The sequence below is a fragment of the Elusimicrobiota bacterium genome (genome assembly GCA_041660925.1).
In the GTDB taxonomy this organism is placed as follows: domain Bacteria; phylum Elusimicrobiota; class Elusimicrobia; order UBA1565; family UBA1565; genus JBAZUV01.
In genome coordinates this window covers 57672-114147 of the sequence record JBAZVI010000009.1, presented here as the reverse complement: position 1 = coordinate 114147, position 56476 = coordinate 57672, and the positions used below count along the sequence as shown (strand labels likewise).

Annotated in this window: 50 protein-coding genes (2 of these 50 only partly in view); 24 read left to right on the top strand and 26 right to left on the bottom strand. The window is 71.1% G+C overall.

The genetic code is table 11. The features are described 5' to 3' along the window. The 7 genes in view from WC969_12815 to WC969_12785 are tightly spaced (at most 29 nt apart) and all read left to right on the top strand, a layout consistent with a single transcriptional unit that may run on beyond the window. On the top strand, positions 1-659 hold the final stretch of the coding sequence (locus WC969_12815) for a sensor domain-containing diguanylate cyclase (protein MFA6030732.1). It extends 667 nt beyond the left edge of the window; 659 of the gene's 1326 nt are visible here — the last part of the coding sequence; the start codon falls outside the window, past its left edge; its stop codon occupies positions 657-659. Continuing rightward, complete coding sequence (locus WC969_12810) at positions 656-1966, top strand: diguanylate cyclase (GenBank protein MFA6030731.1); 1311 nt, start codon at positions 656-658, stop codon at positions 1964-1966. Before WC969_12815 ends, WC969_12810 begins: the two co-directional genes overlap by 4 nt. After that, complete coding sequence (sppA, locus tag WC969_12805; GenBank protein ID MFA6030730.1) at positions 1963-2994, top strand: signal peptide peptidase SppA; 1032 nt, start codon at positions 1963-1965, stop codon at positions 2992-2994. Before WC969_12810 ends, sppA begins: the two co-directional genes overlap by 4 nt. Then, positions 2991-3560 (top strand): hypothetical protein, encoded by a 570-nt coding sequence (locus tag WC969_12800; GenBank protein MFA6030729.1) that lies wholly within the window; start codon positions 2991-2993, stop codon positions 3558-3560. Before sppA ends, WC969_12800 begins: the two co-directional genes overlap by 4 nt. After that, a complete protein-coding gene (locus WC969_12795) occupies positions 3557-4276 on the top strand; it encodes an NAD(P)H-hydrate epimerase (GenBank protein MFA6030728.1) in 720 nt (239 codons plus the stop codon). The genes WC969_12800 and WC969_12795 overlap by 4 nt, the downstream gene beginning before the upstream one ends. 29 nt (positions 4277-4305) lie before the next feature. Continuing rightward, on the top strand, positions 4306-4980 hold the full coding sequence (locus WC969_12790; GenBank protein ID MFA6030727.1) for a peptidylprolyl isomerase: 675 nt from the start codon (positions 4306-4308) through the stop codon (positions 4978-4980). Next, positions 4977-5657 carry an MBL fold metallo-hydrolase gene (locus tag WC969_12785; protein MFA6030726.1) on the top strand — a complete coding sequence of 227 codons (681 nt, stop codon included), beginning with the start codon at positions 4977-4979 and terminating at the stop codon, positions 5655-5657. The genes WC969_12790 and WC969_12785 overlap by 4 nt, the downstream gene beginning before the upstream one ends. A 51-nt stretch (positions 5658-5708) precedes the next feature. On the opposite strand, the gene tilS is transcribed toward WC969_12785, so the two are convergent. Continuing rightward, positions 5709-6464, bottom strand: a complete 756-nt coding sequence (gene tilS, locus WC969_12780; protein MFA6030725.1) for a tRNA lysidine(34) synthetase TilS — start codon at positions 6462-6464, stop codon at positions 5709-5711. 33 nt (positions 6465-6497) lie between these two features. On the opposite strand from tilS, the gene WC969_12775 reads away from it, so the two are divergent. The 4 genes from WC969_12775 to WC969_12760 are packed head-to-tail and all read left to right on the top strand — an operon-like array spanning position 6498 to position 9523. Beyond that, a complete protein-coding gene (locus WC969_12775) occupies positions 6498-6884 on the top strand; it encodes a response regulator (GenBank protein MFA6030724.1) in 387 nt (128 codons plus the stop codon). Between the two features lie 60 nt (positions 6885-6944). Beyond that, positions 6945-8237, top strand: a complete 1293-nt coding sequence (locus WC969_12770) for an FAD-dependent oxidoreductase (GenBank protein MFA6030723.1) — start codon at positions 6945-6947, stop codon at positions 8235-8237. Between the two features lie 52 nt (positions 8238-8289). Next, a complete protein-coding gene (locus WC969_12765) occupies positions 8290-8598 on the top strand; it encodes a 4Fe-4S dicluster domain-containing protein (GenBank protein ID MFA6030722.1) in 309 nt (102 codons plus the stop codon). Beyond that, the gene (locus WC969_12760) at positions 8591-9523 is read left to right on the top strand and encodes an RDD family protein (protein MFA6030721.1); all 933 of its coding nucleotides are present in this window, start codon (positions 8591-8593) and stop codon (positions 9521-9523) included. The genes WC969_12765 and WC969_12760 overlap by 8 nt, the downstream gene beginning before the upstream one ends. Before the next feature lie 87 nt (positions 9524-9610). On the opposite strand, the gene WC969_12755 is transcribed toward WC969_12760, so the two are convergent. Continuing rightward, a complete protein-coding gene (locus tag WC969_12755) occupies positions 9611-11041 on the bottom strand; it encodes a GNA1162 family protein (protein MFA6030720.1) in 1431 nt (476 codons plus the stop codon). Between the two features lie 72 nt (positions 11042-11113). Here WC969_12755 and WC969_12750 point away from each other — a divergent pair, with 72 nt between their 5' ends. Further along, the gene (locus tag WC969_12750; GenBank protein MFA6030719.1) at positions 11114-12709 is read left to right on the top strand and encodes a RuBisCO large subunit C-terminal-like domain-containing protein; all 1596 of its coding nucleotides are present in this window, start codon (positions 11114-11116) and stop codon (positions 12707-12709) included. A gap of 147 nt (positions 12710-12856) precedes the next feature. Continuing rightward, positions 12857-15571, top strand: a complete 2715-nt coding sequence (locus WC969_12745) for a M3 family metallopeptidase (protein MFA6030718.1) — start codon at positions 12857-12859, stop codon at positions 15569-15571. Between the two features lie 2 nt (positions 15572-15573). On the opposite strand, the gene WC969_12740 is transcribed toward WC969_12745, so the two are convergent. The 5 genes from WC969_12740 to greA form a co-directional block, all read right to left on the bottom strand. Next, a complete protein-coding gene (locus WC969_12740; GenBank protein MFA6030717.1) occupies positions 15574-16674 on the bottom strand; it encodes an NAD(P)/FAD-dependent oxidoreductase in 1101 nt (366 codons plus the stop codon). Between the two features lie 75 nt (positions 16675-16749). Then, positions 16750-17973: a glucose-1-phosphate adenylyltransferase gene (gene glgC, locus WC969_12735; GenBank protein MFA6030716.1), complete on the bottom strand. Its 1224-nt coding sequence runs from the start codon at positions 17971-17973 to the stop codon at positions 16750-16752. 26 nt (positions 17974-17999) lie between these two features. Then, positions 18000-19370, bottom strand: a complete 1371-nt coding sequence (locus tag WC969_12730; protein MFA6030715.1) for a BamA/TamA family outer membrane protein — start codon at positions 19368-19370, stop codon at positions 18000-18002. Between the two features lie 79 nt (positions 19371-19449). Beyond that, complete coding sequence (gene queG, locus WC969_12725) at positions 19450-20493, bottom strand: tRNA epoxyqueuosine(34) reductase QueG (GenBank protein ID MFA6030714.1); 1044 nt, start codon at positions 20491-20493, stop codon at positions 19450-19452. Positions 20494-20609: 116 nt separating this feature from the next. Then, the gene (greA, locus tag WC969_12720; protein ID MFA6030713.1) at positions 20610-21083 is read right to left on the bottom strand and encodes a transcription elongation factor GreA; all 474 of its coding nucleotides are present in this window, start codon (positions 21081-21083) and stop codon (positions 20610-20612) included. Positions 21084-21266: 183 nt separating this feature from the next. On the opposite strand from greA, the gene WC969_12715 reads away from it, so the two are divergent. Continuing rightward, on the top strand, positions 21267-22139 hold the full coding sequence (locus WC969_12715) for a decaprenyl-phosphate phosphoribosyltransferase (GenBank protein MFA6030712.1): 873 nt from the start codon (positions 21267-21269) through the stop codon (positions 22137-22139). Here the strand turns inward: WC969_12715 and WC969_12710 are convergent, their stop codons facing one another. From WC969_12710 to uvrB, 14 genes are all read right to left on the bottom strand, one after another. Next, positions 22140-22736, bottom strand: coding sequence for a haloacid dehalogenase-like hydrolase (locus WC969_12710; GenBank protein MFA6030711.1), 597 nt, complete (start codon positions 22734-22736; stop codon positions 22140-22142). Further along, on the bottom strand, positions 22733-24643 hold the full coding sequence (locus WC969_12705) for a hypothetical protein (GenBank protein MFA6030710.1): 1911 nt from the start codon (positions 24641-24643) through the stop codon (positions 22733-22735). Before WC969_12705 ends, WC969_12710 begins: the two co-directional genes overlap by 4 nt. Further along, positions 24643-24786: a hypothetical protein gene (locus WC969_12700; GenBank protein MFA6030709.1), complete on the bottom strand. Its 144-nt coding sequence runs from the start codon at positions 24784-24786 to the stop codon at positions 24643-24645. Before WC969_12700 ends, WC969_12705 begins: the two co-directional genes overlap by 1 nt. Positions 24787-24825: 39 nt before the next feature. Then, complete coding sequence (locus tag WC969_12695; GenBank protein ID MFA6030708.1) at positions 24826-26694, bottom strand: polysaccharide deacetylase family protein; 1869 nt, start codon at positions 26692-26694, stop codon at positions 24826-24828. Further along, the gene (locus WC969_12690; GenBank protein ID MFA6030707.1) at positions 26691-28106 is read right to left on the bottom strand and encodes a glycosyltransferase; all 1416 of its coding nucleotides are present in this window, start codon (positions 28104-28106) and stop codon (positions 26691-26693) included. Before WC969_12690 ends, WC969_12695 begins: the two co-directional genes overlap by 4 nt. After that, on the bottom strand, positions 28103-28921 hold the full coding sequence (locus WC969_12685; protein MFA6030706.1) for a HEAT repeat domain-containing protein: 819 nt from the start codon (positions 28919-28921) through the stop codon (positions 28103-28105). Before WC969_12685 ends, WC969_12690 begins: the two co-directional genes overlap by 4 nt. Beyond that, positions 28893-29261 (bottom strand): response regulator, encoded by a 369-nt coding sequence (locus WC969_12680; protein ID MFA6030705.1) that lies wholly within the window; start codon positions 29259-29261, stop codon positions 28893-28895. The genes WC969_12685 and WC969_12680 overlap by 29 nt, the downstream gene beginning before the upstream one ends. Before the next feature lie 74 nt (positions 29262-29335). Then, a complete protein-coding gene (locus WC969_12675) occupies positions 29336-31729 on the bottom strand; it encodes a sulfatase-like hydrolase/transferase (protein MFA6030704.1) in 2394 nt (797 codons plus the stop codon). Continuing rightward, positions 31726-32640 (bottom strand): tetratricopeptide repeat protein, encoded by a 915-nt coding sequence (locus WC969_12670; GenBank protein ID MFA6030703.1) that lies wholly within the window; start codon positions 32638-32640, stop codon positions 31726-31728. Before WC969_12670 ends, WC969_12675 begins: the two co-directional genes overlap by 4 nt. After that, positions 32597-34147 carry a tetratricopeptide repeat protein gene (locus WC969_12665; protein ID MFA6030702.1) on the bottom strand — a complete coding sequence of 517 codons (1551 nt, stop codon included), beginning with the start codon at positions 34145-34147 and terminating at the stop codon, positions 32597-32599. The genes WC969_12670 and WC969_12665 overlap by 44 nt, the downstream gene beginning before the upstream one ends. Beyond that, entirely contained in the window at positions 34144-34539 is a 396-nt protein-coding gene (locus WC969_12660; protein MFA6030701.1) for a response regulator, read from the bottom strand. The genes WC969_12665 and WC969_12660 overlap by 4 nt, the downstream gene beginning before the upstream one ends. Beyond that, positions 34539-35126 (bottom strand): biotin--[acetyl-CoA-carboxylase] ligase, encoded by a 588-nt coding sequence (locus tag WC969_12655; GenBank protein MFA6030700.1) that lies wholly within the window; start codon positions 35124-35126, stop codon positions 34539-34541. The genes WC969_12660 and WC969_12655 overlap by 1 nt, the downstream gene beginning before the upstream one ends. Next, positions 35123-36013: a carboxylating nicotinate-nucleotide diphosphorylase gene (nadC, locus tag WC969_12650; GenBank protein MFA6030699.1), complete on the bottom strand. Its 891-nt coding sequence runs from the start codon at positions 36011-36013 to the stop codon at positions 35123-35125. Before nadC ends, WC969_12655 begins: the two co-directional genes overlap by 4 nt. Continuing rightward, positions 36010-38052, bottom strand: coding sequence for an excinuclease ABC subunit UvrB (uvrB, locus tag WC969_12645; GenBank protein ID MFA6030698.1), 2043 nt, complete (start codon positions 38050-38052; stop codon positions 36010-36012). The genes nadC and uvrB overlap by 4 nt, the downstream gene beginning before the upstream one ends. A gap of 264 nt (positions 38053-38316) precedes the next feature. On the opposite strand from uvrB, the gene WC969_12640 reads away from it, so the two are divergent. From WC969_12640 to WC969_12610, 7 genes are all read left to right on the top strand, one after another. Continuing rightward, complete coding sequence (locus WC969_12640) at positions 38317-38592, top strand: hypothetical protein (GenBank protein ID MFA6030697.1); 276 nt, start codon at positions 38317-38319, stop codon at positions 38590-38592. Positions 38593-38848: 256 nt separating this feature from the next. After that, entirely contained in the window at positions 38849-40453 is a 1605-nt protein-coding gene (locus WC969_12635; GenBank protein ID MFA6030696.1) for a M48 family metalloprotease, read from the top strand. Between the two features lie 15 nt (positions 40454-40468). Further along, entirely contained in the window at positions 40469-42163 is a 1695-nt protein-coding gene (locus tag WC969_12630; GenBank protein MFA6030695.1) for a glycosyltransferase family 39 protein, read from the top strand. Continuing rightward, complete coding sequence (locus WC969_12625) at positions 42160-45411, top strand: DUF4175 family protein (protein MFA6030694.1); 3252 nt, start codon at positions 42160-42162, stop codon at positions 45409-45411. Before WC969_12630 ends, WC969_12625 begins: the two co-directional genes overlap by 4 nt. Before the next feature lie 7 nt (positions 45412-45418). Then, positions 45419-46075 (top strand): CpXC domain-containing protein, encoded by a 657-nt coding sequence (locus WC969_12620; GenBank protein ID MFA6030693.1) that lies wholly within the window; start codon positions 45419-45421, stop codon positions 46073-46075. Further along, positions 46072-47184, top strand: coding sequence for a hypothetical protein (locus tag WC969_12615; GenBank protein ID MFA6030692.1), 1113 nt, complete (start codon positions 46072-46074; stop codon positions 47182-47184). Before WC969_12620 ends, WC969_12615 begins: the two co-directional genes overlap by 4 nt. Further along, complete coding sequence (locus WC969_12610) at positions 47181-47933, top strand: glycosyltransferase (protein MFA6030691.1); 753 nt, start codon at positions 47181-47183, stop codon at positions 47931-47933. The genes WC969_12615 and WC969_12610 overlap by 4 nt, the downstream gene beginning before the upstream one ends. On the opposite strand, the gene WC969_12605 is transcribed toward WC969_12610, so the two are convergent. The 5 genes from WC969_12605 to scpB all read right to left on the bottom strand — a co-directional run bounded on the left by WC969_12605 (position 47930) and on the right by scpB (position 53905). Continuing rightward, positions 47930-48841 (bottom strand): class I SAM-dependent methyltransferase, encoded by a 912-nt coding sequence (locus tag WC969_12605; protein MFA6030690.1) that lies wholly within the window; start codon positions 48839-48841, stop codon positions 47930-47932. The two genes, WC969_12610 and WC969_12605, sit on opposite strands and share 4 nt — an antisense overlap. After that, entirely contained in the window at positions 48838-50862 is a 2025-nt protein-coding gene (locus WC969_12600; GenBank protein MFA6030689.1) for a hypothetical protein, read from the bottom strand. Before WC969_12600 ends, WC969_12605 begins: the two co-directional genes overlap by 4 nt. A gap of 58 nt (positions 50863-50920) precedes the next feature. Then, positions 50921-52066 (bottom strand): hypothetical protein, encoded by a 1146-nt coding sequence (locus WC969_12595; protein MFA6030688.1) that lies wholly within the window; start codon positions 52064-52066, stop codon positions 50921-50923. 15 nt (positions 52067-52081) lie between these two features. Next, positions 52082-52777, bottom strand: a complete 696-nt coding sequence (locus tag WC969_12590; protein MFA6030687.1) for a FecR family protein — start codon at positions 52775-52777, stop codon at positions 52082-52084. A gap of 348 nt (positions 52778-53125) precedes the next feature. Beyond that, positions 53126-53905, bottom strand: a complete 780-nt coding sequence (gene scpB / locus WC969_12585) for a methylmalonyl-CoA decarboxylase (protein ID MFA6030686.1) — start codon at positions 53903-53905, stop codon at positions 53126-53128. 107 nt (positions 53906-54012) lie between these two features. Here scpB and WC969_12580 point away from each other — a divergent pair, with 107 nt between their 5' ends. The 3 genes in view from WC969_12580 to WC969_12570 are tightly spaced (each overlapping or abutting the next) and all read left to right on the top strand, a layout consistent with a single transcriptional unit that may run on beyond the window. Next, positions 54013-55116 (top strand): ABC transporter ATP-binding protein, encoded by a 1104-nt coding sequence (locus tag WC969_12580; GenBank protein MFA6030685.1) that lies wholly within the window; start codon positions 54013-54015, stop codon positions 55114-55116. Continuing rightward, positions 55113-55946, top strand: coding sequence for an ABC transporter permease (locus tag WC969_12575; protein MFA6030684.1), 834 nt, complete (start codon positions 55113-55115; stop codon positions 55944-55946). The genes WC969_12580 and WC969_12575 overlap by 4 nt, the downstream gene beginning before the upstream one ends. Then, positions 55943-56476: the 5' portion of an ABC transporter permease gene (locus WC969_12570; protein MFA6030683.1), read on the top strand. 246 nt of this gene lie beyond the right edge of the window; only the first 534 of its 780 coding nucleotides appear in the window; it begins with the start codon at positions 55943-55945; its stop codon lies beyond the right edge, outside the window. The genes WC969_12575 and WC969_12570 overlap by 4 nt, the downstream gene beginning before the upstream one ends.

The following is a 56476-nucleotide window of genomic DNA, read 5'->3' as shown; positions in this document are numbered from 1 at the left end:
CCGCCCTGCTCGTCCCCATCAACGTCCAGCACAAGCCCTACGGCTTCGTGCGCGTGGAGGCCGACGCGCCGCGCGCCTTCAGCACCGACGACCTGCGCACGGTGGACCTCTTCTCCACGGTCGCCGCGCTGACCCTCGAGAACATCCGCCTCTATCAGGAGGTCAGCGAGATGGCGCTGCGCGACGGCCTCACCGGCCTCTACACGCAGCGCACCTTCCGCTTCCGCCTCAAGGACGAGCTCCTGCGCGCGGGACGCAGCCAGTCCCCGCTCGTCCTCATCATGGCCGACATCGACCACTTCAAGGGCTACAACGACACCTACGGGCACCCGGCCGGCGACGAGCTCCTGCGGGTCTTCGCGCGCATCCTCACGGCCAACGTCCGTCCCGTGGACTGCGTCGCGCGCTACGGCGGCGAGGAGTTCGCGCTCATCCTGCCCAGCACGCCGCATGCCGCCGGCGTCGAGAACGCCGGCCGCATCCGCGCAGCGATCGCCGAGGAGGACTTCACCTTCCAGGGTCGGCGCTCGCGCGTGACGGCGAGCTTCGGCGTCGCCTCCTTCCCGCAGGACGGGACCTCGCTGAGCCAGCTCATCCGCGCTGCCGACGAGCGCCTCTACCGCTCGAAGAACGGCGGGCGCAACCAGGTGAGCGGATGAACCTCTTCGACGGGGACCTCCTCGCCGGCGGGCTGGCCCTCGTGCCGGCGTTCGCGCTCTGGGGCGCGTGGCCGCGCCGGCGCTGGATGTCCTGGGCCGGCGCCATCGTCTGCTTCCTGCTCTGGGGCGCCGGCTTCGCCCACGTGAGCGCGGCGGCCGTCGCCCTGTGGGTGGGCGTGGGCGCCTGGAGCATGCTCGCCTGCCTCTACGCGGCCTACGTCGTCGAGCGCAACGCCGCGGAGTACGGACGCCTGAGCGCGATGCTCGAGGGCCGCTCGCAGAAGCGCGGCGCCCTGCAGGCGCAGGTCGCGGGCAGCCGCGGCAAGAGCCGCGAGATCGAGACCGAGCAGCGCGAGGTCCTCGCGCTCTACGGCATGGTGAAGGGGCTCTCGGAGTCCCTGACCTGGAACGACCTGCGCCCCAAGCTCGAGCTGGCGGTGCAGCAGTACCTGCGCGTCGAGGAGTTCGCGCTCTACGTCGTCGCCGCGCGCGCCCAGGACGACATGCAGCCGCTCCTGCGCCGGCGCATCAGCGCGGGCGTGGGCGCCTCCTGGGAGGCGCTGCAGCGCTGCCTCCAGGAGCGCAAGCTCGCGCTGACCTCGGCCCACGCGCTGACCAAGCCCGAGCGCGCCATCGCGGTCCCCATCTTCGACGCCAAGCGGCTCGTCGGCTACTTCTACGCCCGCGTGCCCGACGCGCTCGAGCCGGAGGCGCTCAAGACCAAGGCCGTGGGCTTCGTCGAGGAGATGGCCTTCGCCTTCCGCCGCATCCGGCTCTTCCAGGAGGTCGAGGAGCTCTCGCAGACCGACGGCCTCACCGGCGTCTACCGCCGCGCCATGTTCGACGAGCGCCTGCGCGAGGAGGTCGTCCGGGCCAAGACCTTCCGCACCACCTTCTGTCTCATGATGCTCGACATCGACCACTTCAAGGAGCTCAACGACAGCTACGGGCACCCCTTCGGCGACCAGGTCCTGCGCCGCATCGGCGAGATCCTGCGCGCGAGCGTCTATGAGACCGACTTCGTCGCGCGCTACGGCGGCGAGGAGTTCGCCGTGCTCCTGCCCCGCGCCGACGTCGTCGGCGTCATGCGCAAGGCCGAGGCGCTGCGCAAGGCGGTCGAGGACGAGGTCTTCGACCAGGCCGGCTCGCCGGTGCGCACCGCCGTCTCCATCGGCATCGCCCACTTTCCGCGCGACGCCGACAGCGTCGAGACCATCGTGAGCCAGGCCGACCAGGCGCTCTACCACGCCAAGGAATCGGGACGCAACCGCGTCATCGACATCTCCGTCGTCAGGAAGGACGCATGAACGAGAAAGAGCCGGAAGGATCGCCGCAGCCCTGGAGCCGCCCCGCCCTCGAGGAGGCGCACTCCCCCGTCCCCGGCCGCAGCCGCATGGTGCGGCTGCTCATCGGCTTCTACGCGCTCTCGCTGGCGGCCGCGCTGTTCGTCGCGCTGCGCGCCCCCGCGCCCTCCACGCCCTCGAAGGCGGGCCTGAAGGCCGGCGACCTGCTCTCCGCGACGCGCAAGGACGCGGTCGGCTGGCTCCCCATCAACGGCGTCATCTCCTACGGCGAGGGCGGCTCGCGCTTCGGGCACGGCGTCCCCGCGACCGTCCGGCGCCTGCGCGCGATGGCCGAGCGCAAGGACGTCAAGGCGATCGTCCTCGACGTCAACTCCCCCGGCGGCAGCGTCGGGGCCGTCCAGGAGCTCTACAGCCAGATCCAGCGCGTGCGCACCGTGGACAAGAAGCCGGTCGTCGCCATCCTCAACGACGTCGCGGCCTCCGGCGGCTACTACCTCGCGGCCGGCTGCGACGCGGTGGTCTCCCATCCCGGGACGCTCGTGGGTTCGATCGGCGTCATCTTCAACACCGCGAACGTCGAGGGTCTTTTCGGGAAGATCGGGATCAGGTCGGAGCCGATCAAGTCCGGCAAGATGAAGGACATCGGCTCGATGACGCGCCCCATGACCAAGGAGGAGCGCGAGCTCCTGCAGGGCCTCATCGACGACGCCTACGGGCAGTTCCTCGGCGCGGTCGCGCAGGGGCGGAAGATGTCCGAGGAGTCCGTCCGGCCCCTCGCCGACGGCCGCATCTTCACGGGCCGCCAGGCCCTCGGCCTCAAGCTCGTCGACGAGCTCGGCGACTCCACCCGTGCGGTGGAGCTGGCCGCGAAGCTCGGGGGCATCTCCGGCAAGCCCGAGATCGTGCGCGACGCCTCCGACTCCCTCTCGGGACTCCTGCAGATGCTCGACTCCTCCTCCGTTCTGAAGCCCTACGCGGCCGCTCTCCCCGTCCTGGGCGAACCCGGGCTCGAGTACCTCTGGCGCCCGTGACGAGCATCTTCGCCGACTTCCTCCTCGAGCCCGTGCGCGCCGCGCGCCGCGTGCGCGAGCGCACGCCGCTGGGATCGGCGCTGTTGGCCTTCATCTTCGCGGGGTGCTCCCTCGCCGCCGCCGACGCCGTGCTCGGCCGCGGGACGGGCTTCGGCGGCCTGGCTTTCGCGCTCGCCCTGGCCTGCGTCCTGCGCCTGACGACGGGCGTGGTGATGACCGCCGCCGTGCACCTCTCGGCCGAGGCCCTCGGAGGACAAGGCCGCGCCGGCCCGCTCTTCGCCCTCATGGGGTTCTCCGACCTGGGCTGGGCGCTGCTGCCGCCGGCCGCCCTCATCGCCCGCGCGCTGGGACGCGGGGCCTGGACCGGGGTCGTACTCGCCGCCGCCGCCGGCCTCGTCGTGCTCGCCCTGCGCGCGCGCAGCGTCCGGCTCCACTACGGCTTCAGCCGCGCGCGGGCGTGGACGGCGGTCGGCCTGCCCTATCTGGCCGCCGCGGGCCTGGCCCTCCTGGCGCTCGGCTTCGCCGTCTGGGGGACGGTCCACCAGCTCGTGAAGGTCTTCGCGTGAAGGCGCCGATCCCCGAGGAGTTCGACGGCCTCCCGGTCGTCACCTCCGAGGAGATGCGCGAGCTCGATCGCCGTGCGGTCGAGCGCTGCGGCATCCCCGCGCTCGCGCTCATGGAGAAGGCGGGGGAGGGCGTAGCCCGGCACGCGCTCGAGCTGCTCAAGGGCCTGAGCGTCGCGGAGCATCTCGTCACCGTCTGCTGCGGGCGCGGCAACAACGGCGGCGACGGCCTCGTCGTCGCGCGCCTCCTCAAGGCCGCCGGGCTCGAGGTCATGGCCTTCATCGCCCCGCCCAAGCGCGACGGGGGCTACTCCCCCGAGGTGAAGGCGAACCTCGCCCGCGCGCTCGAGGCCGGGGTCTCCGTCCACGAAGTCTCCGACGAGCTCGTCGAGCTGGACATCCGCCTGCGCTCCTCGGCCCTGCTCGTCGACGCGCTCCTCGGCACCGGCTCCAGCGGCAAGCCGGCCGGTCCCGTCCACCGCATGATCCAGTGCATGATGAAGGCCGGGCGGCCCATCCTCGCCGTCGACGTCCCCTCGGGCATCGATCCGAACACCGGCTACCACAGCGGCGCCGTCGTGGCGGCGACGCGGACCTGCGCGCTCGGGCTGCCCAAGCGCGGACTGCTCGCGGCCCCGGCCGCCCGCTACGTGGGCGAGCTGCGCGTCGTGGACATCGGCTTCCCCCGCGAGCTCGTCGAGGGCTTCCGCCGCAAATGACTTTGAAATCCTCTTTCTGGGGACGCGCTTTGCAGCCCCTCTCCCGCCACGCCGGGAGAGGGGCGAGCGCGCTCTGCGCGCGGGGTGAGGGGGCGAGCGCGGCGCAAGCCTGTCTCTTCGCCCTGGCTTGCGCCGCCCTCGCCTGCGGCGGGCGCTCCGCCGTCCAAGACTCACCCGTCTCCTCGCTCCCCGGCGTCTCCGGTTCCACCGCGACCGCCAAGGGCCTCTATGCGACCCTCGTCACCGAGGCCGGCGAGATCGAGCTGCGGCTGCTGCGCGCCGAGGCCCCCCAGGCGGCCGAGCGTTTCGCCGCCCTTGCGCGGGGGGAGGGCACGCGGCGTCCGCTCTACGACGGCGCCCGTTTCGAGCGGGCGACTCCGGGTTTCGTCATCCAATGCGCCGTCCCGGACCGCGCGGGAGTCGCCGCGCTCGTCCCTCTGCCGGGCAGGGTCTTCAACCGCCCCGGCGTCGCGGCTTTCGCCGGCGACGCGTCGGCGCCGGTCGGCGGACAGTTCTTCATCACGCTCGCGGCCGCGCCCTGGCTCGACGGCCGGCACGCCGCCTTCGGCGAGATCGTGCGCGGGCTCGACGCCGCGCGGGCCATCGCCGCCGCGCCGCGCCTCGAGCGCGACGCGGACGGGGTCGTCGTCGACCGTCCGCTCAAGCCCGTGCGCATCGTGCGGGTCCGCGTGGAGGAGCGATGAAGCGCGTCGCGGGCGGGATCTATCTGCTCGAGGCCGCCGCGCCCGCGAACGCCTTCCTCATCGAGGGCAGCGCGGACCTCACGCTCGTCGACGCCGGGCCCGAGGACAAGGCCGCCGCGCTGCTCCTCGAGCTCCAGGACAACGGCTTCCGCCCCAGGGACGTCCAGCGCTCCATCGTGACGCACGCCCATCCCGGGCACGCGGGCGCGCTGGCGCCGCTGCTGCGCGAGCACCGCTTCAAGGTCTACGCGCACCCCTTCGACATCCCCGTCCTCACCGGCCGCGAGACGCCCGCCCCCGCGCGCGCGGGCTTCCTGGGCTCCCTGCGCCGCCGGGCGCCGTCCTGGAAGGCCGTGGACATCGCGCTCTCCGTCGAGACCGGGCAGTCCGTGCGCGGCCTGCCGCAGTGGCAGGTCCTGCACCTCCCCGGGCACACTCCCGGCTCCATCGGCCTCTATCATCCCGTGCGGCAGGTCCTGCTCTGCGGCGACGCGCTCGTCCGAGGCGCCGACGGGGCGCTCGCGCTGCCGACCTACCGGCAGGACCCCGCGGCGGCGCGCGCGACGCTCGCCGTCCTGGCCAAGGTGGACTGCGACATCCTCTGCTGCGGGCACGGCGCCGTGCTGCGCGGCGGGGCCTTCCGCTTCGTCGACAAGCTTAATCGAGAAACGGCGTAGCTTCCCTTCCTTGCCACCCTCCCTCGAGGAGGGAGGGTGACCAGCCGGGGATCACTCTCCGACGATTCTTCTGATGTCGGAGGCGATGGCGGCGAGACCCTCGCGGATGCGGGGGTTCCTTTTTTCCAGGAGCGGCAGGACGCGCCGGCGCACCCAGTTGCGGGTGTGATGCTCGCGGAGGTTGCTGCGGTCGAGACGGAAGCCCTGGCCCAGGGCGCGGAGGCAGGCGCGGATCTCCGTCCGGCGCAGGGGCAGGAGCGGTCGCACGAGCAGGACCTTCGCGCCCGGGCCGGTCCGCGCGAGAGCGCGTCGGGGGGGGATGCCGCCCAGGCCCTTCGCGCGGGTCCCGCGCAGGAGATGGAGGAGCAGGGTCTCGGCCTGGTCGTCGAGATGGTGGCCGGTGGCGACCTTGTCGAAGCCCTCCGCACGGGCGAGCTCGGCGAGGGCGCGGTAGCGCAGGAGGCGCCCGGCGTCCTCGACGCTGCGGCCCTCCTCGCGCGCGGCGCGCGCGACGCCCAGGCGCCGCTCGAAGAGGGGCAGGCCGAGGCGGGCGGCCAGGCGCCGCACCGAGGCGGCGTCCCGGTCGGCCTCGGCGCCGCGCAGGCCGTGGTGGAAGTGCGCGAGCGCGAGCTTCAGGCGCTTCTTCGGCGCCAGGCGGGCGAGGTGGAGGGCCAGCAGCACGGAGTCCGGCCCCCCGGAGACCGCCGCGAGGACCCGGTCTCCCGGGCGCAGGAGGCCCTCGGCCCGGTCGAAGGCGGCCAGGCGGGAGTCCAGGGTTTTGCGAAGGGCTCTTTCTTCGGTTGTCATTTACCTATCGAGATATTATAATAACCGACAGCTATGCCAAAGAAAGTCCTGGTCATCGACGACGAGCCGGAGATGCTCAACCTCATCCGCTTCACCCTCGAGCAGGGCGGTTACGAGGTCGTCACCTGCGACAACGGGCGGCACGCCTGGAACGCGATCCTCCAGAACAAGCCGGCGATGCTGGTGCTCGACGTCATGCTCCCGGGCATCGACGGGTACTCGCTCCAGATCAAGATCTCCCAGGACGATCTGACCAAGAACATCCCCATCGTCGTCCTCACGGCTCTCGAGCCGTCGCGGACCCTCTTCAAGAAGTTCCCGCAGGTCGTCGGCTTCATGACCAAGCCCTTCAACACCGACGAACTGCTCGCCAAGGTCGTCGAGACCATCGGCAAGGCCAACCCCGAACCCGCCGCTTGAGAGGGACCGCCGTGCGGAACCCTCGCTCTCCCGCTTCCCTTCCTCCCGTAGGAGGACGCTTTGCCTGATTTCGACGCCATCGTCGTCGGCGCCGGTCCCGCCGGGACCTCGGCCGCGCTGACCCTGGCGCGCCGCGGGCTCAAGACCGTCCTCCTCGAGCGCGGCGAGTACCCCGGCGCGAAGAACGTGCAGGGCGCGGTGCTCTACGGCCGCATGCTCCACGATATCGTCCCGGAGTTCTGGAAGGACCCCGACTGTCCGCTCGAGCGGCCGGTCGTCGAGCAGCGCACCGTGCTCACCCACGGCGAGGACTCCGTCGGCTTCTCCTACAAGTCCCGGCGCTTCCTCGAGGGCGTCCCCAACGCGTACACCCTCATCCGCGTCCGCTTCGACCGCTGGTACGCGAAGCAGGCGGAGGCGGCGGGCGCGGAGCTCTACGCCGGCGTGACCGTGCGCGAGCTCCTCAAGGACGGCACCCGCGTCGTCGGCGTGAAGACCAGCGAGGGCGACGAGCTCACCGCCTCGGTCGTGCTCGCCTGCGACGGGGTCAACTCCCTGCTGGCCCAGAAGGCGGGCCTGCGGCCCGAGCTCAAGCCCGAGGAGGTCGCGCTCGGCGCCAAGGAGGTGCTCGAGCTCCCCTCCGAGCGCATCGAGGAGCGCTTCGCCCTCGAGAAGGGCGAGGGCGCGACGATCGAATATTTCGGCTCCGTGACCCAGGGGATGCTCGGCTACGGCTTCCTCTACACGAACAAGGACTCGCTCTCGCTCGGCGTCGGCTGCCGCTTGAGCGACTACCAGCGCACGGGCCTGCGCCCCTCCGAGCACCTCGAGGCCCTCAAGAAGCACCCGGCCGTGCGCCGGCTCATCGAGGGGGCCAAGACGCTCGAGTACAGCGCCCACCTCATCCCCGAGGGCGGCCTGCGCTCCATGCCCCCGCTCGCGCGCGACGGCCTGCTCGTGGCGGGCGATGCCGCGCAGATGATCAATCCCGCCTTCCGCGAGGGCTCGAACCTCGCCATGACCGCCGGCCGACTCGCCGCCGAAGCCGCCGTCGAGGCGAAGGCGCAGGGGGACTTCTCCGAGAAGACCCTTTCTTCCTACGTCGAGAAGCTCCGCGGCTGCTACCTCCTGCCCGACCTCGAAGAGACGAAGGACCTCGAAGAGCGCATCGCCGCCGTGCCCGATTTCCTCGAGTTCTATCCCGGCCTCGCCTGCGCGCTGGCCCGCCTGCGCTTCACGGTCGACGGCCGGCCGAAGAAGGAGCACCTGCGCGAGGCGCTGGGTCTCCTGCGCAAGCGGGGCTTCCTGCGCATGGCGCGCGAGCTCTGGCCGCTCCGGAAGGCCGCGCTATGACCGAGCATACTGCGCAGGAAATGGTCGCATCCGAGTCCGTTGGAGAGCGACCATGACGGAACACGCGAAGGAGACGGTCGAGGCGAAGCTGGGCCTGCTCGAGTACCGGAAGGGCCCGGAGCCGCACATCCATCTCAAGGACGCCGGGGCGTCGGCGCCCTGCGTCTCCCGATGCGAGAAGCGGCCCTGCGTGAGCGTCTGCCCCGCGAAGGTCTACGAATACGACGAGGCCGGAGCGAAGGTCCTCGTCGCCTGGGAGAACTGCATCGAGTGCGGCGCGTGCCGGATGCTCTGCCCCTTCGACAACATCCTCTGCGACTGGCCGGCGGGCGGCTTCGGCGTGAGGTATCGCTATGGCTGACGAGAACGAGCTGCGTGCCGCCCCGTCGCCGGGGCTGAGCGGCGACGGGACAGGGCGCGAGGAGGACGGATTGCGCCCGGCCGGCTTCTGGGCCCGCGGCGGAGCGGTCGTCGTCGACGGCTTCATCGTCCTGAGCGGGGTGGCGGTCGTCGGCGGGCTGCTGGCCCTGCTCGGCGTCCCCTCCGTGCTCCTGCAGGTCTTCGGGATCCTCGCGCCCTTCGTCTACAACGGGCTCTGCATCGGGCGCTGGGGCCGCACGCCCGGCAAGCGCCTGGCCGGGCTCGCGGTGGTCGGGGCCGACGGCCGTACGGTCGGCTACGCCCGGGCTTTCGCCCGGGCCTTCGCCACGCTGCTCTCGACGCTCATCGTCTTCATCGGCTATCTCCTGGCCTTGTGGACGCCGGGGCGCTCCCTGCACGACCGTCTCGCGGGGACCCGCGTCGTCCGCCTCCCCGAGGTCCCGGCCTGGCGCGGGCATCTCGCCTCCGGCCTCGGCGTCGTCTCCGTCGCGGTCTTCGTCCTCGTCCTCGCCTACCCGGGGAATCGCGGCGCGGACCTCTCCTTCGAGGAGCGGGCCTCGGCGACGAACCTTCAGACCCTGCGCATCGCCCTGCTGAGGCGTGCGACGGACATGGGCGAGCGGGGCCGGGAGCCCTATCCCGACGCCCTCACCGAGCTCGTGCCGGACGTCCTCACCGAGATGCCGCCGCTCGCCATCGGCGGGCATCCCGAGACGCGGCTCACGGAGTCCTACGGCGCGGAGCTCTGCCGGGACGGGGACGCGGGCCCGGTCGTCGATGCCGCGCGCCTGCGCGACACCGGCCGCTGGGGTTGGATCCGCGGCGGCGCGGGCGCCTGCCAGGCGCTCGTCTTCATGGACTGCACCCACAAGGACGACGCCGGCCGTCTCTGGTCTTCCTACTGAAAATCCGCGTTCATTGGAACGTACTCAGTCGGATTTTCAGTAGGAAGCGGGCTTAAGCAGAGTTTGAGATTCGAGAGCCGGGAATCCTCAGTGACGGGTTCCCGGCTCTCGAATCTCGAAGTGGGGGAAAGGGCGCACGAAGCGCCGTGAGGTCTCCGCGGATTCCTCGGGCAGGGGGTCGTTCTTCGCCTTGCCGGCGATGAGGCCGACGAGTTCCGAGGCGAGCTCCGAGGACTCTCCGGGCAAGGTCTCCTTCACGGTCCCGGCCGTCTTCTGGAACAGGACCTTCCCTTCCCGTCCGTCCATCACCCTCAGCGTCGCCCGCACCTCGCGCCGGAAGTAGATCCCGAGCGGGATGGTCCGGAACTCCTCGACGGAGCCGCCCGCGAGCAGGTCCGCGCCGACGAGGCGCGCGAGCTTCGCCGGCGTCAGGGCTTTGAGCTGGCCGGCGTCGGTGAACCCCGCCTTCTGGAGCTTCTCGTCGAGCGCGGGGATGTCGAGCGGCGCGTAGCCGGCGTCCTTGAGCGCTTCAGCGAGGCGCTTGCGCACCTGTTCGGCCGCCTGGAGGTCCGGGGTCTCGTTGTCGAGCGGGAGCACCGCCACGCTCGCGCCTGGAGCGGCGAAGCGCTTCCCCTTGAGCGTCCCGAGCAGGGAGAGCCCGCGCAGCATGCTCAGGCGCTCGCGGTCGGAGGAGAAGAGGGACGGCTTGCGCTTCTCCTCCGCGGCGGCCGCCCCGTCCCAGTCTCCGAGGAGCTCGCGCGCGACCGAGAGGTCGGCGAGGGCGTCGTCGTTCTTGAAGTCGGCGCCCGCCTCCTTCTCCCATTGCTCCGCGGCCCCCGCCCAGTCGCCTGAGGAGAGCGCGAGGTCGTAGGCCCGCGCCATGCCCTCGCCCTTTCCCTTGCGCAGCTTGAGCTCGGAGGGGCGCGGCTCGAGCGGGAGGGCCGAGAAGAGCGCGGCCGCGAAGGAACGGCAGACGGAGAGGGAGTTGTCGGCGAGCCAGCGCGTCTTCTCGGCGGCGCGGGCCTTGAGCTTCGAGCCCCAGGGCGCCTCGAGCGCGGACTGCACCCGGCTCCAGGCGGTGCTCGTGTCGAAGACGAAGGGCTGGTAGCGGGCCCGGGCGCCGAAGCCGACGAGGGTGCTCGAGGAGGAGCGCGTGGAGGCCGGCGAGGCCTCGACGAGGAGGACGGGGGCCCGGGGCCGCCAGAGCGGCAGGGAGGCGGCCAGCTCGTCGTAGTCCTCGACGACCTGGTACGAGCGCAGGCGGCCCAGCGAGCGCGACGAGGATTCCGCGGCGATGGCGGAGGCGAGGGCCTCGGGGGTGAGGGCGGCGGCGTCCCCCGCGCCGAAGCGGGGGTTCTTCCAGACGAGGAGGAGGTGGTACTCTCCCGGCGTCGGCCCCTTCAGGTCCTTCCAGAGGTCGTGCTTGACCAGCGTCGGCGCGGGCCCGCACGCCGCGGACGCGAGGAGCGCGAGAACGGGGACGATCCGCGCGGCGCCTGCCGGGAGCCCTCTTCGCATGAGGCCGCTAGTATATATTTTGCGGCGCCCGACGTTGTTGAGGGGAGGGTTTCAATTCGATAGACTTGAAGCATGACGACGGCGCCCGCCGACCCCATCCGCGCGTCCTACCTCGTGCGCTGCTCGGCGGCGGATGCCGAGGGCGCCGCGCGCGCCATCGCCTTCGAGCAGACCGTCGAGGTCCCCGAGGACTTCATCAAGGACGACGCGCTGCGCGAGCGCATCGTCGGCCGGGTCCGCTCGGTCGCGCCGCAGCCGGGCGCCCGGGACCTCCACCGCGTCGAGATCGACTACAACCCCCTGCTCGGCGGCGGGCGCCTGCCGCAGCTGCTCAACCTCGTCTTCGGCAACGTCTCCATCTATCCGGAGGTGCGCCTCGTCGACCTGCGTCTGCCCGACGCCTTCCTCGCGCGCTTCCGGGGGCCGAGGTACGGCGTCGAGGGCCTGCGGCGCCTGCTCGGCGTGCACGGCCGGCCGCTGCTGGCGACCGCGGTCAAGCCGATGGGCGCCGGCCTCGAGCACTTCGAGCGGGTCGTGCGCGACTTCGCGCTCGGCGGCGGCGACATCGTCAAGGACGACCAGAACCTGGCCGACGAGACCCCCGCGGACTTCCTGCGCCGCGTCGAGCGCTGCCAGCGCGCCGTGGAGGAGGCCGACCGGAGCACGGGCCGCCGCGCGCTCTACCTGCCGCATCTGACCGGGACGCAGGAGGAGCTTGAGGAGCGCCTGCGCGCCCTCCACGGCCTCGGCGTGCGCGGCGTCCTCGCCTGCCCCGCCATCCTCGGCCTCGAGAACACCCGGTCCTTCGCCGAGAAGCACGGGCTCGTCCTCATGGCGCACCCGGCCTTCTCGGGCACGCTCTACGCGGGTCGCGAGCCCCGCGTCGATCCCGGCCTCTACCTCGGCACGCTCATGCGCCTGGTCGGCGCCGACGTCTCCATCTTCCCCAACGCCGGCGGCCGCTTCGCTTTCACGCCCGAGGACTGCGCCGGCGTCTCGCGCCGCCTCGCCGAGCCGCTGGGAACGCTCAAGGCCGCCTTCCCCGCCCCCGCGGGCGGCATGCGCTTCGAGAGTCTCGCCGGCATGGCCGAGCGCTACGGCGCCGAGAGCGTCTTCCTCGTCGGGGGGGCGCTGCTCTCCCATCACGAGGACGTCCGGCGGGGGACCGAGGCCTTCCTCGGCGCGATGCGCAAGCTCTTCAAGGAGCGGCTCGAGGCGCCCTCCGCGGAGGAGGCGTTCTCCTCCGCCTGCGAACTGCCTTCCGCGAAGAAGGGCGCGGTGCTCGACCGCCTCGCCTTCCGCCCGGACTGGAGTTGGGAGGGCCGTCCTGCCTCGGCCTACAAGGCCGACGAGACGCTGCCCTTCCAGGGAGTCTCCCGCCGGGAGCTCGTGGGCGCGCACGGCGAGAAGACCGCCTTCGACCTGCGCTACTTCGAGCTCGCCCCCGGCGGGCACACGAGCCTCGAGAAGCACGCGCACACCCACACGGTCGTCTGCGTACGCGGGCGCGGCGTGCTGGTGAAGGGGAAGAAGCGCGTCGAGCTCGGGGGGATGGACATCGGCTACGTCGGGCCTTTCGAGACCCACCAGCTGCGCAACGAGGGCGCCGAGCCCTTCGGCTTCTTCTGCATCGTCGACCGCGAGCGCGACCGCCCGGTCGCTCCATAACGGCCTGAAAACCCGACGGTGACTAAGAGCGGTTCGACTTCAACACAGTCGAATAGGACATAAGATTCCCTTCAGAAGCACTTCCGTCCCTTATTGAGTCCTGTCGGTCCTGTTACCATCCTTCATATGCGTACTCGGAGGAATGGAATGGACCGCTTTATCCGTGCAGTGATGGGGATTCTCCTGGCCGGCACCGTCTCGAGCGCCCGCGCGCAGGAGCCCTCCGGCTCGTGCGAGAACGCCGGAGTGCGAGTCCTCCTGCGGACGGGGGCGGGGGATCCCCGGCTGGCCGCGACCGAAGCGGCCCTCGAAGGGCTCTTCGGCGCCGGGATGCTCCGCGAGAGCGCGGAGGCCGAACGGGTCTATTGCTCCCGGACGGGTTCCTGGGCCGTCGAACCGGAGGCCCGCACGGAGGCCCTGACGGTCCTGCGCCGCGCCTGGGGCGAGGCCCTGCGCGTCGAGGAACGCGCGGCCGGTCCGGCGGCGCCGGCGCTCGTGCCCGTCGCGGGGGTCTCCGCAGGGCTGAAGCCGATCGAGGTCTCCCTGAAGAACGGGGACTACGGGCTCCTGTTCGACGGTCGAACGCGGACCGCCCAGACGGACGCGGTCCCGGTCGTCCCCTCGACGCTGGAGGGCAAGGGGAGCGCGCTCAGGCGCCTCGACGATTCGCAGGTCGATTTCAACGCCGCGGCCCAGGACATCGACAAGGCCTGCGGACAGGCGAAGGTCGAGCTCTCCGCGGGCCTCGACGCCCTGGCGCGGGAGAAGACCCCGGATTTCAGGAACAGCGTCGCGGCCTTCGACCGGGCGCTGGCGCAGTACAAGGAGAAGCTCAAGCCGCGGCTGGCCCTGTCTCAGGTGTCGACGGAGAAGGCCGTGCGGGACGCCTCCCGCCGCTGCGAGGTCGAGGCGTCCAAATTCATGCTGGACGTCTACATGCGCGAGGACCTCTATAAGGCCATGAAGGCCGCGATGGCGCGCGGCGAGGCCTTGAACGAGGAGGACTCGCGGCTCGCGCAGCAGACCCTGAAGGCCTTCAAGGACAACGGCCTGGACCTGCCCGCGAAGGAGCGCGCGCGCTATAAGGGCATCCAGCAGAAGCTCGTGGACCTGGGCACCGCCTTCGAGGAGCGCATGGCGGAGACCAAGGATTTCGTGCTCATGAGGCGGGAGCAGCTCGAGGGCCTGCCGGAGAGCTACATCGCCCGCGTGCAGGCGCATCTGCTGACGGAGAAGCAGCTCGAAGGCCTGCCGAAGGCCTTCATCCAGGAGCGGCTCGTGAAGGTCGGCGAGAAGTATCTCCTGACGCGCGACGCCCTCGAGGATCCGCCGAAGGGGATGCCCGCCGACTTCGAGGAGCGCCTGAAGGGCGCGGAGAAGACCTGGCGGGTGAGCACGCAGTATCCGGACGTCCTTCCTTTCCTGCAGAACGGCAGGGACGCGGAGGCGCGCAAGGCCGTGAGCGTGCTGTTCAACAACCGCGGCGGCAAGGAGAACAAGGAGCGCCTGGCGGAGATGATCCGACTGCGCGAGGAGTCCGCAAAGCTGTTGGGCTACGAGAACCACGCCTCCTTCATGCTCGAGGACCGTGTCGCCAAGACGCCCGCGACCGTGACCGCCTTCCTCGAGCGCCTTCGCGGGAAGCTCGAGGGGAAGGCCGCCGCGGAGCGCGCCGAACTCCTGGCGCTCAAGAACGGCATGGAAGGGAAGGCCTCCGACGGGGTCCTGCATCCCTGGGACGTCGCGTACTACTCCAACGCGCGCATGAAGCAGCGCTACGCCGTGGACCGGGAGGAGGTCCGCAACTATTTCCCTTCCGAGCGCGTCGTCGGCGGCATGCTCGACGTCTATCAGAAGGTGCTCGGCGTGCGCTTCGAGGAGGTCCAGGGCGCGAAGACCTGGCATCCGGACGTGAAGACCTACCGGGTCGTGGACGCGAAGAGCGGAGAGGCCCTCGGGCAGTTCTACCTGGACCTCTATCCGCGCGAGGGGAAGTACACCCACGCCGCGGCCATGGACATCCTCCCGGCCTATGAGCGGAAGGATGGCTCCTACCGCCTGCCGGTCACGGCGATGGTCGCGAACATGGACAAGCCGTCGAAGGAGAAGCCTTCGCTCTTGTCGCACGATGAAGTGGAGACGATCTTCCACGAGTTCGGGCACCTCATGCACAACACGCTGGGGCGCTCGAGCTACCACAGTCTCTCGGGCTTCAACACCGTGATGGACTTCGTGGAAACGCCTTCGCAGATGTTCGAGAACTGGGCCTGGAACGAGAAGGTCCTCGCCGAGCTCTCCGGCGACTACCGGGATCCCTCGAAGAAGATCCCGGCGGAGCTCGCGCGCAAGCTCATCGCGGCGAAGAACGCGGACACCGGCGTGACGTATCTGCGCCAGGCGTTCCTGGCGAGCTACGACATGGCCCTCTACACGCAGGGGACGCAGGACACGACCGAGCTCTGGGGAAGGATGAGCCGGGAGATCAACCACATCCCGGCCACCGAAGGGACCATCCCGGAGGCCAGCTTCGCCCACATCGCCAACGGCGGCTACGACGCGGGCTACTACAGCTACCTCTGGTCGCTGGTCTACGCACAGGACCTCTACACGCGCTTCCAGAAGGATCCTTACGACGAGCGCGCGGGCCGGGAGCTGCGCGATAAGGTTCTGAGTCGGGGAGGGACGCGCGACGAGATGAAGGACGTCGAGGACTTCCTGGGGCGCAAGCCCAACGAGGAGGCCTTCCTCAAGTCCATCGGGATCGAGACCCAGGTCCCCGCGGCCAAGGTTCCCGCGGCCAGAGGGTTCTCCGGGCTGATAGAGAACGCCCGGAAGTGGGCGGATTCTCTCGGGAAGAGCTGACTTCAGAGCCCGAGAAGGGACGCGACGTGCTCGGCGATGGCCGGCGAGGCCGTCAGGCCGGGCGACTCGATGCCGACGAGGTTGACCCAGCCGGGCAGGCCGCGGGCGCTCTCCTCGTTGATGATGAAGTCGGCGGATCCGGAATCCGGCGCTGCTAACTTGGGCCGGATCCCGGATGTGTCTGGGACAAGATCGTCCGGGCCGATGCCGGGCAGGTAGCGCCGCGCCGCCTCGGCGAAGCGCTCGCGCTTGGCCTCATCCACCTCGTAGTCCAGCGTCTCCACGAACTCGATGTCGGGGCCGAAGCGCGCGCCGCCGCGGCGGTCGAGGGTGAGATGGACGCCCAGGCCGTGGCGCTCGGGCAGCGGGTAGACGAGATGGGCGATCCCGAGGTCTCTGCGGGAGCGGAAGTAGGAGCCCTTGCACCAGCGCAGGCGGTAGCCGGCGGCCTCGGCGTCGAGGCCGGGGAGGGCGGCGACCTTGTCCGCGTGGAGCCCCCCCGCGTTGACGACGAAGCGCGCGCGGACCTTCTCCCCCGAGGGACCGAAGGTCAGTTCGTAGGAGGCGCCGGAGCGCTCGGCCGCGGTGAGGGGGGATGAGAAGAGGAGGAAAGCCCCCTGCTCCTCGGCCCGGCGGCGGAAGTGGAGCATGAGCTCCTCGCTGTCCACGATGCCGGTCTCGGGGCTCCACAGGGCGCCCGCGGCTCTGAGCCCGGGGACCTTCGCGCGGGCCCCGGCTCCGTCGAGCGCCTCCAGGCCTTCCGCCCCGGCCTCCTCGGCGCGGCGGCAGAGCTCGGCGAGCGCCGGGAGCTCCGAGGACTCGGCGGCTACGATGAGCTTGCCCGTGCGCTTCACGAAGACGCCCGCCTCCGGGGCCAGCGCGTAGAGCATGCGGCGTCCCTCATGGCAGAGGCGGTTCTTGAGCGTGCCCGGGGGGTAGTAGAGGCCGGCATGCACGACCTCGCTGTTGCGGCTGGAGGTCTCGACGCCGTGGCGGGGATGGGACTCGAGGAGGGCGAGGGAGCGTCCGTCGCGCGAGAGGCGGGCCGCGAGCGCGAGTCCGACGACGCCGGCGCCGACGACGGCGACATCGACCTGTTCCATCAGTCCGAATCCCCTCGGCAACCCTCTATGGTCTTCGAGGGGGATTCGGACTGATGGAGGGGGGGGATTCCCAACCTAGTCGAAACGGGAGTTCTTGGCGACGACGACGATGCCCGCCTCGGTCACCGAGAAGCGGCGGCGGTCGCGCTCGAGGTCGTAGCCGATCTCGGCGTGGGCGGGCACGCGCACGCCCTCGTCGATGATGGCGCGGCGGATCTTCGCGTAGCGCGCGATGTCCACGCCCTCGAAGAGGATGGAGTCCTCGACGTGCGTCCAGCTGTGGACGTGGACGCGGGGGGAGAGGATGGAGTTGATGACGCGCCCGCCGCTGACGATGCAGCCGGGCGAGAGCATGGAGTCGATGGCGATGCCCGTGCGGCCGTCGTCGCGGAAGACGGTCTTCGGCGGCGGGGCCTGGATGGGGGCCGAGCGGATGGGCCAGTTGGCGTCGTAGAGGTTGAGGATGGGGTCGACGCCGATGAGGTCCATGTTGGCGTTGTAGTAGGCGTCGAGCGTCCCCACGTCGCGCCAGTACTTGGTGGTCTTGCGGTTCTCGTCGATGAAGCTGTAGGTGAAGACCCGGTGCGTGGGCACCATCTGGGTGATGATGTTCTTGCCGAAGTCGTGGTTGCTGTGCGGGTCCTCGGCGTCGCGGCGGAGCATCTCGGCGAGGGCCTGGGGCTTGAAGACGTAGATGCCCATCGAGGCGAAGCAGTTCTCGGGGTTGTTCGGGATGGGCGAGGGGGTCGCGGGCTTCTCCTGGAAGCCGACGATGCGGTTGGTCTCGTCGGCCTGGATGATCCCGAACTGGTTCCCGTCGCGCAGCGGGACCTCGACGGCTCCGACGGTGAGGTCGGCGTCGTTGTCGTGGTGCGCGCGGAGCATGAGCCGGTAGTCCATCTTGTAGATGTGGTCGCCGGCGAGGATGAGGACGTAGTCGGGCTTCTCCTGCTCGATGAGGTAGAGGTTCTGGTAGATGGCGTTCGCCGTGCCCATGTACGCCTCGTCGGTGCCGGCGTACTGGGGCGGGATGATCTCGAGGTACTCGCCGCGGGCGGTGGAGAAGTACATCTGCCAGCCGTCGCGCAGATGGCGGATGAGCTCGGCGGACTTGTACTGGACGAGGACGTAGATGTTGCGGATCTCGGAGTTGAGGCAGTTGCTCAGCGTGAAGTCGACGATCTTGTAGGAGCCGCCGAAGGTCACGGCGGGCTTGGGGTTCTCGAGGGTGAGCGGCTCCAGGCGCTGGCCCTTGCCGCCGGCGAGGATGAAGGTGAGGACCTTGGTGCCGGTCATCATTGCGATTGTTCTATTTTACCACTTTATCAGAAGGGGTAGTTGATGTCCATGAACACGGCCAGGCCTTCCTGGCCGACGCCGAAATCGATGGAGCCGACGACCTGCGGGCGGGCGATGGCGCGCACGGAGGCGCCGTACACCGGTCGGGCGTAGCGCGAGGCCATGCGGCCGGGGGTGTCGAAGACGGTCCCCAGGCCCATGAAGGGCGCGAACTCGTACTCCGTGACGACGCCGGCGACGGGGATCTTCCAGACCGTGATGCGCTCCTCGATGTTCATGACGGCGAGGCCGCGGTCGATGTAGCGGCCCGTGCCGTAGGCGCGGTGGATGTACTTGCCGCCGAGCGAGGGCTGGAGGTAGAAGGGGGCGTTGCCGACGAGCTGCTCGTAGCGCGCGTGCACGCCGGTGACGAAGCGGGAGTCGGCGCCGTGGGGCATGAAGTGCTTCTGCTCGAAGCCGTAGCGCTGGAAGGAGAACTCGCTGCCGAGCTCTCTTTGCGCGTTCTCGACGAAGATCTTCGAGTAGGCGCCGCGCGTGGTCGTGACCGCGCTGTCCCGGGTGTCGTAGTCCATGAAGAGCTGCATCTCGGCGTCCTGGTGGTAGTGCTGGGGGGCGTGGGTGGGGAAGTCCAGCTTCAGGTCGGGGAGGGCGTCGACCGGGCCGTCGGTGAGCCGCACCCCGGCGATGTGATGCGAGAGATTGAACTTCCAGCCGCTGCCCTTGAAGATGGGGAGGCCGAGGCGGATGAAGTGCTGGATCGTGTGGCTCGTGTAGTTCGCCTCCTTCGCGCGCACGGAGTCGGGGCCCATGCCGAAGAAGCGCTCGGAGCCGTCCACGTTGAACTGCGCCTTCCAGCCCAGGGCCCAGCCGCGGTCGAGGAAGTCCACGTCCTCGAAGGCGCCGAGGAGCTCCTTGTCGTCCTTGAAGGAGATGGAGGCGCGGAAGTTGAGCGCGGAAAGGTCGTCGGGATAGAGGTAGTAGCGGTAGGTCGGGATGAGCTTGAAGATGCGGTTGTAAGTCAGCGAGGGGGCGTGGATGGTCCGGATGCGGTTTCCGCCGTTTTCCTTGTAGACCCAGATGGGCATGACGCCGTAGGTGATGCCGCGGTTGGGGTCGGTGTCGATGACGGGGATGCGCACGAGCATCCCGCCCTTGATGTCGCCCATCATGAGGCGGATGGGCCAGGGCTCGCCGCTGCGGTCGCGCTCGAGGGTCGGCGGGAACTCCGCCGGCGGCTGGATCTCGTCGGTGAGCGGACTGACGGGGGCGCGCGGCTCGGGGATGGGGCGCTCGACCTGGCGGGGCTTGGGCGGGCGCTTCTTTCTCGCCTTCCGCTGCGTGGCGGAGGCGGGGAGCGCGAGCAGGAGCGCGCAGAAGAGCGACAGGAGCCCGTGCATGAGGCGAGAGTTTATCAAATCGACGGGAATCGCAGGGGCGATTCCCGCCGCCGTCTCGGCGGATGGAGCCGGGAATCCCTCAGGGATTCCCGGCCAGGCGGGCGGCGCTGCGCCGTGCCTGGCCGGCGACGAGCGGGTCCGCGTGGGCCGCGAGGGCCTCTACGGTCGGGAGCAGCTCCCGGGCGCCCGAGTTCCCCGCGGCGGCGAGGGCGTTGCGCAGGAGCGCGGGGAGGCCGGCGCGCAGGACGGGGGTCCCCGTGAAGCGCGCGGCGAAGGCGGCCTCGTCGAGGCGGAGGAGCTCGTCGAGGGGGAGGGCGGCGGCGAGACGCGGGGAGAGGGCTCCCGCCGGGGCCGCGCGGTTGAAAGGGCACGCCTCGACGCACTCGTCGCAGCCGAAGACGCGCGCGCCGAGTCCGCGCTCGACTTCCTCCGGGAAGGGGACGCTCCGGCGCTCGACCGTCCAGCAGGCCACGCAGCGCGCGGCGTCGAGGACGCGGGGGGCGGCGAAAGCCGAGGTCGGGCAGGCGTCGAGGCAGCGGCGGCACTCGCCGCAGCGCTCCGCGGACGGGGCGTCGGGCTCGAGCTCCCGGTCGAGGGCGAGGCCGGCGAGGAAGAAGCGGCAGCCGAGGCGCTCGGAGATCAGCATCGCGTTCTTCCCGACCCAGCCGAGGCCCGAGCGCCGGGCGTAGAGGCGCTCGAGCACGGGGCTCGTGTCCACGAACGGGCGGGCCTTTCCGCCGGGAGCCGCCTCCTCCGCGTACCAGGCGCGCAGCGAGTCCAGGCGTCCGCGCAGTTCGTCGTGGTAGTCGGGCAGGGTCGCGTAGCGGGCGAAGCGGCCGGAGGGCGGGCCGCCCGGGGCCGGGGCCTCCGGGGCGCCCCAGGGGAAGGCCAGCATGAGCACCGAGCGCGCCTCCGGGAACCAGGCGCGCAGGTCGGCGCGGCGGTCGGGGGAGCGGGCGAGCCAGTCCATCCCGTCGTTGAAGCCGCGCGCGAGCCAGTCGGCGAAGGCGGCGCCGCCGCCCTCCTCGGAGGCGGGGTCGGCGGCGCAGACTCCCGCGGCGCCCGCGCCGAGGGCGAGGGCTTTCGAGATGAGGGCAGACTTCAGTTCGCGGTCAGAGAGCATGGAGGGAGTCGCTGTTCTCCCTCCCTCTTCGAGGGAGGGCAAGGGGAGGGTAGGACTGCTGTTCCTGCTCCTGCCCTCCCCCAGCCCCCTCCCTCGGGAGGGGGAGTTCAGGAAGGTTAGATGGCAGGCTCGGTTTTCAGTATCCGATAGCGCCTTGCGCCGGCGGGGAGCTCGACGGCGACTTCCTCGCCGACCTTGTGGCCCAGGATCCCGGCGGCGAGGGGGGCGTAGATGGACATCTTCCCCGCGGAAGGGTCGGATTCATCGGGGCCGACGAGCGTCCACTCCATCTCGTCCTTCTCCTCGATGTCCTCGAGGGTGACCTTCACCCCGATGCCGACCTCGTCCTTCTTCACCTTGATGTCGTCGATGATCCGGACGTTGGCGAGCTTGCCCTCGATGATGCCGATGCGGTTCATGATGTCGCCGAGGCGCTCCTTGGCGGAGTGGTACTCGGCGTTCTCCTTCAGGTCGCCCTTCTCGCGGGCCTCGCCGATCTCGATGGAGAGCTGCGCCTTGTGCTTCTTCAAGGACTCGAGGTCCTTGAGCAGCTTGGCGTAACCGGCGCGCGTCAGATAGGATTCAGGCATGTCTCACCTCGAGTGCACGTTGAGAGCTGTTGGGGGGTTGGTTGGAGGAAGTTGGGATGGGTTCTAAAACGAACCCCCCTCGACGGGGGTACGTGTATTATAACACGAATATAACAAACGTCAAGGGCCTGTCGTGAGCGTTTTCTTCCCCGGCGCCCTTCATATGATAGGATGGGTCCGCGCATGAATGCGACCGTCGGCCGCTCCTTCGCGTATGTCCGTCTTCTTCGTCCCCATCAATGGTTGAAGAACGGATTCGTCCTGATCGGACCCGCCTTCGGCTATCCTCTCTACCAAGCGGCGCCGGCGCGGATAGGTCTCGCGTTCCTGAGCTTCTGCCTGGCCTCCAGCGCGGTATACGCCTTCAACGACGCCTCCGACGCGGAAGGCGACCGGCTCCATCCGGTCAAGCGTCTGCGGCCGGTGGCCGCCGGGGAGATCCCGCTCGGCATGGCGTGGGGGACGGCGCTCGCGCTGGCCGCGGCGGGGCTGGCGGCGGCCTGGCAGGCGTCGCCGACGGCTGCGGCCTGCATCGCGGCGTATCTGGCCGTGAACGCGGCCTACTCGATGAAGCTCAAGGATGTTCCGATCCTCGACGTATTCATCATCGCGGCGGGATTCATCCTTCGTCTGTTGACCGGCACGATCGGCCTGGGGATACCGCCCTCGCAGTGGCTCCTCCTCTGCGGCTTGATGTTCTCGCTGTTCCTGGGGTTCGGCAAGCGCCGATCGGAGCTGACGGCGATGGGGCCGCAGGCCCGCGGGGTCCTGCGGGAATACGGCGAGGGGCTGCTCGTCCAGCTCACGTCCATCAGCGCGGCCTGCGCGGTGATCAGCTACAGCCTGTACACGATGAGCCTGGAGACGATCCGCCTCCACGGAACGAACGACCTCATCTATACGGTGCCCTTCATCGTGTTCGGCATATTCCGCTATCTGTATCTGGTGGAGAGCCGCGGCCTCGGCCAGGACACGGCGCGCGACGTGCTCGGCGACATGCCGATGCTCGCCGCCGTCATCTTCTGGGTCGGCAGCACTTTCCTGATCCTGCGCTGATCAGGCGCGGCGCAGCGCGCGGAGGAGCTCGCTGAGCCGCCCGCCCCGCTTCTCGAAGACCTTCCAGACGTTCCCATGCGCCGTTGCGGTACGGACGACCGCCTCCCCCGCGCGCACGAGGATGGCCCGGCGCGCCCCCCGCCAGACCGGCAGGTCCCGGAACGAGTCGCCGGCATAATCGAAGCCGTCCGCGAACTTTTCATGGAGGACTTCGAGCTTCGTCTCGCCCAATAGATTCGTGGCGCCGTCGCTGGCGATGACGTCCGAGAAGATCCCGAGATGCTCGGCCACGGCCTGGGCATACTTCCGGTCCGACGCCGTGACGAGGACGAGGGGGCGCCCGGCGGCCCGCTCCTCCTTAAGGAAGTCGAGGAACTCGGAGTCGTAAGGGAGGGCGGCGGCGGAGAGGTCGACGCGCTCGGCGATGCGCCGCTTGAGGTGCGCTTTCCCTCGGAGCAGCCAGAAGGGGAGTCGGAATGCGGCGAGCGGGTCCTTTCGGAGCAGGGAGAGGACGGATTCCGCCAGCAGGTCCGTCCGGATGAGCGTGCCGTCGAGGTCGACGCACAGGGGGACGCTCCGCCCTTCCTCCCCGCTCACGAAAAACCCTTGGCCGGCGGCGTTCCGCCTGCCGCAGCGGGCAGGACCTCGTAGAGGTCGACCGTGCCCATGTTCCCCCGCCAATGGCCGATGTTCCGGAAGCGGCCGGGGAAGCGGGCGATGGCGCGGGCTTCGGCTTTCCCGTTCTCGGGAGCCCAGGCGGGGCTCCACAGGACGAAGAAGCGCGCGTTCAGCGCGTTCAGCAGCTCGAGCCACTCGTCGTCGGTCGCCGCGGCGAAGGCATCCGGCCACATGCTGTCGCCGTGGGTGATCTGTCGCGGGCGGGCGAGCGGCGGGAGCCCCGCCAGCGGCAGCTCCAGCTCCCCGTAGTTGAAGGCGACGACATCGTCCTTCTTAAGCCGCGGATTCAACGCCGCCCATGCATCCGCGAGGGAGTTGTACCCGACCCGATAATATTCGAACGCGTCGACGCGGCCGCCGGCGCGCAGGGTCTGCCACCCTTCCAGGACGCCGGGTTCCTGGAAGACCCCGCCCACTACGCCCAGCAGCCCCCAGGCGACGCCGAAGGTCCATGCTCCCAGCGCGAGCTGTCGTCGTACGCCTCTGAGGCCGGACAGGAGGTAGGCGAGGCCGCCGATGGCTCCCGCTGCGAGGAACGTGAGATAGCGCGGCTCGTGGCCGGGGTTCAGCGTGAAGAAGAAGAAGATCGAACCGGGGACGAGGGCCAGGAACCCGACCGCTCCCCAGTCCCGCCTCCTCAGGGCGCGGGCTGCCGCCCAGGGGAAGAGCAGGAGTCCTGCCGCACAGACGGGGCCGAACCCGTTCTCGTTGCTGTAGAGCGCGATCCGATTGAAGGTCTCGCGGAAAGGATATGCGAACCAGCCGGCGCCGGACTCGACGAACCAGGAATCCCGCGTGAGGAATTCTTTCGGCGACATGATCCCGGTGAAGAGGTCGTATCCGGCGAGCCGGAACGTGAACGGATAGATGGGATTCCCATGATGGAGGATGTTGCGGGCGTAGCAATAGGCTCCGCCGATGAGGACCGCGGCCGCCGCGAACGGCAGTGCGAGGACGAACGACTTCCTCCTTTGCGGGCGCGAGAGCAGCGTCACCAGGAGCTGCAGGACCAGCGGAGCATGGTAATACAACGACGCCTTGGTGCCCATCGTCAGTCCGAAGGCGGCCCCCCACAGGACCAGGTAGAAGCCGCGGCCGCAGCGGTCCCAGCAGAGGGCGGACGCGGCGGCGCAGACCCAGAAGGAGGCGTAGAAGACGTCGACATAGGGGACGCCCGTCTGCAGTACGGCGATGGGCAAGGCCAGGAGCGCCGCGCCCACGGCGGCGGCCCAGCGCCGCCCGCCCAGGCGGCGTCCGATCACGAGGCCGGCGCAGGCCATCCAGAGGAGCGGATAGAGTTGCGCCGTCCGCGCGGGGTCGAGGGAGCTTCCGTCGAGCAGGGCCAGCCAGGCCGAGAAGAGCTCTCCGTTCCAGGGGTAATAGCGCGTGTAGCCCGAGAAGCCGGCGAGATCGAGATTCCCCTGCTGCAGCCAGCGCAGGACGATCGGGGCGTGATAGCTGAGCGCGTCCCAGGAGTCCAACGGCAGCGAACTCGCGAGGTGGATCCGGAAGGCCAGGACGAGGACCGCCGGGACCAGCGCGGCCCAGACCAGGACGGGAACCGTTATCCGCGCAGCCCGATGCTTCACGGGTCCGCGTCCCTCCAGGGCCAGCGCGACATGGAAGAGCGCCAGCACCGCCGTGATGCAGAGGGTGAGGAGGGGTTGGAGCTTCCCTGCTCTACCGAGGGCGGTGATGAGGACGACGACCTCGAACGAGGCGACGAGCCCGCCCCCCATGGCGGCCTCGTCGAGACGGAGACGCCAGCAGCGCCGCAAGGTCGCGGCGGCGCTCAGCCAGAGGATGAGGGGCAGTGTCCAGGACATCAGAAGAGACGGGCCGCCTGGGACAGGAAGGAGCGATGGTTCCAGGCGTAGAAGAGTACGGCGGCCCAAAGGAGGACGCAGATGAGCGAATCACTCCAGGGAGCGCGCGCATCCCTTCGCGGGCCGATCGGGGTTTCCGCCACGCGCGGATTCTACAAATAGTTGCGTCCGTGGGAGGCCCTTTACTTCCAGTTGAGGCGGACCCTCGACTCCTCTTCGCGGATCTCCTCGAGCACGACGACCCTCCCCGCGCAGCGCACGGGGAGCTTCGATGAGCATGCTCGCACCGGGGCCGAGAGCTCGAAGGAGAGCCCCCGGCTCCCTGCCGGGGCGGCCACGCGCAGGGTCGCCGCTGCGGGGCCGTCCTCCTCGAGAGTGAAGCGCGTCGCTGCGCGGGCCTCCTCGAACGCGGCGGCTTCGGAGAGCGTCGTCGTCCGCGTCCCCCGCGGCAGGCCGGCGAGGACCTTTTCGAGCGCCGCGGCCTTTCCTGGACTCCGATCCGGGTGCAGCAGCCAGACGAAGGTCCCTTCGACGGAGGAGACGCTTCTGAGGAGCGCGAGGACCTTCTCCGGCGCGGAGAACCCCGAGGGAGCGTCCTCGTCCTCGAGGGCCATGGGGAACTCGCGGACGGAGGACTCGCGCTCCATCGCCCGTCCTCGCAGCATGCGATAAGGGCGGTAGGTCAGCGCCCAGGCGGCGTTCACGCTCGAGTCCCAGGCGTAGCCGCAGCGCGCGAGCCCCGCGTCGAGGCGCACCGGGAAGGAGAGGAAAGGCGCGCGGAAGCCTTTCACGGGAGCGTCGTCGGCGGCCTCGCGGAGGAGTCCGCGGCTGAGACAGAGCTCCCCGAGCAGGGTCCCTCCGTGCGTGCGTCCGCGTGCGTCCAGGCGAGGGCGGTAGTCCTTCATCGACTCCTCCCCGGTGCCGAGGGAGAGCGCGGACAGGTCGGGCCCGTGCGCGACCGAGTGGCTCGCGATCTCGTGACCGGATGCGGAGATCTTCCGCAGGAGTCTGCGCATGCCCGCGTCGAACATCGGAGCCGGGAGGACGTCCGTCACGTATTTCGTCTGGACGAACCAGGTCGCCCGGACGCCGCGCTTCTGCTCGAGCGCGAGGAACTCCTCGGCGCCGTCGATGGATGCGCCCCAGCCGACGGCGTGCGTGAGGGCCAGCAGGCCCGAGGCGTCGCCGGGCAGCCCCCTCAGCCGGGCCCAGCGCGCGGGGCGGCCCCGGCCGCCGACGGCCGCCGCGTACCAGCCCCTGAAGACGAGCGTCCAGGCGTCGACGGAAGGGTCGAACCGGCCTTTCCCCCGCGAGGCGTCGAAATGGCGTCCAGACGGAGGACGCAGGACGAGATCCCGGAGGTCGAAGCCGAGGGTATAGACGCGACCCAGGCCGAGCTTGCGCCGGACGATCGCGGCCTCGCGCGTCTCGAAGGAGGCCACCCCCTGGGCGAGCCCGCTCGCGGGGACGAGCCCGTGCGTCCAGATGCCCTGCCGCGTCGCCGGGGAGGCGAGCGGGAGGTCGCGGAGCTCGGCGGCGTCGAGCAGAGCGAAGCCCTCGTCGCCGAACGCCTGGAGCGAAAGCGCGCGGCGGCTCCTGCGGGGCTTCTCGGAGTGGAGGCCGGTGAACTCGCGCATCAGGTCCGGCGGCGTCTGCAGTACGAGGGTCCCGCCGCCCTCCACGAAGTCCCGCAAGACCTTCTTCTCCTGCGCGTCCGGCCGGATGGAGCGGTCGCCGGAAGGGATGAAGACGAGCGGATGGCGGACGGCGGCGGAGAGGTCCTTCGTCACGCCGAACGGGAGCCCGGCCGCTTCGAGGACCCGCGCGGCCGCCAGCGCCTCCTGATCCGGACGCAGCAGGAGCACGGCGACGCCGCCGTCGTCTCGCAGAGGCCGCTCCTCGAGGAGGCGCGGGTTCTCGGAGCCGAACGCCTCGGCCGGAGGCGTCTCCCGGGGGCCCCAGAGGGCGGCTCCCGTCTTCCGGTTCGTCCACAGGTAGAGCCCGTAGAGCAGGAGGAGCCCGCCCACGACGCAGAGCCAGCGGCGGGTCATCGCTTGTGGAACCCCCGGCGCTCCATCTTTCCCCATTCGCCCTTGCCGCGCAGGAAGTCCACGGTGCCGAGGAGGCGGAGCACCGAGATGGTCTGCCGGTAGCCGAAGTTCTCGATGACGGCGTAGGCGATGAGGCGCAGCCAGTGCCGGTAGCGGGGGTAGGCCTTGGGCGTCATCTCTCCGAGGAGGACGGCCGTCAACGAGAGCATCGTCCCGCAGAGGAGCGCGACGACGAGGAAGGCGAGCATGAAGTCCGTCTGCAGCGCGTTGAGCCACCAGCCGAGCACGAAGACGAGGTAGCCGAGCACCTCGAGGATGATGCCCCAGCCCTCGAAGACGAAGAAGAAGGGGTAGGCGAAGAGGCCGATGGAGCCGTAGCGCGGGTTGAAGAACATGTTCTTGTGCTCGGAGAGCACCTCGAGCAGGCCCTTCTGCCAGCGGCGGCGCTGGCGGGTGAGCACGCGCAGCGAGGAGGGGGCCTCGGTCCAGCAGACCGGGTCGGGGACGAACTCGATGAGGTAGTCGTGCTCGCCGTGCTCGTGCATCCAGGCGTGCATGCGCGTGACGAGATCCATGTCCTCGCCGACGGTGTCGCGCCGGTAGCCGCCGATGGCGATGCAGAGGTCGCGCTCGAAGAGGCCGAAGGCGCCGGAGACGATCAACAGGGCGTTGAAGCGCGAGAAGCCCGTGCGGCCGCAGAGGAAGGCGCGGAAGTACTCGACGACCTGGAAGACCGGCAGGGCGCTGCGTCCGAGGCCCACGCCGACGATGCGGCCCTTCTCCACCTTGCAGCCGTTGGCGACCCGGATGATCCCGCCCACGCCGATGACGCGCACGGGGGACTCCATGATGGGACGGATGACGCGCTGCAGGGCGTCGGGCTCGAGGATGGCGTCCGCGTCGATGGAGCAGACGTAGGGGAAGCGGCTCAGCGAGAGTCCGACGTTGAGGGCGTCGGCCTTGCCCCCGTTCTCCTTGTCCACGACGATGAGGTTATGGTGGAGCTCGGAGCGGTAGATGGCGCGCACGGGCTCCGTCTTCAGCGTGAATTCGACAGGCGCGGGATCGGGGACGAGGCGGAAGTCCTTCTTCAGCGTGTCGAGGGTCCCGTCGGAGGAGCCGTCGTTGACGATGATGACCTCGTAGCGCATGTAGTCGATGTGCAGGAGGTTGTTCGCCGTCAGCGCGATGCAGACCTCCTCGTTGTACGCCGGGACGATGATGGAGACCGGCGGCGTCAGCGGGCTCAGCGACAGGCGCTCGAAGCCCCCGTAGATGTTGCGCAGCAGATGGCGGTAGATCTCGCGGAAGGCGACCAGCGAGAGGACGAGGTAGACGCCGTTGAGCAGGAAGAAGTAGTAGACGAGGATGACCTCGACGAGGCGCGCGAGCGGGGCGTAGAGCGCGCTCATGTCGCGGGTCTCTCGATGTCCGCTGCGAACTGCTTGAGCAGCTCCTCGAGCACGCGGGGCGGGAAGGCCTGCGGGTAGAGGCGCATGAGCTCGCGGATGTGCCGGTGCGCGGCGGGGCCGAACTCGAGCATGAGCGAGGCGACGCGGGTGAGCATCGCCGGGGGGAGCGTGCGGGCGGTCCGCAGGAAGTAGGGGAGCGCCGCGGGGTCCCCGATGTTCGCGAGGGCCCGCAGGGCCACCAGACGCAGGTCGAGATGCTCCTTCTCGACGATGCTCAGGAGGGCGACGATGGCCTGGCTCGTCTTCATCAGTCCCAGAGCCTCCATCGCGCGTCCGCGGCAGTGGCGGTCGCGGGAGTCCAGGTCCCGGATGCGGTCCGCCACGTAGCCGAGCCGGTACGCGGCCTCCCGGATGGTCTCGAAGGGCGGACCCTGGAGGTAGCGCATGGACTCGAGCATGACCTCGTGCGCGATGTCCGCGTCGAGCGGGCGGCGGGGCCGGAACGCCTCCACGACCTTCTCGAAGGGCTCCTCCATCAGGACCAGCTCGACGCCCTGCTTGAAGAAGTCCTTCCGGCGGTTCCGGTAGGCGGTGCGGACGCGGTGATAGCTGCGGAAGAGCAGCATGTAGGCGAACAGGGCGACGACGAGCCAGAAGAGCACGATGCTCGCATAGATGACGAAGACGAGGCTGATCCGCGCACCGGCCTCGGGAGGGAGGACCCCGGCGGGGAACTGCGCGGCGGCGGAGACGGGGAGGAGGAAGAGAGCGCCGAGGGCTAGGCTCTTACGCGATGAAGGGAGCGACGGCCGCATCGAGTTCCTTCGGGTTGAAGGGCTTGAGGAGGTAGGCATTCGCTCCCGCGAGCATGCCCCTTTCACGGTCTTCGGCGAAGGCCTTGGAGGTCAGGATCACGATGGGGGTCTGGACGCCTCCGGCGCGAAGCTCCTTGCAGGCTTCCACCCCGTCCTTCCCCGGCATGATGATGTCCATCATCACGAGAGCCGGCGCGATCTTGCGCACGAGCTCGAGCGCCTCGGTCGCGTCCCCGTGGATGAGGGGCTCGCAGCCGCGCTTCTTGAAGAAGATCTTCAGGATGAGCTGGATCTCGGGATTGTCCTCGAAGATGAGGACCTTCTTGGGTTCGCCGACCATGCGGGGGTGATTCTAATACATTATCGCGCGGGCCTGCGCGGGAGCGACGGGAATCCGCGTCGGAGGATCCCCGGCTAGTCCGGGTGGACGCCGTACTCCGTGTCGATGCGGTCGAGTCCGGCGCGCACCCCGGCGCGCCCGCGGGCGGCGGTCTCGGGGTCGAGCGGCAGGGAGCGGCCGGCCGCGGTCCCGTCGAGCTCGAAGAGGAACTCCTGATAGGACACCCCGTCGGCGATGTAGAGCCGGCGCGCGTCGTCGAGGAGGAGGCCGTAGGCCGGGGCGTAGCTCGAGGCGACGAGCTCTTCGGGCCGCGGCGCGGGGGACTGCCCGGCGGGACGCAGGAGCGGGCGTCCGGCGAGCGGGGACGAGGAGTCCGGCTCAAGGCTCAGCAGAGCGGCGAGGGTCGGGGCGACGTCCAGGAGCAGGGTGGATGCGTCCGCGTCCCAGATCCGGCCCGCGAACAGGCGCGCGGGCGCGTGGAGGATGAGAGGGACTCTGAGGACTTCCGGGTAGACGGTGAAGGCGTGGCCCCAGCGCCCGCCCTCGCCGAGGGAGTCGCCGTGGTCGGAGGTCACGACGACGATGCTGTTCTCCCACCGGCCGCTGCGCTTGAGCGTCCCGACGAAGCGGCCGAAGCAGGCGTCCATGCGCGCGACCCGGGAAGCGTAGGGCGCGTGGAAGCCCGGGTACGCGGGGTCGGCGGCCGCGCCGCGGCCCTCGCGGTCGATGACGGAGACATGGAGGTCCTGCGGCTGAGTGTAGACGAAGAGCGGCCGCTCGCGTCCCAGCGTCGGGAGCAGGGCTTCGAGCTCCCCGAGCGTGCCGCAGAGTTTGTAGTTCTCGACCGTGCGTTCGTCGAGGGCCCGCGTACCCGCCGGCGGCGTCAGCACGCTCTTGAGCACGGCATCGAGCGTGATGAGCGGGAGGTAGCCGCCGTCTTCGACGAGCTTCTCGAGCAGGTTCATGCGGTGCAGTCCGGGCGGGTACTGCTGGTGGGGGAGGCGTGCGCCCGCCCAGATCGCCGGTTCCGAGAGGCCGGTCCCCCCGTAGGCCGTGAACGCGCGGCGGAAGACGACCGACTCGCGCGCGAAGGCGTCGAAGCCGGGTGTGAAGCGGACCTTCGGGTCGTAGGCGCCGAGGTGGTCGGCCCGGAGGCTGTCGACCACGAAGATGAAGACGTCCGGCCGGGGCGAGGGCGCGGGGCCGGTCGGCCGCAGGCTGCGCTCAGGGATGCGTACGGAGACCGAGCGCGGGAGGTTCGTGCGGAGCTGGAGGTGCTGGAAGAAGCCGTCGCCGCGAGAGGCGTCGCGCAGGAGGCGGTAGAGCGCGCGGGTCGAGGGCTCCTCGGCGGCGAGGTGCTGGAGCGCGGGCCGCAGGCGCAGGCCCAGCCGGCGCGCGAGCGGGTCGGCGGCGCGCAGCCCGACGTCGGCCGCCCAGAGCAGCAGCGCGCAGGCCGCCGCGGTCTTCCACGCGTCCGGCGGCGGCCGCCGCATCGGCAGGCGCTCCCACGGAAGGCGAAGAGCGGCGGCGACGGCGAGGAGCCAGGCGCCGTAGACGCTCAGGCTCTGCAGCATGAAGTCCCAGTCGACGGCGAAGATCTTGCGCGCGGCGGCGGGCGCGAGCGCGGCAGCGCCGAGCAGCAGGAGCGTCCCGAAAGGGCGGGAAGGGGACTCCTCGCTCTCTCGGAGGGACGCGAGCGACGCGAGGGTCAGTGCGAGGGAGGCCGCGGCTCCGTAGAGGATCGCGGAGAGCCCCCGGACCGAGAGGGGCTCGAGGACCGTGCGCCGCAGAGCGAAGAAGACGGCGGCGGCGAAGACGAGCCCGAGGAGCGGGAGCTCGGCGCGCCGAAGCTCCGGGTGCGCTCGCGGGAGGGAGCGCAGAGCGGCGAGGACGGCGGCGAGGACGGCGGCGAAGGAGACGTGCAGGAGCGCGCTGCGCGCGAGGGCGAGGAGCGTCCCGATGGGAGTGCCGGGGAAGCCTGCGAGGGCGGCGGCGAAGGCGCCGCCGGCGAAGAGGACGAGGGCGGCGGCGAAGGGTGCAAGGGAAAGGCGGCGGGCATTCTCGAGGAGGGAGGACGCGGGAGGGGGAGGCGCGGCCAGGAGGACGAGCTCCCAGGAGAGCGTCGGCGTCCAGGCGACGAGCGCCCAGATGAAGCTGCGCAGGTCGCAGCTCAGCGTCGGGAGCAGGGGACGCAGAAGCCACCCGAGCGCGAGGGCCGCATGGGGCAGCCCCCAGAGGAGCGCGGCCTTGCGCCGTCCGCTCCCCAGGAGCGCTGCGCACGCGAGCGCGACGAGGGCCGCGAAGAGCCACGGGTGGACGTGCAGCAGGACCGCGGCCCAGGAGGGGTAGGCGCGGTTCGAGATGAAGTTCGTCCACGTGAAGGGGATGCGGCAGAGCAGCGCGTAGGCGGAGGCGAACGCGCAGAGGCCGAAGAGCCCCCAGCGCGCGCAAGCGCGGAGAGCGCTCATCGCCGCCTTCCACCGCGCAGGAGTTCGACCTTCCTCTGGAGGGCGCGGTCCTCGGGGGCCAGCGACAGCAGGGCTTCCCAGGTGCGCAGCGCGTCGGCGCTCTCGCCGTCCTGCTCCTGCATGCGTCCGAGGATCCGATAGGGGTCCTGATAGGACGGGCTGTGCAGGATCGCCTTGCGCAGATAGGCTTTCGCTTCGGCGCGCCGCCCGGAGTCGCGGGCGACGAGCGCGGCGGTGATGAGTGCGTCGGCGTTGTCCGGAGAGGTCGAGAGAACGGCGCGCAGGAGGGCGTCGGCCTCGGAGTAGCGCTTCTGGCGCTGGCGCAGACGGGCGAGGCCGATGCGCGAATCGGTGTTCTCCGGCCGAGCGGAGAGGACTTCGAGGTAGGCCTTCTCGGCGTCCTCCTCCCGGCCCAGCCGCTCGTCGGCGAGCCCGACGTAGAACCCGAAGTCGGGGTTCGTCGGGTCGAGCTTCATGCAGCGCCGGTGCGCGTCGAGAGCCTTCTCGAGGCGGCCGGCGGCCTCGTAGGCCTTCCCGAGCGCGGGGCACGCCTCGGTCGGCCTCGGGGCCGAGGCGAGATATTCTTCCCATGACGCGGCGGCGGCGCCAGGGCGTCCGAGGAGGGACAGGGCGTCTGCTTCCGCCTGCAGATACTCCGGCCGGTCGGGGAAGGCGCGCAGCAGGGCGCGGGCGGCGCTCAGGACCTTGAGGGGCTCGCCGTCGCGGCGTCCCTCGTCGAGCTTCTCGGCGAGGGCGCGGGCGCGGGGCTCCGAGAGCGTGCGCGGATGCAGGCCTCCGGCGGCCGAGGCGGAGAAGAAGAGCAGGGCCGCGGCCGCGAGATCGCGGGCCGGGGCGACGAAGCCGCGCTCAGAAGGTCCAGCGGCCGGAGAGCCCGAGGGAATAGGATTCATCACGGAGTGTGCTGCGCCTCAGCTTGCCTGAGAGCAGCAGCGAGGCGCGCTCGCGCCAGTAATACTCCAGCTCTGCGAGGGCGAGGTTCCCCTCGTAGCCGCCCCGCGTGTCGCGCGCCCAGCCGTGCTCCGCGGCGAGGTGCGTCCAGAGGCCGGGCTCGACCATGCGCCGCCAGTGCGGCCCGGCCCAGTGTTCGGTCCAATCCGTGGAGCGGTAGCCGTCCGCGGGGCCGAGGTAGTCGTAGGCCTCGATGCGATACTCGGCACTGAGTCCCTTCACCCGGGGAACCGCGAGCGCGAGGCCGATGCTCGCGTCATGGAGGCGGTTGCCGTCGCGGTAGCGGGACCAGCCGTAGCCTGCGTCGATGCGCGCGAAGTCCTCGCGCAGCCAGCGCCAGCGTGCGCCGAGCCGGTCGTAGGCCGCGAAGCGGATGCGCCCGGCCGCGTCTGCGCCGAAAAACTCCTGGTGGGACTGCCCGTAGGAGAGGTGGATGTAGTTCTCTCCGAACTCCCGGAAGGCCGCGGCCGACCAGCGCCGCAGGGTCGTGTGGTCCGAATAGTCATCGAGCCCGCCGCGCAGGAGACCGCCCCAGCCCCAGCGGTAGGCCTCGACCTCCGCGTTGGCGTAGGCTTCGCGCAGGAGCGCGAAATACTGGCTTCCGCCGGCGCCGCGCAGGAAGTAGGGCTCGCGGCCGGCCTTCAGGCGGACGGTCGCGGCCGGCGCGCGCCACTCTCCGGCGAGGCGCAGGCGGGAGAAGCTCTTGCGGCCCACCCCGGCCTTGTGCACGTCGGAGAGGAAGGACTGCCCGTACTCGGCCTCGAGGTCGAGACCCTTGCGCGGGCGCAGGGCGGCGCCGACGGAGGCGACTTGTTCGAGGATGTCGAAGTAGGTGAATCCGTTCGTGTCGTTGCGCTGGGCCTCCTCCCTCGCGGAGTATCCGAGCAGGAGCTCGGCCTTCGGATGGACGCCGAAGCGCGCCTTCGCGCCGCCGGAGCGGCCCTCATAGACCACGCGCTGAGGGCTCCCGGTCTCGAGCCCTTCGTTGGAGAGGGACTTGTACATGCGGGCTTCCGGCAGCACGCCGGGCCGCTCGCGCTGCACGCCGTCGAGCCGGCGGTGCAGGCCGAGGTCCATCGGGTCGGCGGCCGCGGCGCCGCGCAGGTCGGCGAGGTACTCGTCGCGGCGCTCGAGCTCCGCGTCGGCCCGCGCCAGCAGTCCGAGGATGTAGCCGCTGTTCGGGCGGCTCTCGTTCCAGCGGGAGAGGTAGTCCCGGGCCTGCGCGTACTCTTTGAGGGAGAGGCAGGTCAGTCCCAGGCCCTCGAAAGCGCCGCCGCTCTTGGGGTCCTTCGCGAGCATCTCGAGGAAGACGGCCTTCGCTCCGGCGTAGTCGCCCTTGCGGCGCAGGGCCATCCCCTGGGAGTAGGGGTCGGAGCCCGGGGCTTCGGCGCGCGGGGCGCTCGGCAGAGCGGCGGCGAGCGTCAGTGCGAGGAGGAACGCCTTCTTCAAGCGGCTCCCTTGGACGCGAGGATCTTCGCGACGGTCTCGCGCAGGCCCTTGGGGTCGAAGGGCTTCTGGAGGTAGGCGGCCACGTTGGGCGAGCCCTCGAAGAGGTGGCGCGTGTCCCCGTGCGCGGTCACGACGAGGATCGGGAGGTCGCGGGTGCGCGCGTCGGAGCGCATCTTCACGCTCGCGGTGAAGCCGTCCATGATCGGCATCATCACGTCGAGCAGGACGAGGTCGGGCAGGGCCTTCGCCGCGTCGGGCGGGTCGACGCCGAGCTCGGCGAGGGCCTCCTGACCGTTGCCGGCGGTGAGCACGCTGTGCCCCGATTTTTCGAGGATGAACTTGATGAGGAAGACGACTTCCTTCTCGTCGTCGACGACCAGGATCCGGGCCATCAGCTCTTCATTCTCCTGCGCAGTTCCTTCAGCACCGCGTCCAGCACCTCGTCGGTCTCCGGTGCGCGTCCGGTCAGAGTCTGAATGCTCGCGGCTTCGGGAAGGGCGCGCGGGATGCGGTTGCGCACGTTGATCCCGATGCCGGCGACGACCCAATCTACCATTTTCGAGTCGCCCGAGGCCTCCAGGAGGATCCCGCAGACCTTGCGCCAGGAGCCGTCCCCGGCGCGCGCGAGCACGTCGTTGGGCGGCTTCACGAATGTCTCGAGCCCCGTGAGCGCGCGCAGGGCCGCGGCGCACGCTTCTCCGAAGAGGAGGCTCAGGTCGGCGAGCGCGGCGGGCGCGAGCCGCGGCCGCAGGACGAGGGAGACGTAGAGCCCGCCCGCGCCGGAGGACCAGGAGCGCTCGAGGCGCCCGCGTCCCCGCGTCTGGCGGTCGGCGCGCACGAGCGTCCAGGCCGGGGCGCCCTCGGCGGCGAGTCGGCGCGCGACGGCCTGCGTAGAGGGCGTGCTGCGCAGCCGCAGGATGTTCCCGGGGAATCCCGAAGAAGGGACGCCTCCCGGGATCCCCCGGAGCGGAGTCTTCAAGGGCGGGAAGCCCCCCTCGGCGGGCGCGGTCCGCGCCCGTCGATCTTCATGCTGATGTCGAGGGAGGGGGCCGAGTGGGTGAGCCGGCCCACCGAGATGCGGTCGGGCCCGAGCCGCGCGAGCCGCCGCACTTCGGAGAGCGCGATGCCGCCGGAGACCTCGATCTCGGCGCGGGGCGCGCTGCGCCGCAGCCAGCGGATCTCCCGGCGCAGGGCGGCCGGAGGCATGTTGTCGAGCAGGACCACCTCGGCTCCCAGGCGGGCGGCGAGCTCGACCTCGGCGTGGTCGCGGGCCTCGATCTCGACGGGGACGCGGGGGCGGCGGCGGCGGAAGGCGGCGAGCCGGCGCGCGAGCGCGGCGGGGGAGGCGGCGCTCAGGTGGTTGTCCTTGAGCATCACCATGTCGTGGAGGCCGGCGCGGTGGTTGCGCCCGCTCCCCGCGCGCACCGCCGCCTTCTCGAGGGCCCGGAAGCCGGGGGCGGTCTTGCGCGTGTCGTAGATGCGGGCGCGGGTGCCGCGCGTGCGCTCGACGTAGGCGCGCGTCAAAGTCGCGATCCCGGAGAGGCGCTGGAGGAAGTTGAGGGCCGTGCGCTCCGCGGTGAGGAGCTCGCGTCCGCCCGTGACGCGGGCGACGACGGTGCCGGCGCGGACGAAGGAACCGTCCCGGCGCAGCCAGCTCAGGCGCGCGCGGGGAGCGGCGAGGCGGAAGACCTCCGCGGCCGCCGCGGTCCCGGCCAGGACGCCGTCGCTCTTGACGAGGAAGCGCGCGCGCAGGCGCAGTCCCGGCGGCAGGAAATGACGCGTCGAGAGGTCGCCCGCCTTCCCGAGGTCCTCCTGCAGCGCGAGACGCACGAGCTTCTTGGAAACGGGATCGAGGGGGGCTTTCATCGGCGGGCCTTCCTTTTCGCTGGAGCCTTCGCGGCTGCGGTTTTGCGGCCGCCGCCGACGGACATCTCACGGAGTTCGAAGATCTGGTCGCGCAGCAGGGCGGCGAGCTCGAAGTCGAGGTTGTCCGCGGCCTCGCGCATCTGGCGCTCGAGCGTCTCGAGCAGGTGGGGTACGCTCTTCGGGGTCAGCGGGCGGGCCCCCGCCGCCTCCCGGACGAGCAGGAGGCCCTCGCGCTTGGCGCGGGTCTGGAACTCGGTCAGGTCGGTGATGGCCTTGCTCACGCCGCGCGGGGTGATGCCGTGCTTCTCGTTGTGGGCGGCCTGCTTCGCGCGGCGCCGGTCCATCTCGTCGAGCGCGCGGCGCATCGAACCGGTGACCTTGTCGGCGAAGAGCGCCACCTGCCCTCCGAGGTTGCGCGCCGCGCGGCCGGAGATCTGGATGAGGGTGGTCTCGCTGCGCAGGAAGCCCTCGTTGTCCGCCTCGAGGATGGCGACGAGCGCGACCTCGGGGAGGTCGAGCCCTTCGCGCAGGAGGTTGATGCCGACGAGCACGTCGAAGGCGCCTTTGCGCAGGTCCTGGAGGATCTCGACGCGGGTGAAGGCGTCGATGTCGGAGTGGAGGTAGCGCACGCGCAGGCCGCGGCCGGCGAGGAACTCGCAGAGGTCCTCGGCCGTGCGCTTGGTGAGCGTGAGGACGAGGGAGCGCTGCTTCTTCTTCGAGCGCTCCGCCACCATGTCGATGAGCCGGGGGATCTGCCCTTCGGTGGGGTAGATCACCACCTCGGGGTCCACGAGGCCGGTGGGACGGATGATCTGCTCGACGACGACCCCGCCGGAGGCCTTCAGCTCGTAGGGGCCGGGGGTCGCCGAGACGAAGAGGGTCTGCCCCGCGAGGGCCTCGAACTCGTCGAACTTGAGCGGGCGGTTGTCGAGCGCGGAGGGCAGGCGGAAGCCGAAGTCCACGAGCGTCTGCTTGCGCGAGCGGTCGCCCTCGAACATCCCGCGCACCTGCGGGATGCTCACGTGCGACTCGTCGACGACGAGGAGACGGTCCTCGGGGAAGAAGTCGAGCAGGCAGAAGGGCCGCGCGCCGGCCGGCCGGCCGGTGAGGTGTCGCGAGTAGTTCTCGATGCCGTTGCAGAAGCCGAGCTCGCGCAGCATCTCCATGTCGTAGCGCGCGCGCTGCTCGAGGCGCTGCGCCTCGAGCAGCTTGCCGCCGGCCTTGAGCTCCTCGAGTCGGCCGGCGAGTTCGGCCGAGATCGTCCCCAGGGCGCGGTCGATCTCCGTGCGCGTCGAGACGAAGTGCGTGGCCGGATAGACGTAGGCCTTCTCGAGGGAGCCGAGCTTGTCCCCGGTGAGCGGGTGCAGGGCGCTCAGCGAGCGGACGACGCCGCCCTCGAGCTCGACGCGCAGGGCGTGGTCTTCGTAGGCCGGGTAGACGTCGACGAAGCCGCCCTTGACCCGGAGCTTCCCGGGCGCGAACTCGACCTCGTTGCGCTCGTACTGGGAGGCGATGAGCAGGTCGAGGAGCTCCCCGCGCGTCATCGGGGCGCCGACCTCGAGTCCGACGCAGAGCTTGCGGTAGTTCTCGGGAGCGCCGATGTTGTAGATGCAGGAGACCGAGGCCACGACCACCACGTCGCGGCGCGAGAGCAGCGAACTCGTGGCCTTCAGGCGGAGCTTCTCGATGTGCTCGTTGATGGAGGCGTCTTTCTCGATGTAGGTGTCGGTGGAGGGGACGTAGGCCTCGGGCTGGTAGTAGTCGTAGTAGGAGATGAAGTACTCCACCGCGTTCTTCGGGAAGAAGGCCTTGAACTCCGCGTAGAGCTGGGCGGCGAGGACCTTGTTGGGGGAGAGGATGAGGGTCGGACGCTGGACCTTTTCGATGACCGAGGCGACGGTGAAGGTCTTCCCCGAGCCCGTCACCCCCAGCAGGACCTGGTTCTTCGTCCCCCGGGAGAGGCCCTCGGAGAGCTCGGCGATCGCCGCGGGCTGATCCCCGGCCGGTTGGAAGGGCGATACAAGATGAAAACGCTCCATGCGATTGGATTATACCTGTTCAATTTACCCTTCCTTAGCTCCCCTTCCTGCGGGAGGGGGAAGGGTGGGGGGGTATCTTCAAAATATGCGGTTAGCCCCCCTCCGCGTCCTCCCCCGTAGGGGGAGGCAGTGAGGAAACTGTCGTCGTATGCAATCTGGGCCCAAGGGCCCAAATATCGCTGGGTCCACTGAGCACACCTTAAGGGCCTCCCGACCCTGAGCTTTCCGCCGGGGCGTGCTACAATATGGGTGAGGAAAGCGGCCATGCTCTACATGCGATTCGTCCTCTGCTTGGGCTTCGGGCTCTTCGGGATCTCCCTGCTCCTGAAGACGCTCATCGATGCCCTTTTCCTCGAGTGGGATGTCGTCGGCGACGCGGTCCGCTACTTCGACGGCGTCTCCCGCCGCCGCCGCTACGTCACCCTCGAGCTCCAGCCCATCGAGGAGCTCACCAGCCGTATGCAGCACCCGGGCCGGGTCGGCCGCCGCGAGCTCCCGGAGCCCGTGGCGATGCCGGACGCCGGCGTCGTCCTCGCGTAGAACCTCTCCCGGGTCTCCCTTCTGCTGCGATCGCGTCTTTCCGGCTGCGACGGCGTCGCTCGTCGCTTGCGTAGCCTTTGCTACGCGGCGCTCCTCGGCTCCTTGTCTCGCTCGGAAATCCGCGCTCTCGCGACGAAGGGAGACCCGGGAGGGGTTCTACCGGGGACCTAAACAAATATAGGTCCTTAAGCCGTTTCCGAACGGACTTTCGTCCCTCCCGCGCGCCTATATAACCGGCTACCCTAATACGGACGCCATGAAGAAGACGCTTCGCGTTCTCTGCGTCCTCGGTCTGCTCCTGCAGACGGCTCTGCCGGGCGTCCCGGCGTTTTCTCAGGTCGTCGTCCAGCCGGCGGTCGCGGGGAACGCGGCCGTCGGGGCGGTCGGCTTCGTCGGCGCCGTCGTCCCCAAAGGGGCTCTCTCTTCCTCACTGTCCTCCCCTTCGGGGGAGGTCGGGTGGGGGAGAATCGTCGTTCCTGTTCCCCTCGTCTTGACGAACGCTCTCCGGGTCCAGGCCCGCATCGGGGCTTCCGCCTCCGCGGCCGCGGCAGTGCCCGGCGCCGCGCTGCTCCTGCCGGTCCGGGCCGCTCTCGTGACTCCCTCACTCTTCGAGGCAGGGTCGGGGTGGGTAGGATCGCCGTCGCTCAATCCCGACGCCGCTTCCGACGTCTCGACCCCGAAGACCGCGGCGGCCGAAGGCCGCTTCGCCGCGTCTCCCATCGCCTCCGCGCTCCAGACCGTCGTCGGCGCCGAGGCGCGCGGACGCGAGAAGGGGGAGAAGGGCCTCTCCCTCTCCATCGGGAAGGCCCTTTTCGACGGTTCTCGACGCTTCGCCGACGTGGAGCTCCCGCCGGCGCCGGAGGCCGCGGAGACCGGCGCCGTCCGCGCCGTCGACGAGGCCCGGCTCGCGTCGTCCTCCGAGCTCGAGAACGGCCGCACGGCGAGCGGGCTCGCGCCGCCGGCCGCGGTACTCTCGCTCGACGACTACCACCCGCCCGTCGGCCTCATGCTCTCGCGCGCCGTTCTGCGCGCCTCCCATCTTGCGCTCCTTGCGGCGTCTTACGCGGTTCTCGGCTCCGGCGTCGGCGTCGCGGCCTTCGCGGCTTCCGCCGCCTGGGTGGGCGGGAAGCTCTTCTGGGAGTATAGACGCTCGGCGCCGCCGGCCGACGCCGCTCCCGCGCCCCAGGCGCAGGACGACTACTCGCTCTGGCTCCGCGGGCTGCTCGGTTACCTCGCCGGGCGGATGGGCGTCCCCAAGGAGAGGCTTCCCCGCATGGTGGTGAGCAACGAGCGCGGCGCGTACGGGGCCAGCAGCTTCGGCAAGGCGCTCGACGCGAGCGCGGACGTCTCCATCGGGGAGGGCTTCGCCCGGCTGCCGGTCGAGCAGACCCTGGGGGTCCTGGCCCATGAGCTCGGGCATCTCGTGCTCGGCGATTTCAGCGCGGCCCGGATCTTCCAGAATCGCATCGGTTTCCAGGTCTTCCTCGAGATCCTGCGCGACGTCGCCGTGCGCGGGGGGCTCGTCCTCCTCGGCGAGGCCGTCTTCGGCCTCGTCGCCTGGAAGGCCGCGTTCCTCGGCGCCGCCCTCGCGCTCGCCGCCTTTCCGGTCGCCGTCCTCGGACTCGCCCTCGGCCTGGCGGTGTCCCGCCGCGAGGAGCTGCGCGCCGACCACTTCTCCGGCTGGCTCACCGACCCGCGCTGGATGGCGGACTTCCTGCGCGGCCGCGAGGCCGCGCGCAAGGAGAGCCTCGCCGCCCCGGAGGACTTCTTCGCGCGGCTCTGGCGCCGCCTCTCCTCCACGCACCCCTCCAACGAGGAGCGCATCCGCCGCCTCGAGCGCGCCGCCCAAGGCCAGCATTAGTATAATCCCGGCGGAGTGAAGCGCCCTTCTCCGCCGCCCACGCCTCAGCCGCCGCCGAAGCCCTTCCTCATAGGGGCTCTCGCCGCGTCCCTCTTCATCCTGCACCTGGCGCTCGGCCTGCGCTTCATCGGCTCGGCCGCCCCGACCTACGACGAACCGGTGCATCTGGCCAGCGGCTACGCCTACCTCGCCACGGGGATCTACCGCCTCAACGCGATGGACCACCCGCCGCTCGGCGAGATGTGGGCCGCCCTTCCCCTTCTGCGCTGGTCGCCGAACCTCTTCCGCAGCCATCCCGACTGGTCCGCGAACCGGGTCTACCACTACGCCGACACCTTCCTCTACCGCAACAAGGTCCCCGCCGAGCGCATGCTCAACGCCGCACGCCGGTGGTCGCTCATCGGCTGGAGCGCGCTCTTCTTCGCCGCGCTCTTCGCCTGGGGCGCGCGCCTGGGCGGTCCCGCCGCGGCGCTCGGGGCGCTCTTCGCCTTCGTCTTCCAGCCGGTCCTTTCCTCGAACCTCGCGCTCGTCACCACCGATGCGGCCTCGGCGGCCTTCTTCTTCCTCACCTTCTTCCTGCTCGCGCGCGAGGTCCGGGGCCGGGGAGTCTGGCTCGCGGCCGGCGCGTGCGCGGGCCTCGCGCTCGCCTCGAAGTTCAACATGATCCTGCTGCCGCCGCTGGCGGCCCTCCTCCTCGTCCTCGAGCATCGCCTGCGGCCCGCGCCGCGGCCGCGCTTCCCCTGGCTCGGCGTCCTGCTCGCGGCGGCCGCCGCGCTGCTCGCGCTCGCGGCGGTCTACCGCTTCGCGAGCCTCCCCGTCTACGGGGAGGGGCTCTCGGCCACCCTCGCGCGCCTCGAGCGCGGCCGCGCGACCTTTCTGCACGGAAGCCGCACGCTCACGGGCTCGCCGCTCTTCTTTCCGACGGCGCTGGCGCTGAAGACCCCCCTCGCGCTGCTCCTCCTCGCGCTCGGTGCGGCGTTCGTCCGGTTCAGGAAGCCCGGTCGCGAGCTGCTCTGGGTCCTGGGTCCGGCGCTCGTCTACTTCGCCGCCGCGCTGAGCGCGAAGGTCCAGATCGGCGTGCGGCACCTGCTGCCGGTCCTGCCCTTCCTCGCGCTGCTCGCCGGCTGGGCCCTGGGCGAGCTCTGGAAGCGGCCGTGGAAGGGCCGCCTCGCGGCCGCCGTGCTCGCGGCCTGGGCCGCGGTCTCCGTCCTGCGCGCGGGACCTCACTCCCTCGCCTACTTCAACGAGCTCGCGGGCGGGCCCGCAGGCGGCTGGCGCTGGCTCGTGGACTCGAGCCTCGACTGGGGCCAGGACCTCAAGGGGCTCGGGGCCTGGCTGCGCGAGCAGGGCGGCCCGCCGGTCTACCTCTCCTACTTCGGCACCGCCGACCCGGCCGACTACGGCATCCGCTACGTCCCGGTCGGCTTCATCACGAACTGCGAGCGTCCCGGCGACGCCGTCGACCCCGCGGCCTCGGGCCGCGTGCTCTTCGCCGTCTCGGCGACCAACCTCCAGGGCACGTACTTCGAGGAGCAGGACCTCTTCGGCTGGCTCAAGCGCCGGGAACCGCTGAAGGTCTTCGGTCACGCGCTCTTCCTCTACGACCTCAGCTCCGACGCCGAGGGCCGCGCCGCGCTGCGCGAACTCGTCGTGCGCGCCGGGCGGCCCGACGCGGCCGGCGCGCTGGGCGCCGGCGGGCCCGGGCGATGAGCCCCCTCGCTCGGGAGCTCCGACGCTGGCGCCGGGAAGGCCTCGCGTCCCTCTGGGTGGAGGGGACGCTGCGCTTCCTCCTGCCGCCGAGCGTCCTCCTGCTCTGTGCGGCCGCCGCCGAGTCCCTCTGGGGCCTTCCGGAGGCCCTGCGCGCCGTCCTCGCCGCGTCCTTCGCCGTCCTCGTCGTCCTCGGCGTTCGGCGCCGGCACCTGCAGCCGCTGCGCGCCTTGAGCGCGGCAGCGCTCCTGCGCCGGGCGGAGGAAGAGCATCCCTCGGCCCGTGCGCGCCTCGTCCCCGCCTGGGAGCTCGGCCGCGCGGGAACGCTCGCGGGGACCTCGACGGCGCTCGCCGAAGAGCACGTGCGCCGCACCGAGGCGCTCGTCGCCGGTCTGCCGCGCCGCCGCCTCTTCCCCGGACCGTCGCGCCGCGCGCTCTTCTTGGGAGGGACCGCGGCCGCGCTCTGGGCGCTGGCCCTGCCCTGGCTCGGCTCCCGTCCGTTCCTGCGCGTGCTCGCCCCCTGGCGCGACGCGCGGCTCGAGGAGGCGCTCGACATCCGCCCGGGCTCCGTCCGCGTCCCCTGGGGCGCGAGCGTCGAGCTCTCCGCGTCCTGGCGCTCCGCGCCGGCCGCGGGCGCGCGCCTGTCGGCCCCGGAGCTCTGGCTGCGCTCCGAGGGCGGACGCTGGCTGCCGGCCTCCTGGGACGCCGAAGGGCCGCGTCCCTCCTACCGCGTGGGGGCCTTGAGCGCGCCGCTCGAGTACCGTCTGCGCCACCGGGGAGCGCGCAGCGCCGTCTACCTCCTCCAGCCGGTCCCGTACGCGCGGCTCGACGGGCTCGCCGTCTCGATCCAGCCCCCCGGGGGCCGCCGCCAGGTGGTCGCGCTCGAGGGCGGCGCCCGGCTCTCCGGCCTGCGCGGCTCCTGGGTGAGCGTCTCCGGCACGGCCGACCGGCCGCTTTCCTCGGCGGAGCTCGAGCTCTCCTTCCTGGGCACGCCCGTGCCGATGCGCGCGCGGGGCGGCGGGCGCTGGGAGGGGGGGTTCCCGCTCAAGGAGAGCGGGACGATGAAGATCCGCCTGAGCGACGCGCAGGGTCTGCGCGAGAGCGAGCCCGCGCCCTTCCAGCTCACGGCGCTCGACGACCTTCCGCCCTCGGTCGAGCTGCTCTCCCCGGCTTTCGACGTGGAGATGAGCCCGCTCGAGCGCCTGCCCGTGGCGTTCGAGGCGCGCGACGACCACGGACTCTCCTCGGTCCGGCTCGTCTATCGCCTCGCGGGCCGGGCCGAGACCCGCCTCCCGGCCCGCCGCCTCGACGGGACGCCGACGCGCAGCACAGGAGACTTCCTCTGGGACCTCGCGGGTCTTCCGCCCGGCGCGGTCGTCGAGTTCTGGGTCGAGGCCGCCGACGACGCGATGCGTCCTCAGACCGGCGCGTCCCGGCACGGGACGCTCAAGCTCGTCGACTTCGACTCCGTACACGCGCGCGCGGAGGCCGGCCTGCGCGCGGCGGAAGGGGCGCTGACCGAGCTCGCCCGGCGCGAGCGCGACGCCGCCGCGGCGCTGCGCGGACTCGAGAAAGCGGGAGCCGAGTCGAAGGCGGCGGCGCGCGCGGGCGCGGACGCGGCGCAAGCGCCGCTCTCCGAGAGCTGGAAGGCGGCCGAGGACGCGCTCGACGGGCTTTCCGAGGCGGCGCGCGGGGACCCGTACGCGAACCCGGGCATGGCCGATGCCGCGCAGGGGGCCGCGGAAGCCCTCAAGGAGCTGCGCGCCGGCGAGCTCGCGCGCGCGGGGGAGGACTCCCGCGCCGGCCGGACGGCTCAGGCGGCCGCGGGGCACGAGCGGCTCGCGGCGAAGGTCGGACGCGCCGCGGCGGCGCTGCGCGAGGGTCGGCAGATGCAGGCCCTCCAGGACCTCTGGGTCGGCGCCCATCGGGCGGACCAGGCCGGCCGCGAGCTGGGCAAGACTCTCGACGAACTCTCCGCCGGGGGCCGAGCGCCGAGCGCCGAGGAGAAGAAGGCGCTCGACGACGCCATGGCCGGCCTGCGCCGGCAGATCGACGAGCTCCAGCGCGCCGTCTCCTCGATGCCGCAGGCCGACGCCGCGGCGCTCTCCGAGAAGGACCGGAAGGTCGTCTCCGTGCCGCTGGGAGCGGCTGGGCGGTCGCTCGACGCCGTTCAGGAGGCGCTCGCGCGGGGCGACTACGCCGGGGCCGCCCGCGCCGCCCGCCGTCTCTCCGAGGAGCTCTCCCGCGTGCGCTCGGCCCTCTCGGAGGCCGCGCGCGCGCAGGCCGAGAACTCCTCCTCCAGCGAGGAAGCCCGCGCGCTCGAGCGCGCCATGGAGCTCTGGAAGGAGGCGGCGGCGAAGCAGGGCGGCGCGCTTCAGCTGACCCAGAGCCTCGAGGAGGGCCGCCTGGGCGCGCGCCGCGCCGCGCAGGAGACCCTCCTGCGCCGGCTCGCCGAGGAACAGGCCGGCGTCGTGCGCGACGCCGCGAAGCTCGGCGACCCGACCCCTCCCGAGGCCGCCGCCTGGATGAGGAAGGCGCTCAAGGAGTTCGAGGCGGGACAGGTGCAGGAGTCCCCCGCGCTGCTCGAGCGGGCGTCCCGCCGCCTGCGCGCGCAGGCGGCGGCGCTCTCCCGCGCCCCGCAGGGGCCGCCGCCCTCCGCCGCCGCGCTCGAGGAGCTCGCGGCGCGGGAAGACTCCGTGCGCGAGCGCCTGCGCGCGGGCCCCTCCGAGCCCCCGCTCGGCGAGGGCGAGCTCTCGGAGCGGATGGCGGCCTCCGCGGTCCAGCACCAGGCGAGCCGCAAGACCGAGGAGCTCGGGAGCCGGCTCGACGAGCTCTCCTCCTCCGGCGCCGAGCTGCCCGAGGGGAGCCTGCGCTCCGTGTCGGACGCGCGCGCCGAGCAGAAGTCCGCCGAGGGGAGCCTCGCGCGCGGGGAGAGCGGCCCGGCGCAGAAGAGCCAGGAGAGTGCGCTCGAGCTCCTCGAGAACGGGCTCAAGTCCCTTTCGGAGGCGGCGGCCAGGCGGAAGAGCTCCGCCCAGTCCTCGCTCGCCCCTTTTCAGAAGCCGCGCGCCGTCGCGCGCTCCGGCGCGCGCGGCCGCTCCGGCGTGGACACGAGCTTCGTCCCGCTGCCGGGTTCCGAGGAGTACCAGCCGCCCCGGGAGATCCGCCAGGAGGTCGAGCGTTCCTTGAGGGAACGCCGCCCCGGCGCCTTCGACGCGATCATCCGCGACTATCTCAAGAGGATGTCCCAGTGAGGCTAACATGTCATTGAAAGGCGTCGTTCAGGCGGCCTGTCCCGCGGGCTGCGCCGCGTCGGAGCAGGAAGTCTGGAGCTTCGTGCGCGGCGACGTCGATGCGGAGCTGCGCGAGACGCTGCTCGCCGGGGACCTGAACCTGGTCCGCTGTCCCGAGTGCAGCGCCATCTTCTACGCGGAGGTCCCGCTCGTCTACATGGACTCCCGGGCCGCCCTCGTCGCCTTCGTCTTCCCCGAATCCTACCGCGCCGAGGAAGGACGCTGGCGCCTGCAGATGAATGAGGACTACGAGAAGCTGCGCGGGGTCTTCGGCGACGCCCTCCCCATCGAGGACGTCCCCGAGATCTTCTTCGGGATGGAGCCGCTGCGCGAGGTCCTGTGCGCCGACGACGCGCTCGAGGACGAGGTCCTCGTCGCGCGGCACGTGGCCGAGGGCCTCGGCTGCCGGATGCGGCCGGTGCAGCGCGCCTACGCCCGGACGCGGGGCCTTCCGCGCGTCCTTCCTTCCCGTCCCTGGAAGCCGGGGGAGCCCTTCGACCGTGAAGGGACCGTCGCGGCCCTGCGGGCCCTGCTGGAGGCCAACGACCGGCTGGAGAACTATCGCCGCTGGCTCGCCGTCGTGGAGACCGAGGGCGTCCCGCCCGCGGCCCGGGAGGAGGCATGAAGGTCCCTTCCGCCGCGCTCCGCCGTCTCGAGCCCCTCGCGCGGGAGTCGGCGCGCCAAGGCGTTCCTCTCTATGTCGTCGGCGGCTGCGTGCGCGACTGGCTGCTCGGTCGGAGCACGCAGGACATCGACCTCGCCGTCGAGGGCGAGGCCGCCCCGTTCGCGCGGGCCGCGCTGCGCCTGTGGGGCGGGAGCATGGAGGAGTTCGGCCGCTTCGGCACCGTCCGGGTGAAGCTGAAGGACGGCCTGCGCGTGGACTTCGCGCGCACACGCGCCGAGAGCTATTCCGAGTCCGCGGCCCTTCCCAGGGTGCGCCCGGCGGGCATCGAGGAGGACCTCGGCCGCCGCGACTTCACCGTCAACGCGATGGCCCTGCGGCTCGGCGTCGACGGCGCCGAGCCGGTCGACCCCCACGGGGGCCGCCGAGACCTCGAGGCGCGGCTGCTGCGCGTGCTGCACCCCGCGAGCTTCGAGGACGACCCTACGCGGCTCTTCCGCGCCGCCCGCTACGCGGCCCGCTTCGGCCTCGAGGTCGAGGCCGGGACGCGGGAGCTCATCGGCGCGGCCGTCGAGCGCCGGCGCGCGGAGCTGCTCTCGCGCGAGCGCGTGCGCGCGGAGCTGCTGCGCCTGCTCGAGGAGAAGGACCCCTCGCCCGCTTTCGCTCTGCTCGAGGACTGGGGCCTGCTCGCGGCCTTCCACCCGCGCCTGCGCTGGTCGAAGACGGCCGCCTCCGCGAGGGACGCGGGGGTGCGGCTGGGTCTGCTCGCTCTCTCCCTGGGCGAAGAGGGCCCGGAGTTCGTGCGCTCCCTGCGTCTCGAGCGCGCTCGCGCGGGAGACCTGCTCGCCGCGCTCAAGACCGCGGCGGCCCGCCGTTCCTGCGTCCAGCCGCTTCCCGCCCTCGCGCGCGAGGTGCTGGCCCGAGGGCTCGACGGCCTGCCGCCCGCGGCGCTGGAGCCGCTGCTCGTCGGCGGCGAGGACCTGCGCGCGCTCGGGCTCGCGCCCGGCAAGGAGTACGCGCGCCTGCTCGGCGAGGCCGCCGAGGCTCAGTGGAAGGGCGCGTTCAAGACGAAGGCGGCCGCGCGGCGCTGGCTCAAGATGCGGCTCGCTTGAGCGTCCCGGGCCTCGTCATCCCGAGCTTCCGGGAGCACGAGAACATCGCCGAGCTCATCGTCCGGGCGCGCGCGGCGCTCCCCGGCCTCCGCGTCCTCGTCGTCGACGATTCCCCCGACCTCGCGACGGTTCGCGCCGTCGAGGACCTGGGCCTCGAGGGTGTGCGGGTCCTCCACCGGGAGGGCAAGGGCGGCCGAGGGTCGGCCGTCCTGCGGGGCATCCGCGAGCTGCTCCGGGAAGGCTGCGCGCCGGTCCTGGAGATGGACGCGGACTTCTCGCACCCGCCCGACGAGCTCGCGGAGCTCGAGCGCGGCCTGCGCGAGCGAGGGCTCGGCCTCCTCATCGGCAGCCGCTACCTGCCGGAGAGCCGCATCGAGAACTGGCCGCTCGCGCGGCTCCTCTTCTCGCGCTTCTCGAACCGCCTGGCCCGTCTCACGCTCGGCGTCCCGGTGGCGGACTACACCAACGGCTACCGCGCATATTCGCGGGAGGCCGCCGAGTGCGTCGCGGAGACGTGCGGGCGCATGGGCTCGGGCTTCATCGCGCTCAGCGAGATCCTCGTGAACCTCCACGCGCGCGGCTACCGCATCGGGGAGACCCCCACGGTGTTCGTCAACCGCCTGCGCGGGGAGAGCGCGGTGAACCTCGGGGAGCTCTGGACGGCCGCGGCGGGCCTCCTGCGCATCTTCCTGTCCGTGCGGGTGAGAGCCCTCCGGGCTCCTCCCCGCGACCATCGCGCGCCGGGCTAACGCTTGCGGGCGACGACCTGGATGGAGTCCCGCGTGTCGAGGTAGAGGAACTTGTCCTCGAAGCCCATGAGCCCGATGAGGGCCTCGACCGCTTTGTAGACGGGTCGGGGGTAGTTCTCGAGGCGGCTGAGCCAGTAGCCCCACGTGAAGATCCGGCCGTAGGACTTCACGAGCGCGACCTCGAAGCCGGCCTTCTCGAGCATCGCGGTCATCGTCTTTCGGTCGAAGTAGTAGATGTGGGCAGGGCGCAGTCCCCACCAGCGCCCGCGCAGCAGGCGCGCCGACAGGCTGCCGATGTCGGGCGTCACGAGGTAGAGGTGCCCGCCGGGGCGCAGCACGCGGGCGAGCTCGCGCAGGGCGGCGAGCGGGTCGGCGAGATGCTCGATGACGTCGATGAGCGCCGCCGCGTCGAAATGCCCGTCGGGGAAGCGCGCCTCGTCCATCGTCCTCGCCACCACGGGCAGGTGCAGACGCTTGACCGAATAGTCGCGCGCCCACTCCGAGGGCTCCACGCCCGTCACCTCGTAGCTCAGGCGGGCGGCGTTGAGGAAGAAGCCCGCCGAGGAGCCGACCTCGAGGAGGCGGCCGCCCTTCGCGAAGCGGCGCAGCACGGCGAGCGAGAGATAGGCGTTCATGCTCCGTGCGTCGCCTTCGAGGCGGTACTCCTCGTCGGGCGCGTTCGCGTAGCCGTCGAGGAGCGCGGAAGCCTTCAGGCGCGGGCTCGTGTAGGCGAGGCCGCAGCGCCGGCAGCGGCGGATCGTCCCGTAGGCGCCGAAGACGTCGGTGGTCGCCGCGAAGTGGCCGGCCGCGTCCGCCGGCCAGCCGTCCATCGCCGCGTGGAGGACGGGCGCGTCGTCGGCTCCGCAGAGGTCGCAGGGGACGGATTCGATGCGGGGGTCGGGGGTCATCGTTCCTCCAGCGGAAGGGTATGCTGCGAGAGCTTCATCCAGGCGGCGCCGTCGCGGCGCTCGAAGAGCGTCAGACGCAGCTGCAGCGGGCCGGGAGAGCGGGGGACCTCGAGGAGATACTGCTCGCGGACGGTCTCGCCGGGTTTCCAGGTCGAAGGGGGGAGTAGGTCGTCGAAGAGGGGCCAGACGCGTCCATGCGCGCTGCGCCGCGCGCGGCTCTCGGGCTGCACCGGGGACCACAGCTCCCTGCCGGAGGCGTCGAGGATGACGGCGGTCGCGGCGAAGTCGACGGAGATCCTCGTGCGCGCGCGCCAGAGGAGGACGAGGCGGGCGGCGTCGCCGGGCGTCCGTTCAAGACGCGCTTCGAGGAGTTCCGCACCGTCGTCGGCGCTCAGGAGCGGCTTGCCGCCGCCGGAGGTCCGGCGAGCGGATTCCAGCCAGAGCGGAGTCTCGACGGCCTGCGTCCCCGGGCAGGCGCGGGCGGCGTCGAGGCGGAGGGGCTGCGTCCCTCCGCCCGGCAGCCGGAGCTCGAGGGCTCCGACGCAGGAGAAGCCCCCGTCTTCAGGGCGGTAGCGCAGGGCGCGGAGCCCCCGCAGCGGGCGCCAGAAGAAGTTCTCCGGGCCGAAGAGGTCGGCCTGGTTGAGGAAGAAGGCCCCCGTGCGGGTCGGGCACAGATGGGTGTCGCCATGGCCCCGCCCGTTCCCCGTCGCCAGCGCGAAGAGCAGCACGTGCTCCTCCGGCTGCAGGAAGGCCGGCGCCCGGAAGAGGGTGGAAGGCGCTCCCAGGAGGAAAAGGTTGTCCGTCTCGGGCGGGACGAGGCGCGGCGCTTCGGCCTGGAAGCGCCGGAAGAGCCGCCAGGAGCGCGCCCAGCCGCAGCCCTCTCCGATGCCGGAGGAGGCGCCGAGCCCGAAGAGGAGGAAGGCCAGGGCGGCGAGAGGGACGCGCAGGCCCCGCCGCATCCGGGCGAGCGCGGTGGCGGCGCAGCAGAGCAGGAGGATGAACCCGACGCTCGGCAGGTAGTTGTGCCGCGGGCTGATGAACCAGAAGTAGTTGGGAAGATAGGCGAAGAAGGTCCAGAGCGCGCCGAAGGCCGCCCAGGCGCCGAGCGCGGGCGCGCCGGCGGGGGGCTCGTCGTCCCAGCGGAGCGCGACCGCGCTCAGCCAAAGGCCGGAGAGGACGAGGAGGAGTGCGACCGTCGGGACCGGCCCACCGGCCCAGCTTTGCAGGCAATCCCAGACCGGGAGCTTGTGCATCGGCAGGAGGCAGGCCTTCACCGAGGTCCAGGCCTCGTGGAGGAGTCCGGCGAGGCGGACGACCGGGCGGCCGCCGCTCGAGACCGGACAGTAGACGCGCATGAGCGCGTGCGATGCTCCCATGAGCAGAGAGACCGCGGCGAAGGCCGCGGCATGGGCGCGCCGCCAGCCCGCCTCGGGGGCGAGCTTCCAGGTCATGAACAGGAGGGGGATCCACATGAAGAAGACCTGGTCGTAGTTGAAGAACGCCGAGGCGTAGAGGAGCAGGGTCCCGAGGACCCGCAGCCAGGGACGCGCGGCGCCGGCCAGCGCGAGGTGGAAGGTGAGGAGCAGCGAGGTGGTCGAAAGCAGGTTCATCGCCACGGCGGAGGTCCAGAAGTGCGTCTCGGCGTGGTTGGGCCAGACGAGGAAGAGCCCGGCGGCCGCCAGCGGCCAGCCCGCGGGCGCCTTCAGCCGGCGCAGCAGACCGTAGACGAGCAGGCCGTTGAGGAGGTCGAGCGCGAGGCCGAAGAGATGGAGGCCGAGGGGGGCGGGACCGAAGAGGCGGTACATCGCGGAGAAATAGAGGATGTAGAGGTTGCGGCCGGGCACGTAGGAGAGGAATTCGCTCCAGACCTGCGCCGGGGTCCCGAGCGTGAAGAGCCGGTGGAAGGCGTGGTCGTCGAGGTGCAGCCCGGCGGCGGGTGCGTGGGGGCCGAAGACGAGGAGGCCGGCGAGGGCCAGCAGGAGCGGCGGCGCCCAGGGACGGCGGAGGATCCTCTCGATCATGAGGGGAAAAAGAGGGGGCGGCCTCTGCGGAAGAGGCCGCCCCCGGTGTCCGTCATCGTCAGGGCAGGATCTCGAAGTCGACGGTGTCCTGGGTGACGTTCTTCGTGTGGATCTTCAGGCCCGACTTCTCGACGGAGTCGGCGAGCGCCTGGGCGGACTTGCCGTCCACGCGCGCGTCCATCTGGGCGAAGCCGCCGGCGAAGTTGCGCAGGTAGAGGTCGGAGACCCCGGCGACCGCCCGCAGGGACTTCTGGACCGCCTGCAGCGCGTTGAGGTCCGGGATGCCGGAGACGGTGACGGTGACGAAAGCGCGGCGCGCGAGCTCCTTGGCGAGCTTCTCCGCGACCTCCTCGCCCGCGGCCTTGCCGACCTTGCCGAGCGCCTTGACGATGGCGGCGTCCTTGTCGGCGTCGAGGCCCGACTCCGTGCGCGAGACGGTCATCATCAGCTCGTTGGTCTGCGCCTTGTAGGCCTGGGCCGAGAGCGTCGCGCGGAAGCTCTGGAAGTCCCCGAGCTGCTGGATCTTGAGCTGGTTCGCCTTCACCGAGCCGAAGACGAGGATCTCGGCGTCGAGCTTCTTGCCGAGGCTCGTCACGCCGCGGGTGTCGCCTTTGTCGATCTCGGAGGCGACCTGCTGGGCGTTGGCGGCCATGAGGTCGGCGCGGTCGACGACGCGGTAGCCGCCGTCGAGGAGCGCCTGGGCGAAGGCGTTGGTCGTCGCGTTCATGTCGGAGTCGGCCCCGCCGGCGGTCTCCGTCAGGAGCACGGCCACGCGCGGGTTGCCCACCTGCGGCTCCGCGAGGAGCCCCGCGTTGCGGAGGTCGGTCGCGATCTCCTGGTAGGCGACGAGCGCGCGGATGCGGGTCTTGTAGAGGGGGCCGTCCTCCCACTGCTTGAGCACGTCGTACTGGCGGATGTAGCCTTCCGCGCGGGCGAGGATGCTGGATTCGACGAGCATCGCCTTGTCGACGAGGGTCTTGCCGGAGAGCTGGACGCCGACGACCATCTCCACGGCCCGGCGCTGGGCGTCGGCCAGCGACTTCTTGCGCGTCTCCTCGAGGGCGGCGCGGTCGACCGTCGTCTCGCCGACGGCCTCGATGACCTCGCCTTCGACGGTCTTCCCGACCTTCAGGCGGGTCTGCGGGCCGGAGCACGCGCAGACGGCGGCGGCGGCCAGGACGATCCAGAGGTTCTTCGCTCTCATGATTCTACTCCTTGCTCAGGGCTTGGCGCCCCGGGTCTTCGGGATCCGGTACTTCCTGTGCCACTGGTCGCCGAAATAGCGGGCGCGCTGGCGCAGGATCCTCATCCGCTGCTGTGCGAACTTGAAGTGGTCGATGGCGTGAGGGGCCGCGGGGGCCTCGCCGGGGCGGACGGCGGTCTCGAGGTTGCTCTCGAGGGTCACGGCCGGATGGCCCTCGGCCTCGACGTCGACGACGCCCTCGTCGAAGACGGCGAAGTAGGCCGCGGCGCCGTCGCCCTTCGCCTCCACGGCGAACTCCGTGCCCCGTACGGAGGCGACGGCGCGCGAGGAGCGCACGCGCAGTCGGCGGCCCCCCAGCGAGCGGAGCTTGGAGAGCAGCGCGCCCAGGCGCAGGGTGAAGGAGGCGTCGGCCTTCTCGAGGGAGTTGATGACCATCGTCGCGTTGGGCTGGAGCTCGATGAGCCCGTAGTTCACGAGGGCGATCTCGGCGCGGCCGTTCTTGCCGGTGCGGACGACATCCTTCGCGCTCAGCCCGGTCCCGGCGCGGGCCGGCTTGCGGACGCCCGGCGCAGCCGCGTATTCGACGCTGACTTCTCCGCTCGCGCGGTTGAGGGTCGCTTCGTAGGAGCCGGCCGTGTCCGTGGAGGAAACGGCGGGTTCAGCGGCGGCGGGGACCGTCCACAGGCAGGCGCAGGCGAGTGCTGCGACCACCGCATAACGCCCGATTTGGAGGCCCGAGCCTGAGCCGAACGCAAGGCGGGAGGAGCGAGGATAGCTTGGGCTATCTGAGCGACGAGCAACGCGGCGGTCGGCCGGGAGCGGGCCTCCCCTTCCGAGATAGTCTCGCTGCAGAGTGCAGCGAGACTTCTGGGATAGGGGCCGGGCGCTTTTGGGCTGCGACCGCGTCGTTCGTCGCTCACATGCTGACAGCATGCTCGCTCCTCTCTCCTCGTCTCGCCTGGACAAAAGCGCCCGGACAAATCGGACGCCATGCGGCGGTCGCAGCACTTGGAGCAGGGCGCGCATAGGGGGAACTTAGCACTTCCGGCGGGGGGTCGGCTACTCCCCGCGGAAGGCCGGCTTGCGCTTCTCGAGGAAGGCCGCGACGCCTTCGGCGAAGTCGTGGCTCTCGAAGACCTCGCGGCGCAGCTCCTCGATGCGCTCGAAGCTGTCCGGGCTGATGGGGTGGGCGCCGGAGAGGATGCGGAACTGCTCCTTGATGACGGCGATGGAGAGCGGGGAGTGGGAGGCGATCGTATGCGCGAGCTCGAGGGTGAAGGCCTCGAGCTTCTCGGCCGCGACGAGGTGGTTGAGGAGGCCGAAGGCGAGGGCGCGCTCGGCGTCCACGGGTTCGGCGGTGAAGAACATCTCCTTGGCGCGGCTGAGGCCCAGGCGGTTGATGAAGTGGAGGATGCCCGAGGCGTTGTAGGGGATGCCGACCTTCACCGGCGTGATGGCGAAGGAGGCGCTCGGGTCGCCGACGGCGATGTCGCAGGTCAGCGCGAGGTCGCAGGCGCCGCCCCAGGCGCCGCCGCGCACCATGGCGATGACCGGCCCCGGGTAGTTCTCGACGGCGTGGAAGACGCGCTCGAGCGGGCTGTTGTAGCCGAGCGGGTCGTGGCGGTCGGCGTGGATCTCGGCGAGGTCGGCGCCGGCCGACCAGGTCTTCGCGCCGTCCTCGGCGCGCAGGACCACCACGGGGACCTTCTTCTCCCGCAGCGCTGCGAACGCGAGGACGAGCTCCTCGAGGAGCGGCCGGCTCAGCGCGTTGCGCTTGCCGGGGTTGTTGAAGACCACGACGCCGACTTTGTCCCTCACGTCGAAGCGCACGAAGCTCATCCGCTCCTCCAGGTCGGAATTCCCCCGTTTCCACCTTGCGCGGCCGGCGGGGAATTCCGACTCGGTAAAGTGTACACTATCACGAAATCCCCGTAGGGGATTTCGTGATGCCCGCAGAGAAAGGGGTCGAGGTTCGAGGAGTGCGCAAGTCCTTCCACGGCGCGGAGGTCGTCCGCGGCGTGGACCTCGACATCCGTCGGGGCGAGTTCTTCGCCCTCCTGGGCCCCAGCGGCTGCGGCAAGACCACCCTCCTGCGCACCATCGCCGGCTTTGAGACGCCCGACGAAGGGACCGTCCTCCTCGGAGGCCGCGACGTCACCGGCGACCCGCCCGAGCGGCGTCCGGTGAACATGGTCTTCCAGCACTACGCGCTCTTCCCGCACCTCGACGTCTTCGAGAACGTCGCCTTCGGCCTGCGCGTGCGCCGGACGCCCGAGGCGGAGGTCCGCGCGCGCGTGTCGGAGGCCCTCTCCACGGTGCAGCTCGCCGGCTTCGAGCGGCGCGCGACGGCCCGGCTCTCGGGCGGACAGCAGCAGCGCGTGGCGCTCGCCCGCGCGCTGGTCAACCGTCCCGAGCTCCTCCTCCTCGACGAGCCGATGGCGGCGCTCGACGAGAAGCTGCGCGAGGACATGCGCGAGGAGCTCAAGGCTCTCCAGCTCCGCATCGGGGTCAGCTTCCTCTACGTCACCCACGACCAGGAGGAGGCGCTCGAACTCGCCGACCGCATCGCGGTCATGGACGGGGGGCGCGTCGTCCAGGTCGGGACCCCCCAGGAGATCTATGAGTCGCCGCGCACCGCCTTCGTCGCCGACTTCGTGGGGACGACGAACCTCCTGAAGGGGCGCGTCGTCGAGAGCGAGGACCTGCTCCTGGAGGCCGCGCGCCGCCGCGTGAGCATCGCGCTCGAGGGGGTCGGCCGCATCGAGGCCTGCCTCGAGGGCTCCGCCGTCCCGGGGGAGGCCGCGGTCGTGTCCCTGCGCCCGGAGCGGGTGCACGTCTCTTCCGCGCCGGTCGAGGGCCTCTCCAACCGCGTCCAGGGAGTCATCGAGCGCACCGTCTTCCTCGGCAGCGACATCCACTACACGGTGCGGCTCGACGCGGGGGGGACGCTCAAGGCGCACACCGTCTTCTCCCCGCTGAGCCCCGCGCGGCGGGTCGGCGAGCCGGTCTGGCTCGGCTGGCGCGCCGAGGACGCCTGCGTCCTGCGATGAGGCGCCTGTCCGCGAGGCTGCGGCTGTTCATCCCGCCGTTCTCCTGGGTCGCGGTCTTCTACGTCTTCCCGCTCCTGCTCATCCTCGTCGTCTCCTTCGCCGCGCGCGGGCAATGGGGCGGCGTGCGCTGGGAGTTCCACCCGGCCAACTACGCCCGCCTCCTCGACCCGCTCTACCTCAAGGTCTTCGCCCGCTCGCTCGTCCTGACGAGCGCCGCCACCCTGCTCTGCGCGGTCCTGGCCTTCCCCATCAGCTGGTGGATGGCGCGCCTGCCCAGGGGCCGCCGCGAGGTCGCGCTGCTGCTCGTGCTCATCCCGTTCTGGACGAACATCCTCGTGCGCCTCTACGCCTGGATGTTCATCCTCGGGCGGGGCGGCCTGCTGAACTCCCTGCTCGTCGCCTCCGGGCTCGTCTCCGAGCCGCTCCCCATCCTCTATACCCGCGAGGCGGTGCTGCTCGGCCTCGTCTACGGCCAGCTCCCCTTCATGGTGCTGCCGCTCTACGCGGCGCTCGAGAAGATCGATGTCGCCCTGCTCGAGGCCGCCCGCGACCTCTACGCGACGCCCTGGCAGGCCTTCCGGCGCGTCGTGCTGCCCCTCTCGAAGCCCGGGCTCGTCGCCGGCTGCATCCTCGTCTTCGCCTCGACGCTCTGCGACTTCGTGACGCCCGACCTGCTCGGCGGCGCCCGGGTCGCCCTCATCGGCAACCTCATCCAGGGGCAGTACCTCGTCGTGCGCGACTGGCCCTTCGGCTCCGCGCTGGCTCTCGCGGAGATGGCGCTCATCGGCGGCGGGCTCGTCCTCTATCTGCGCGCGGAGAAGGCCGCGTGAGGCGCTCGAGGGCGCTCGCCTGCGCCGGCTGGGCCACCCTCGCCTTCCTCTATCTTCCCATCCTCCTCATCATCGTCTTCTCCTTCAACGAGTCGCGCTACGCGGCCCACTGGACCGGCTTCACGCTCAAGTGGTACGTCTCCCTCTTCGAGAACGCCTCCATCCTGCGCGCCGCGCGCAACAGCCTCGTCGTCGGGACGCTCTCGAGCCTCCTCTCGACGGCGCTCGCGGTCATGGCCGCCGTCGCGCTCGGCCGCTTCCGCTGGGAGCGAAAGGGGCTCTGGGAGAGCTTCTTCGTGCTCCCCGTGGTCGTCCCCGAGCTCATGATGGCCGTGGGCTTCCTCCTGCTCTTCGGGCTCTTCCGCCTCCCCTTCGGCCTGCTCACGCTCGTCCTCGGGCACACGACGCTGAACCTCCCCATCGTCTGGCTCATCGTCCGCGCCCGCCTGCTGAAGCTCGACCCCCGTCTCGAGGAGGCGGCCACCGACCTGGGCGCGACGCCGTGGACGGCCTTCTGGCGGGTCACCTTC

Excerpts from the sequence above, each read along its gene's own strand:
- WC969_12810 (MFA6030731.1), top strand. The coding sequence starts at position 656 with ATGAACCTCTTCGACGGGGACCTCCTCGCCGGCGGGCTGGCCCTCGTG.
- sppA (MFA6030730.1), top strand. The coding sequence starts at position 1,963 with ATGAACGAGAAAGAGCCGGAAGGATCGCCGCAGCCCTGGAGCCGCCCC.
- WC969_12785 (MFA6030726.1), top strand. The coding sequence starts at position 4,977 with ATGAAGCGCGTCGCGGGCGGGATCTATCTGCTCGAGGCCGCCGCGCCC.
- tilS (MFA6030725.1), bottom strand. The coding sequence starts at position 6,464 with ATGACAACCGAAGAAAGAGCCCTTCGCAAAACCCTGGACTCCCGCCTG.
- WC969_12775 (MFA6030724.1), top strand. The coding sequence starts at position 6,498 with ATGCCAAAGAAAGTCCTGGTCATCGACGACGAGCCGGAGATGCTCAAC.
- WC969_12765 (MFA6030722.1), top strand. The coding sequence starts at position 8,290 with ATGACGGAACACGCGAAGGAGACGGTCGAGGCGAAGCTGGGCCTGCTC.
- WC969_12760 (MFA6030721.1), top strand. The coding sequence starts at position 8,591 with ATGGCTGACGAGAACGAGCTGCGTGCCGCCCCGTCGCCGGGGCTGAGC.
- WC969_12755 (MFA6030720.1), bottom strand. The coding sequence starts at position 11,041 with ATGCGAAGAGGGCTCCCGGCAGGCGCCGCGCGGATCGTCCCCGTTCTC.
- WC969_12750 (MFA6030719.1), top strand. The coding sequence starts at position 11,114 with ATGACGACGGCGCCCGCCGACCCCATCCGCGCGTCCTACCTCGTGCGC.
- WC969_12745 (MFA6030718.1), top strand. The coding sequence starts at position 12,857 with ATGGACCGCTTTATCCGTGCAGTGATGGGGATTCTCCTGGCCGGCACC.
- WC969_12740 (MFA6030717.1), bottom strand. The coding sequence starts at position 16,674 with ATGGAACAGGTCGATGTCGCCGTCGTCGGCGCCGGCGTCGTCGGACTC.
- glgC (MFA6030716.1), bottom strand. The coding sequence starts at position 17,973 with ATGATGACCGGCACCAAGGTCCTCACCTTCATCCTCGCCGGCGGCAAG.
- WC969_12730 (MFA6030715.1), bottom strand. The coding sequence starts at position 19,370 with ATGCACGGGCTCCTGTCGCTCTTCTGCGCGCTCCTGCTCGCGCTCCCC.
- queG (MFA6030714.1), bottom strand. The coding sequence starts at position 20,493 with ATGCTCTCTGACCGCGAACTGAAGTCTGCCCTCATCTCGAAAGCCCTC.
- greA (MFA6030713.1), bottom strand. The coding sequence starts at position 21,083 with ATGCCTGAATCCTATCTGACGCGCGCCGGTTACGCCAAGCTGCTCAAG.
- WC969_12715 (MFA6030712.1), top strand. The coding sequence starts at position 21,267 with ATGAATGCGACCGTCGGCCGCTCCTTCGCGTATGTCCGTCTTCTTCGT.
- WC969_12705 (MFA6030710.1), bottom strand. The coding sequence starts at position 24,643 with ATGTCCTGGACACTGCCCCTCATCCTCTGGCTGAGCGCCGCCGCGACC.
- WC969_12695 (MFA6030708.1), bottom strand. The coding sequence starts at position 26,694 with ATGACCCGCCGCTGGCTCTGCGTCGTGGGCGGGCTCCTCCTGCTCTAC.
- WC969_12690 (MFA6030707.1), bottom strand. The coding sequence starts at position 28,106 with ATGAGCGCGCTCTACGCCCCGCTCGCGCGCCTCGTCGAGGTCATCCTC.
- WC969_12685 (MFA6030706.1), bottom strand. The coding sequence starts at position 28,921 with ATGCGGCCGTCGCTCCCTTCATCGCGTAAGAGCCTAGCCCTCGGCGCT.
- WC969_12680 (MFA6030705.1), bottom strand. The coding sequence starts at position 29,261 with ATGGTCGGCGAACCCAAGAAGGTCCTCATCTTCGAGGACAATCCCGAG.
- WC969_12675 (MFA6030704.1), bottom strand. The coding sequence starts at position 31,729 with ATGAGCGCTCTCCGCGCTTGCGCGCGCTGGGGGCTCTTCGGCCTCTGC.
- WC969_12670 (MFA6030703.1), bottom strand. The coding sequence starts at position 32,640 with ATGAATCCTATTCCCTCGGGCTCTCCGGCCGCTGGACCTTCTGAGCGC.
- WC969_12660 (MFA6030701.1), bottom strand. The coding sequence starts at position 34,539 with ATGGCCCGGATCCTGGTCGTCGACGACGAGAAGGAAGTCGTCTTCCTC.
- nadC (MFA6030699.1), bottom strand. The coding sequence starts at position 36,013 with ATGAAAGCCCCCCTCGATCCCGTTTCCAAGAAGCTCGTGCGTCTCGCG.
- uvrB (MFA6030698.1), bottom strand. The coding sequence starts at position 38,052 with ATGGAGCGTTTTCATCTTGTATCGCCCTTCCAACCGGCCGGGGATCAG.
- WC969_12640 (MFA6030697.1), top strand. The coding sequence starts at position 38,317 with ATGCTCTACATGCGATTCGTCCTCTGCTTGGGCTTCGGGCTCTTCGGG.
- WC969_12635 (MFA6030696.1), top strand. The coding sequence starts at position 38,849 with ATGAAGAAGACGCTTCGCGTTCTCTGCGTCCTCGGTCTGCTCCTGCAG.
- WC969_12625 (MFA6030694.1), top strand. The coding sequence starts at position 42,160 with ATGAGCCCCCTCGCTCGGGAGCTCCGACGCTGGCGCCGGGAAGGCCTC.
- WC969_12620 (MFA6030693.1), top strand. The coding sequence starts at position 45,419 with ATGTCATTGAAAGGCGTCGTTCAGGCGGCCTGTCCCGCGGGCTGCGCC.
- WC969_12615 (MFA6030692.1), top strand. The coding sequence starts at position 46,072 with ATGAAGGTCCCTTCCGCCGCGCTCCGCCGTCTCGAGCCCCTCGCGCGG.
- WC969_12605 (MFA6030690.1), bottom strand. The coding sequence starts at position 48,841 with ATGACCCCCGACCCCCGCATCGAATCCGTCCCCTGCGACCTCTGCGGA.
- WC969_12600 (MFA6030689.1), bottom strand. The coding sequence starts at position 50,862 with ATGATCGAGAGGATCCTCCGCCGTCCCTGGGCGCCGCCGCTCCTGCTG.
- WC969_12595 (MFA6030688.1), bottom strand. The coding sequence starts at position 52,066 with ATGAGAGCGAAGAACCTCTGGATCGTCCTGGCCGCCGCCGCCGTCTGC.
- scpB (MFA6030686.1), bottom strand. The coding sequence starts at position 53,905 with ATGAGCTTCGTGCGCTTCGACGTGAGGGACAAAGTCGGCGTCGTGGTC.
- WC969_12580 (MFA6030685.1), top strand. The coding sequence starts at position 54,013 with ATGCCCGCAGAGAAAGGGGTCGAGGTTCGAGGAGTGCGCAAGTCCTTC.
- WC969_12575 (MFA6030684.1), top strand. The coding sequence starts at position 55,113 with ATGAGGCGCCTGTCCGCGAGGCTGCGGCTGTTCATCCCGCCGTTCTCC.